Origin of the sequence: Brevundimonas sp. (assembly GCF_035626975.1) — a bacterium.
Taxonomy (GTDB): Bacteria; Pseudomonadota; Alphaproteobacteria; order Caulobacterales; family Caulobacteraceae; genus Brevundimonas.
The window spans coordinates 1-56057 of the sequence record NZ_DASPMQ010000037.1 but is presented as its reverse complement, the minus strand read 5'-3'; the positions used below and the strand labels follow the sequence as shown (position 1 = coordinate 56057).

Below are 56057 nucleotides of genomic sequence, written 5' to 3'. Positions count from 1 at the left end.
AGGCGTCCGTGCCCATGACTCCCTGGGCGACGTTGCCGGTGATGCAGACGATCGGCACCGAATCCATCATCGCATTGGCGATGCCGGTGATCAGATTGGTCGCCCCCGGTCCCGAGGTGGCCATGCACACGCCGACCCGCCCGCTTCGCCGCGCATAGGCGTCAGCGGCGAAGGCGGCGGCCTGTTCGTGCCGCACCAGGATGTGGCGCAGCGAAGATCCGGCCAGCGCGTCGTAGACCGGCATGATGGCGCCGCCCGGATAGCCGAACACAACCTCCACCCCCAGCCGTTCCAGAGTGGAGACGAGCAGGCGGGCGCCGCTGCGAGGCGCGGTGACCGGCGTGGGTTTCAGGGCGGCGGCGGCGTTCATGGCTCAGGCTGCTTCCGGTTTGGTCGCGTTCAGCCAGGCCATCCGCTCGCGCAGGCGGACGCCGACGGTCTCGATCGGCTGCTCGCTGTCGGCCTTGACCCAGGCGTCGTAGCGGGGCTTGCCCGCCTCGTTCTCGGCGATCCATTCGCGGGCGAACTGGCCTGACTGGATCTCGTCCAGGATGGTCTTCATCCGGGCGCGGGTTTCGTCGTTGATGACCCGCGGGCCGGACTTCACCGAGCCCCACTTGGCCGTCTCCGAGATGAACTCGTTCATCCTGGTGACGCCGCCCTCGTAGAACAGGTCCACGATCAGCTTCAGCTCGTGCATGCACTCGAAGTAGGCGATTTCGGGCTGGTAGCCGGCTTCGACCAGGGTGTTGAACCCGGACATGACCAGCTCCTTGGCGCCGCCGCACAGGACGGCCTGTTCGCCGAACAGGTCGGTCTCCGTCTCCTCGCGGAAGGTGGTCTCCAGCAGGCCGCCGGTGGCGCCGCCGATGCCCCGGGCGTAGCCCATGGCGCGGTCACGGGCCTTGCCGGTGGCGTCGCGCTCGACGGCGAACAGGGCGGGTACCCCGCGACCCCGGGCGTATTCGCGGCGGACCAGATCGCCCGGCCCTTTGGGCGCGACCAGGATGACGTCCATGTCCTCGCGGGGCTGGACCCGGCCATAGATGATCGAGAAGCCGTGGGCGAACAGGATGGCCGAGCCGGCCTTTGCGTTCGGCGCGATGATGTCACGGTACACGTCGGCCTGGGCCATGTCCGGGGTCAGGACGGCGATGATGTCGGCGCCCCGGACCGCGTCGGCCGGTTCGGCCGTCGGGACCCCGTCGGTGGTGGCGTTCCTCCAGCCCTTGCCGCCCTCGCGGACTCCGACGACCACGTCGAAGCCGGAGTCCTTCAGGTTCTGGGCATGGGCCCGGCCCTGCGAGCCGTAGCCGATGACGGCGATGCGCTGACCGGCGATGGCGCCGGGCCGGATGTCGTCGTTGGTGTAGATGGTGATGGGCATCAGGCGTTCTCTCGGGCGGTTTGGGCGGCGGTTCCGGCGGGACGCTGGACCGGGGGCGGGTTCGGGATGGTCACGGCGCCCTGCGCGGCCGAGGCCACGGACGCGCGGTATTTGGCGAAGACTCCGTGCGCCGGGCGGAGGCGTTGGGGCGTGAACTCCGCCCGGCGCTTCGCCAGATCGGCGTCAACGTCGATCCGGCGGTTGGTGACGTCGATGGCGATACGGTCGCCATCGCGAATGAGGGCGATCGGCCCGCCGGCCGCCGCTTCGGGCGACACATGTCCGGCGACGAAGCCGTAGCTCGCGCCGGAAAAGCGACCGTCGGTGATCAGGGCCACGTTGTGGACGCCGCGACCCTTCAGGGCAGCAGTGACCTGCAGCATCTCGCGCATGCCGGGGCCGCCCCGGGGGCCTTCGTAGCGGATGACGATGACGTCGCCTTCGCCGACCGAGCCGTCCTGTACGGCCTGGAAGGCGTCTTCCTCGCTGTCGAAGACGCAGGCCGGTCCCTCGAACCGGTCGACCGCGTGGCCGGTCAGCTTGATCACGGCCCCGTCGGGAGCCACGTCGCCGTAGATGACCGCATAGCTGCCGCGGTCCATGATCGGGGTGTCGAAGTCAGTGACGACCTGCTGGCCGGGGGTTTCCTCGGCCTTGCCGGCCTCGGCGAACAGGGTCTCGCCCGACACCGTCGGGGTGTTCACGATCTTGCCGGCCTCGGCCATGCGTTTTGTGACCAGGCGCGTGCCGCCGGCGGCGTACAGGTGGCTGGCCAGGAAGCGCCCGCCCGGCTTCAGGTCGCAGATGACCGGCGCCTCGACGCAGGCCTGATGGCAGTCCTCGACCCCGAAGGGGACGCCGGCCTCGACCGCGATTGCGGTCAGGTGCATCACCGCATTGGTCGATCCGCCCGAGGCCGAGACGGCGACGGCGGCGTTCTTCAGGCTGGCCCGGGTGATGTATTTGCGCGCCGTGTCGCCGGCGTGGACGCGCTCGACGATCAGACGGCCGCAACGCTCGCCCTCGGCGGCCTTGGCGGGGTCGACGGCGGGCACGTCGTTGGCGCCCATCGGCGACAGGCCCATCACCGTCAGGGCCATCGCCATGGTGTTGGCGGTGAACTGGCCCCCGCAGGCGCCGGCGCCGGGACAGACGGCGCTCTCGACCGCCTTCAGGCCGGCGTCGTCCAGCGCCCCGGCGGCGTGGGCGCCGATGGCCTCGAAGATGTCCTGCACCGAGACGTCGCGGCTGCCGATGGTCCCCGGCAGGATGGTGCCGCCGTAATAGACCAGGCCCGGGATATCCATGCGCGCCAGCGCCATGGCGGCGGCCGGGATGGTCTTGTCGCAGCCGACGATGCAGACGACGCCGTCCAGCTGGTGGCCCTCAACGGCCAGTTCGATCGAGTCGGCGACGACCTCGCGGCTGATCAGCGAGGCCTTCATGCCCGGCGTGCCCATCGAGATGCCGTCGGTGACCACGATGGTGTTGAAATCGACCGGATATCCTCCCGCCGCGACGATCCCGGCGCGCACGTCCCGGGCCAGCCGGTCGAGATGCATGTTGCACGGGGTGACCGAGGACCAGGTGTTGACCACCGCGATCATCGGCTTGTCGAAATCGGCGTCCTGCATGCCGGCCGCGCGCAGATAGCTGCGCGCGGCGGCGCGGCTGGGACCGGCCGTCACGGCGCGGCTGCGCGCGTTCGGCGCGGGCCTGTCTTTCGGGGTGAAATTTTGCGTCATTGCGAAGTGTCGGTTCCGGAAAGATCCGGACCGCGCGCAACAAAAAACCCGCTTCCTGTTGGGAGCGGGTGGCTGCGGGCGATCCTGAGGTGAGATTAGGTCAGGTCACTAGCGTCCACGCCGCTCCGGTAAGGAGGACGAGAAGTACCGCAAGAATCGCAATGCTGTTGATCGTCAGGCCGACGTCCGGCCGCGCGAAGGCCGCCGCGGAAGCGGCGCTCGTGCGCGGGAAGGAACGGGTGTTGGCGGTCACTGGGAGCCTCTTGGGGAGAAGCCCATAGAAACATCGTTTGACGCGTCGCACAATGGGTTTGGTGAAAAAATGCATGGTTTGGCCCATCGCCCCGAAATCACGCACTATTTTTCCGCCACTCCGAAGCTGGCGATATAGCCGTCGACGTCAGCCGGATCGAACCGTCGTCCGTCGAAGAAGTCGAACGCCGGCGAGGCGGCCGGGCCGACGCCCAGCGCCCGCTGGTACAGGTCCGGGCGGAACAGGCCGGCGGCCGCCGCCTGGGCCTCAGGGCCCGCCGGAACCATGCCCCAGCGGACCAGCTGGGCGTAGATCCACAGCCCGTGCTCGGGGGACGGAGCGTTGGCGCCCGCGCGATGCAGGATCAGGAAGTCCGGCGCCTCGACCGCCGGGGTTCCGCGCTGGAGGATCAGGCGGCCTTCCAGCGCCGGCAGGATGCGCTCCGGCGCCAGGCCGAGGTGGTCGGGATGGGCCAGCATCCGGGCGAGGACCGCGTGATTGGCCGGGTCGTCGCACCAGACGGCGGCGCGGTCGAGCGCCCGGATCAGGCGGTCCTGGGTCTCCGGATGGGCCTCGGCCCAGTCGGCGCGAACGGCAAGGACCTTTTCGACGCCACGGCGCCAGAGATTGACCCCAAGGGCGGCGATCTCGCCCAGGCCTTCGGCGACAGCCAGGCTGCCCCAGGGCTCGCCGGCCATGAAGCCGTCGACTTCTCCGGCCCGCAGCGCCTCGACCATCAGCGACGGAGGCAGGACCCGCAGGGTCATGTCGCGGTCCGGATCGACCCCCGCCGTCGCCAGCCAGTAGCGCAGCATCAGGGCGTGGCTCGAAAAGCGGTGAACCACGCCGATGACCGGCTTGCGCCGGTGCAGGCCGATGGCCGAGGCGAAATCATGCGCCGTGGCGACCGGATCCTCGACGCGATTGCGGGGCGCGGGATCCAGCGCCGCGGCGAAATCGGGGGCCAGGGTCAGGGCGTTGCCGTTCGCGCCCAGCCGGAAGGGCGCCAGGATCCGCGCCGGCTGCTGGCTGAGGCCGAGGGTCACGGCGACGGCGAGCGGGGCCAGCATGTGGGCCGCCTGCACCTGACCGTAGACCAGCCGGTCGCGCACTGTCGCCCAGGAGGTGTCGCGCACAAGGGTCAGGTCGAGGCCCTCGTCCTCGGCGAAGCCGCCCATCTTCGCCGCCACCAGGATGGCGCTGTCGGTGAGAGGCAGGAAGGCGACGGAAAGCGGGATCACCGGGCGCCTCCTTGGGGCGGGTCGAGCATTGCGTGGGCGGTGATCAGGGCTTCGGCGACCTCCACCAGCTTGCGCCCCTGGTTCATCGCCGTCGACCTCAACAGCGCATAGGCGTCGGGTTCCGACAGGCCGCGTCCCTGCATCAGGATGGCCTTGGCCCGGTCGATGATCTTGCGGTCGGCCAGGGCGGACCGGGCCTCGTCGCGTTCGGCCCGGATCGCCGAGAAGGCGTTGAACCGCCGGATGGCGAGCTCGAGGATCGGCTTGACCCGCTCCTTGCGCAGGCCGTCCACGACATAGGCCGAGACGCCGGCGTCGATGGCCGCCCCGATCATCGCCTCGTCGGACCGATCGACGAACATGGCGATGGGGCGGGCGAGGGCGCGGCTGACGGCCAGCATCTCCTCAAGCGCGTCGCGGCTCGGATCGCCGAGATCCATCAGCACGATGTCGGGAGCCATGCGCTCGAGCCGGGCGACGAAGGCGCCGTGCGGCGCGACGACCTCGATATCGTCATAGCCCGCCTCGACCAGTCCATCCTTCAGGATGCTGGCGCGCAGTCCACTGTCATCGACGATCGCGATACGCATGTCAGCCGTCGGCCAGGCCAGGGACGACGATGACGACGACCCCCGCGGCTTCAAGGACGGCCTTCTGGCGTCGTCCTGCCTCGCCCGGATCGCCGGCGTGCAGGCGGACCACCCGGCATCCGGAGGCCGCCTCGCGGATCATCAGGGCCGCGGCCTCGACCTCGGAGGTCGCGCCGGCGGGGCCGAGCGAAACCCGCGACGCATCGCGCCGCGCCCGGGCCAGAATCGCCTCGCCGACGGCGTTGTCATGGATCAGCAGGTCCGCGTCCTGCAGGATGGCGAGGGCCTTGAGGGTCAGCAGCTCCGGGTCGCCGGGGCCGGCGCCGACGATGGCCACCGACCCGGCGCCGGGCTCCGACGCCGCGAGTTCGCGCAGGATTTCGCGGCGAGCCTCGTCGAGACGCCCGGCCGCGGTCAGATCCGCCGCGGCGCCGCGAAACGCCCGTTCCCAGAACCGGCGGCGGGCGAGGAAGTCGGGGATCGAGGCCTTGACCGTGTCGCGCAACTCGCCGGCCAGACTCGCCAGAACGCCCACGGAGGCGGGCACGACGGCCTCGATCCGGGCGCGGAGGTCGCGGGCGAGGATCGGGGCGGCGCCGCCGGTGGCGATGCCGACCACCACCTGGTCGCGGTCGATCAGGGCAGGGGTGTGGAAGTCGCTCAGCGCCGGCCGGTCGACGACATTGACCAAGGCTCCCGCGCTCCGCGCCTCGCTGGCGAGGCGCGCGGCCTCGGCCTCGTCCTCCACGGCGATGAACACCAGGCGGGCCCCGGCGAAGTCGGCCGGACCGGGCGTGCGGCGCTCGGGCGCGGGGGCGGAGCGGGGCACGGCTTCGGCCGCCGGCGCCTCGCCCGGGGCGAACCAGACCAGCGTCGCCCGCGTGGTCAGGAACAGGCGCAGCTTGGCCAGGGCGGGCTCGCCGACGCCGACGACCACCACCCGGGCGGGGTCCATCGGCAGGGCGGCGAGGAAGACACGCATGGGCGGCGGGCTCCTGGGAGGGCGCGAAAAAAGCGGGCGCGCGATGATGGGCGCAAAATCCGGACGACGGGAAGGGGTTTTTTGTTGCAGTGCAATATTTAGGCTTGCCGATCCGCCGGGAACGAGGCACCGTTCGGGGGTCGGGCAAGGTCGCCCGCGCAAATATCGTCCGGTCGCCCGCTGTCGGGAGGTCGGGCCATCGCACCTTTCGGGGTGATCGATGATTGGCAAGGCCGCCATGCAGGCGCTGGGAAACCAGCGTCCGCATGGCGGCCTTTTTCGTTTCTGGAGCGACGCGATGGACGGTTCCGCAGAAGTCACCAATCGGCCGGCGGGCCGTCTTCCGGGCCGCGAGCGCGCCCTCTGGCCGACGGTCGCCGCCGCGACCTGTCTGGCCGCCCTGACAAGCCCGGTCCTCGCCCAGACGGCTCCGGCGGCGGCGTCCGAGGGCGTCGTCTTCAAGCCGCTGCTCGACACCCGGCTGCGATACGAGGCCGTTGACCGCGACGCGCCGCTCACCGACGCCCGGGCCGCGACCCTGCGCGTCCGCCCCGGCGTCGAGATATCAAGGCGGTCCTGGTCGGTGCTTGCGGAAGGGGAGGCGACGGTCGCCCTGCGCGACGACTACAATGACACCATCCCGACCAACGGCGTCGAGCCCTTCGCCAATGTGGCCGATCCCGAGACCTTCGAGCTGAACCGGCTGCAGGTTCGCTATGCCACCGCGCCCCTGACCGTGACGGTCGGGCGCCAGAAGATAATCCTCGACGATCAGCGCTTCGTCGGCGCGTCGGGCTGGCGCCAGAACGAACAGACGTTCGACGCGGTCCGGGCCGAGGGCCGCCTCGGGGGCCTGAAGCTCGATCTGGCCTACAGCTCTTCGCAACGCACCATCCTCGGCTCGGATGCGGGACCCCGGCGCGCCTGGTCCGGCGACTTCGTCCTTCTCGGCGCCGGCGGAACCGCGGGACCCGTCACCATCAAGGGCTTCGCCTATCTGCTCGACTTCGACGACCCGCTGCAGGCGATGAACTCGAGCGACACCTGGGGTGTCCGCGTCAACGGCGCCGTTCCCGTGCCCGGCCTGGAGCCCGTCTCCCTGACAGCCAGCTATGCGCGCCAGACCGACGCCGGGACAAACCCTTCGGACTATGCGGCGGACTATGTCCTGCTCGAAGCGGCGACCACCGTGGCCGGGTTCAGGCTCACCGCCGGCCTTGAAGATCTGGGGTCGGATCAGGGGCGCGGTCTGCAGACGCCACTGGCGACCCTGCACAAGTTCAACGGCTGGGCCGATGTGTTCCTGACCACACCGCCCGAGGGCCTGCGCGACCTGTCATTGACCCTCGCCCGGCCGCTTCCGGGCGTGAAAGCCTTGCCCGGGCTGGCGACAAGCCTGGCCTTCCACGACTTCGACAGTTCCGGCGGCGACCGCGGCTATGGCCGGGAATGGGACGCCCTGGTCAGCTTCAAGCCGGGCCCGTTCACGGTCACGGTCAAATACGCCGACTATGACGCCGACGGTTTCCAGGTCGATGTCCGCAAGACCTGGGTCCAGCTGGAGTGGGCCTTGCAGCCCTAGAGGCCGAGCAGGGGGCCCACCAACTGGATGGCCGCCAACAGCAGGATCAGTACGCCGATCAGCCATGCGAAGGGCTGTACCGGGAGGGCCCGGGCGATATGGGCGGCCAGCGGCGCGGCGACGACGCCCCCGGCGATCAGGCCCGCCACCGAGGTCCCGTATTGCCTCAGGTCATCGAGGTCCCGCCAATGGCCGGTCACAAGGGCGACGATGAAGGTGGTCGAGACCGCGGCCGCGACGACGGCCTCGGCGGCGTTGCCGGATCCCACGGCCTGGCGTGGCGGCTCGCCCACGCTGACCAGGGTGGTCGTCACCGTCGGGCCCCAGCCGCCGCCGCCCAGGGCGTCGAGAAAGCCGCCGACCAGGCCGAGGGGGGCGGCGCCTCTGATGGGAACGTGTCGAAGCCGGATTTCCCGGGTGGACCGCACGAGGATGATCAGCCCCATCAGCGCGAGCCACCCCAGCACCCAGGGCTTGATCTGGTCGCCGTCCACCGATGTCAGGAAGACGCCGCCGATCACCCCGCCGATGACGCCGCCGACAGCCAGCGGCCAGAACAGCGACCAGCGGACATTGCCCTGGGCGAGATGGGACAGGCCTGACGCCGTTCCGGTGAACACCTTGGCGGCATGGACGCTGGCCGAGGCCACGGCCGGCGGCGTGCCGAGGCTGAGCAGCAGGGTCGAGGAGATTACGCCGAAAGCCATGCCCAGCGCCCCGTCGACGATCTGGGCGGCGAAACCGACGGCGGCGAACAACAGGAAATCCTGCATTCAGGCGATCGCCCGACCGGGCGTCAACCAGTCCGGCGTCGGCAGGCCGCGCGCCGACAGATACTCCACATTGAACAACCGCGAGGCGTAGCGGATGCCCGGATCGCACAGCAGGGTGACGATGGTCTTGCCGGGGCCGAGTTCGCGGGCGAGCCGCGCGGCGCCGACGAGGTTGACGCCGCTCGATCCGCCGAGGGACAGACCTTCCTCCCGGATCAGGTCGAAGAGAACCGGCAGGAACTCCGCGTCCTCGATCCGGTAGGCGTGGTCGGGCGTGAAGCCTTCGAGGTTCCCGGTGATCCGGGCCACCCCGATACCCTCGGTGATCGAGGACCCTTCGGACTTCATCTCGCCGCGGGTGAACCAGCTATGGAGCGAGGCGCCGGCCGGGTCGGCGAGGGCGACCTGTATTCCGGGATTGCGTTCCTTGAGGAAACTCCCGACCCCCGCCAGGGTGCCGCCGGATCCAACGACGCTGACGAAACCGTCGATACGGCCGTCCGTCTGCTCCCATATCTCCGGGCCGGTCCCTTCGTAGTGGGAAAGGCGGTTGGAGATGTTGTCGAACTGATTGGCCCAGAAGGCGCCGTTGGGGAGTTCGGCGTCGAGTTCGCGCGCCAGACGGGCCGAGTGATGGACGAAATGGCTGGGGCTGGAGAAGGGCGCCGCATCCACCTCGACCAGCCGGGCGCCCAGCGCCCGCAAGGCCAGCTTCTTTTCCTCCGACTGGGTGCGCGGCATGACGATAACGGCCGGGTGACCCAGCGCGGCGCCGACCAGACTCAGTCCTATCCCGGTGTTGCCGGCGGTGCCCTCGACGATAGTCCCGCCCGGGCGCAGTTCGCCGGAGGCCCGGGCCCGCTGAACGATGGACAGGGCGGCCCGGTCCTTGATCGATTGGCCGGGGTTCAGGAACTCCGCCTTGCCGAGAATCTCACACCCGGTCGCGTCCGACAGGCGGTTCAACCGCAGAAGCGGGGTCTGACCGATCAGGTCGATAATGGAACGACGGAACGCCAAGGTGATGTATCCGGGAAACGAGAACTGGAAAAAGTCAGCCGACAGCAAGCGCGCGGCGACCCAGATGTATACCGCATTCGGTCTTGGCGGCGCCCGACCAACGGCCGAGACGGGCATCTTCGCCCACCTCCACGGCCTCGGTACAGGGCCAGCAACCGATCGACCGATAGCCCTGGGCGGTGAGGGGATGCCTCGGCAGGTCCTCGGCGTCGAACCAGGCCTGGAGCCGCTCTTCCGACCAGTCATGCAGCGGATTGACCCGGATGCGGCCCTCGAAGAGCTCGAACGGACGCAGGCCCAGCCGGTCCGGGGTCTGATGTTCCTTGCGGCCGGTGATCACCGCGTCGATGCCGGCCAGCGCCCGCTCGAGCGGCCGCACCTTGCGAAGGTCGCAGCAGGCGTCGGGGTCGGCCCGCCACAGGTCGTCGCGTGGGTCGAGGTCGGCGCGCTCACCCGCATCGGGCGTCACCAGCCGGACGTCGGTCAGGCCCAGCCGCTCGGACAGCGCCTTGCGGTAGGCCAGGGTCTGCAGAAAATGCATGCCGGTGTCGAGGAAGACCACCGGGGTGGACGGGTCGATCCGCGCGACCAGCGACAGCAACACCGCCGCCTCCGCGCCGAACGACGACAAGACCGCCGGCTTCAACCCGAGCGCGGGGTCCAGCGCCGCCCGCAGAATATCCTCGGCGTCGCCGCCGCGCGTTTCGCGGTTCAGCCGATCGACGATCGCCTCGGGTTTCCGCGCCAATTCACGCCGCCGCCAGATCGGCGCCGCGCGGTCCTCGACGGGTTGGTAGGTCGCGCTGAACGCCGCATCCATCCGCCTCCAGGCGTTGACATCAGCCCCGGCGCCCAGGACCACGCCGTCGAAGCCGGAGCGGCGCAGGTGACGGGCCTGATCGGGAATGACGCGTCCATCCGCGATCAGCCGACCGCGATAGCCGCGCTCGCGCAGAACCGCCGCGAGGGAGAACCCCCGTCCATCGCGAAAGGCGTCGAATTCCAGAATCAGCACCCCGGCGTCGCGTGCGGCTGTCTCGACCTCGTCCAGCGGGGTGGTCACGGGCAGCCGCACGCCCTCGGGAGCCCTCTCAAGCCACTGCATCGACTGCCCCATAGATGGCGTCCCGGAACGGATCGGCGCCGAGGCGGCGGACGGCATCCAGGAAGGTTTCGCCGTCGCGCCGGACCTCCAGATACCGATCCAGAGCCCGTCCGACCGCCGGCGCGACTTCGTCAGCGGCCAGGCTCCGGCCGACGATCTCGCCAAGGGCGGCCGTCTCATCGGCCGAACCGCCGACAGTGATCTGGTAGTATTCCTCGCCCTTCCGGTCGACGCCCAGCACGCCGATGTGGCCGACATGGTGGTGACCGCAGGCGTTGATGCAGCCGCTCATATTGACCCGGATCGGGCCCAGCCGTTCCTGATAGTCGAGGTCGGCCAGCCGCTCGGACAGGGCCTGGGCCACCGGGATCGACCGGGCGTTGGCCAGGCTGCAGTAGTCCAGTCCGGGGCAGGCGATGATGTCGGTGACCAGATCCGCGTTCGGGGTGGCCAGACCGGCTTCGGCCAGCCGCCGCCAGATCTCCGGCGTGTCGTCGAGCCGGACGTGGGGCAGAACCAGGTTCTGCTCATAGGACGCCCTGACCTCGTCGAAGGAAAAGCGCTCGGCGAGGTCCGCGACCAGGTCCATCTGGGCGGCCGTAATGTCGCCCGGAACGCCTCCGACCGGCTTCAGCGAGACGATGACGGTCGCATAGCCCGGCTGGCGATGGCGCCGGACGTTGTTGCGCGCGAAACGGGCGAAGTCCGGATCCGCCAGGGACGCCCGGTCGAAGGCCCCGCTGGTCCTCGGCAAGTCCGCGAAGGCCGGCGGCGCGAAATAGGCGCGGATGCGGGCGACCTCGTCGTCCGGAACCCGCAGGTCCTCGCGCCGCAGGGTGGCGAAGTGGCGGTCGACTTCCTCGCGGAAGGCGTCGATGCCGAGCGAGGCCACGAGGATCTTGATCCGCGCCTTGTGGATGTTGTCGCGGCGGCCCAGCAGGTTCCAGGCGCGCAGGATGGCGGTGAGATAGGCCAGCAGATCCCGCCCCGGCACCGCCGGCGCGATCTCCTGCGCGATATGGGGAATCCGTCCCTGACCGCCGCCGACGAAGACCCGGAAGGCCGCCTCTCCATCCTCGCCCCGGATCAGCTGCAGGCCGACGTCGTGCGTGCGCATGGCGGCCCGGTCCTTCGGAGCCGCGATCACCGCGATCTTGAACTTGCGCGGCAGGAAGGAGAATTCGGGATGGATGGTCGACCACTGGCGCAGGATTTCGCACCACGGCCGGGGATCCTCGATCTCGTCGTCCGCGCAACCGGCGAAGACGTCGGTGGTCACATTGCGGATGCAGTTGCCCGAAGTCTGGATGGCGTGCATCTCGACTTCGGCCAGCTCCTCCAGGATGGCCGGGACGTCGCTGAGCGCCGGCCAGTTGTACTGGATGTTGGTGCGGGTCGTGAAATGGCCGTAGCCCTTGTCGTAGACGCGCGCGATGTGGGCGAGGCGGCGCAGCTGCCGGCTGTTCATGGTCCCGTAGGGCACCGCGACGCGCAGCATGTAGGCGTGCAGTTGCAGATAGACGCCGTTCATCAGCCGCAGCGGCTTGAACTCGTCCTCGGTCAGGCCTCCCGATACCCGGCGTGAGACCTGGTCCCGGAATTCCTCGATCCGCTCGCGGACCACGGCCGTGTCGAATTCGTCGTACCGGTACATCAGGGATGCCCCAGGCTGTGGCCGACGGTGGGGCCCCTGGAGCGGATCAGCTCCTTGAACCGGTCGCGGCCCGAGGGACGATCGCCGTCGACCTCGACGAGGTACGGGTTGACGAAGATGGCGGGGTCCCGGGCCGCCCGCGACAGGGCGGCGTCGGCGGCCTCGCCGTCGAAACGGCCGGCCCGATCGAGGGCCTCGACGGGCTCTCCTGACGGGCCGGCGTAGATCACCCGGCCGTCGGAGAGGCGGTTTGCGGTGACGATCTTCACGCCGCAGCCTCCTGAACCACCGCCTGCGACTGCGCCCATGCCGCGACTTCGCCGACGATCAGCAGCGCCGGGCTGACGACCTTCTCGCGGGCGATCAGACGGGCCAGGCCGTCCAGCCGTCCGGTCACGATACGCTGGTCGGGACGGGAGCCGTTCTCGATTACGGCGACCGGAGTGTCGGCCGCCCGGCCGCCCTCGAGCAGACCGGCCTGCACCGCGGCCGCTCCGGCCACGCCCATGTAGATGGCCAGCGTGTGGTTGGCGGCCGAGAGCGATGCCCAGTCGGGACCCGTGCCGCCGGCCCGGGTCTCGGCGGTGACGAAGGTGACAGCCTGGGCCTGGTCGCGATGGGTCAGCGGAATGCCCGCGGCCGCCGCGCAGCCCAGCGCCGCGGTGATGCCGGGAACCACGTCGACCTCGATCCCGGCGGCCCGCACGGCCTCCAGTTCCTCGCCGCCCCGGCCGAACACGAACGGATCGCCGCCCTTCAGGCGCACCACCCGGCGCCCGGCCCGGGCCTCGGCGACCATCAGCGCCGCGATCTCCTCCTGCGGGACGGAGTGCTCGCCTCTCCGCTTGCCGACGTAGATCCGGCGGGCTTCGGCGCGGGCGCGGTCCAGAACGGCGGTCGGGGCCAGCCGGTCATGGATGACGACATCGGCCTCCTGCAGGGCCCGCAGCGCCTTGAGCGTCAGCAGTTCGGGATCGCCCGGGCCCGCGCCGACCAGAGACACGACGCCCGGTTCGGGTCGGTTCAGCAGGCGCAGCATCGCGCTCGCCCCGGTCGAGGCGGACGGCGAGGGGATGGCGGCGGGAAAGGCGGGCATCGGATCACTTTCCGGCTCTCTGACGGCCGGGCTTCCGTTTTCAGCACTACGTTCGGCGGCGGCGGCCAACAAACGAGATTGTCTTTGTCGCCCTATTAGGTTTTCTATCAGGCATGGCCCGAACCCTGTTGCCTCTGAACGCCTTGCGCGTCTTCGAAAGCGCCGCCCGCCATCTGAGCTTTTCGCGGGCGGCCGACGAACTGGCGGTCACCCCGGGGGCGGTCAGCCAACAGATCCGGCAGCTCGAGGAGATCATTCGCGCGCCGCTGTTCAAGCGCGAAGCCAAGGGGCTGCAGCTGAGCGATCTGGGCCGCTCGGCCGCGCCCCTGGTGGCCGAGGGCCTTGACCGGTTGCGAGACGCCTCGGCCCTGATGCGCGAGCCGCCGCGCCGGCGCCAGGTCTCGATCAGCGTCGCGCCGTCGTTCGCGTCCAAATGGCTGATGCCCCGCATGGACGACTTCCATGCCCATCATCCCGAGATCGAGGTCTGGGTGTCGGCCGACATGGCTCCCGTCGCCTTCGACCAGGGCCAGATCGACCTGGCGATCCGCTATGGTCCGGGACACTACCCCGGTCATGTGTCCGAACGGCTGCTGATCGAGAGCGTCCTTCCGGTCTGCGCGCCGGCGTTGATGCAGGGGCCGAACCCGATCCGGGCGCCGGCGGACCTGGTTCATCACGTGCTGCTGCACGACATGTCAGGCGATGCCGATCCCGGCCGGCCCGACTGGCCGATGTGGCTGATGGCGCGCGGGGTCCGCCATCCGGATCCACGGCGAGGCTCACGCTTCAACCAGTCCGCCATGCTGATCGAAGCGGCGGTGGCCGGTCGCGGCGTCGCCCTGGCCAAGCGCACCCTGGCCCAGGCGGACCTGGCGGCCGGGCGCCTGATCGCGCCCTTCCACGACGGCGGCGCGGTGGTCGCTTTCGCCTATCACGTGGTGCATCCGAAGGACCGGCCGCTGTCCCCCAGCGCCAGGGCGTTCACCGACTGGCTGAGACGGCAGGCGGCCTTCCACGAGACGGGGCTGGATCAGCTCTAGAGCCCGCCGTTCGCAGTTTTTCTGACTGGCGGCGGCAGAAGAAGTCGTTCGCGCTCCGGCGGCTCCGTCTCCTATTGGCGGGGTCCCGTCCCGAGGATCGCCATGACCGAAACCCTTGCGCCCGTCCGTCCCGCCGCCGCGGCCTCCGCCTGGCACGAACCGCGCATCCTGTGGACCCGGCGCTGGACCGACCGGCTGTTCAGCTTCGCTGTCGAACGGCCCGAGAGTTTCCGGTTTCGCTCCGGCGAATTCATCATGCTCGGTCTGCCGGCCGAAGACGGGGCAGGCAAGCCCACCCTTCGGGCCTATTCGATCGCCAGCCCGGGCTGGGCGGATGAACTGGAGTTCTTTTCCATCCAGGTTCCCGACGGTCCCCTGACTTCGCGGCTTGGACGGCTGGCCGCGGGAGACCGGATTCTGCTGGGCCGCAAGCCGACGGGCACGCTGGTGCTGGACGCCCTGACCCCCGGCCGGCGACTGTTTCTGATCGCCAGCGGAACCGGTCTGGCACCCTGGCTGAGCGTGCTGCGCGATCCGGACACCTGGGAGCGGTTCGACCAGATCGTCGTGACCCACACCGTTCGGGAGGTGCGGGATCTGGCCTACCGGGAGTTTCTGACGCGCGACGTCTTCGACGACCCGCTGATCGGCGACCTGGCGCTCGGCCGGCTGTCCTACTATCCGACTGTCACGCGTGAGCCCTTCGAGCGGCCGGGGCGGATCACCAGCCGCATCGACGACGGGTCGCTGTTCTCTGACCTGGACCTCGGCCCGGGTTTCGATCCCGCCACCGATCGCGCCATGCTGTGCGGATCGACCGCCATGATCCGGGACGTGGCGGCCCTGCTGGAGCGGGCGGGTTTCACCGAGGGCTCGAACGCAGCCCCCGGCGACTATGTCCTCGAGCGGGCCTTCGTCGGCTGACCCATCAGAAAAACTATCGCTGCCGCCCAGATCAAATCGTTCGACCTCGGCTGCGTCGGTGAGGTTTGAGTGGAGGCATCCACGAGGCTCCCATGACTCTTGCCGCACCGCTCGCCCGCCCGATCGACACCCCGCCCGCGCCCCTGGCGCCGATCGGACGGCTGTCGCCTCATCTGCGGCGTCTCGAGGCCGAGGCGATCGAGATCTTCCGGGAGGTCGCCGCCACGGCGCGCAACCCGGTGATGCTGTATTCGATCGGCAAGGACTCGGGGGTGTTGCTGCACCTCGCCGCCAAGGCCTTCTATCCGGCTCCGCCGCCGTTCCCGCTGCTCCACGTCGATACGACCTGGAAGTTCCGCGACATGATCCGGCATCGGGATACGGTCGCCGAAACCTACGGCGTCCGTCTGCTGGTCCACGTCAACCAGGATGGCCTGAAGCGCGGCGTCAGTCCCGTCGCCTCGGGCTCGTCGCTGCACACCCAGGTCATGAAGACCGACGCGCTCAAACAGGCGCTGGACGCGCACGGCTTCGACGTGGCCTTCGGGGGAGCCCGGCGCGACGAGGAGAAGAGCCGGGCCAAGGAACGGATTTTCTCGGTGCGCGGTCCCGGCCACACCTGGGATCCCCGCCGCCAGAAACCCGAGCTCTGGAAGCTGTGGAATTCGGCGCTTCAGCCCGGCGAATCGCTGCGGGTCTTTCCCCTGTCGAACTGGACCGAGCTCGACGTCTGGGAATACACGCGGCTTGAGGCCATCCCCGTGGTCCCGCTCTACTTCTCCGCTCCCCGGCCGGTCGTTGAGCGCGACGGCGCGCTGATCGTTCGAGACGACGACCGCCTGCCGCTGCGGCCCGGCGAAGTCCCGCATCTGCGCCGCGTGCGCTTCCGCTCGCTCGGCTGCTACCCCCTCTCGGCGGCCGTCGAGTCGGACGCCGACGATATCGACTCCGTCATCGCAGAACTTCGGTCCAGCCGCGCCTCGGAGCGTCAGGGCCGGCTGATCGATGCGGACGAGACCGCTTCGATGGAGCGCAAGAAGCGCGAGGGCTATTTCTGATGGATGGTGAAGTCGTAGCCCTGTCCCGGCTCGTCCCCGATCCTGCGGCGCGTGATCATCTGCGGTTCCTGACCTGCGGTTCGGTCGATGACGGCAAGTCGACCCTGATCGGCCGCCTGCTGCACGACACCGGGCAGGTCGCGGACGACCAGCTCGCCACGCTCGAACGCGACAGCCGCCGTTTCGGCACGGCCGGAGACCAGCTGGATTTCGCCCTGCTGCTGGACGGTCTCGAGGCCGAGCGCGAACAGGGCATCACCATCGACGTCGCCCACCGCTATTTCTCGACGGGGCGCCGCAACTTCATCGTCGCCGATACGCCCGGCCATGAGCAGTACACACGGAACATGGCGACCGGAGCGTCCGGGTGCGACGCAGCCGTCATCCTGGTCGATGCGACCCGGGGCGTCACCGCCCAGACCGAGCGCCACAGCCGCATCGTCTCGCTGTTCGGCATCCGGCACGTCATCCTGGCCGTGAACAAGATCGATCTGGTCGGCTACGATCGCCAGGTTTTCGAGACCATCGCGTCCGACTACGCCGCCTTCGCGGCGGGCCTGGCCTTCCGGTCCGTCACCGCCGTCCCCATCAGCGCGCGCGAAGGCGACAACGTGGTCCGGCGCGCGCCGCGGCTGTCGTGGTTCGAGGGGCCGACGCTGATCGACGCGCTCGAGAACCTGCCCGTTGAGGACAACCGCCTGTCGCGGCCGTTCCGCTTCCTCGTGCAGTACGTCAACCGCCCGGACCATTCATTCCGCGGCTATGCCGGAACGGTGGCCTCCGGGCGCGTCCGCGCCGGCGACCAGATCGTGGTCAGCCCCTCGGGCAAGGCGGCGACCGTCTCGCGCATCGTGACCTGGGAGGGTGACCGGACCTCGGCCGAGGCCGGCGATGCGGTGACGCTGGTGTTGAAGGAGGAGGTCGACGTGGCGCGCGGCGACGTTCTGGCCCTGCCTCACGCCCGGCCGGCGTCGGTCGAACGCTTTTCGGCCAGCCTGCTGTGGATGGACGACCGGCCCTTCACCCCCGACCGCGCCTACAGAATTCGCATCGGAGGCCGGACCTCGCCGGTCAAGGTCGTGCTGGCCGAGGCTGAAGCCGGCGCCGCCGCCGGACTGGGCCTGAACGAGATCGCGGCCGCCGACCTGACCTTGCCGTCGCCGATCGCCTTCGATCCGTTTGCGGACGACCCCGCCATGGGCGGCTTCGTCCTGATCGACCGGGAAACCGGCGCCGTCGCCGCGGCTGGGGTCGCCCGGAAGGCCCTCGGCCAGGCCGGGCACATCTATCCGACCGCCGAAGCCGTGTCGCGGCGCGACCGGTCTCGCCTGAACGGCCATGAAGGCGGCGCGATCTGGCTTACGGGACTGCCCGGCTCGGGCAAGTCCACCATCGCCACGGCCCTGGAGCGCAAGCTGCACGCGCGGGACATTCGGACGGTTCTGCTGGACGGCGACAATCTGCGGCATGGCCTGAACCGGGACCTCGGCTTCTCGCCCGAGGACCGGGCCGAGAACGTCCGCCGCGCCGGCGAGGTGGCGCGCCTGTTCGTCGAGGGCGGGGTGATCAGCCTCTGCGCCTTCGTTTCGCCCAGCGTCGCCGCGCGTCAGGCCGTTCGTGAGCGCCTGCCCGCGAACGGCTTTCTGGAAGTCTTCGTCGACGCGCCCCTGGACGCTTGCCGCGCGCGGGACCCCAAGGGCCTGTACGCCCGGGCGGACGCGGGCGTCATCGCGGACCTGACCGGCGTCGGGTCGTCCTACGAACCGCCGTCCGATCCGGACCTGGTTCTCGATACGCTTGCGCTCGACCCCGAGACGGCCGCCGACCGGATCGTCGCCCTGCTGGAAAGCCGGCGGTGGATCCCGGCCGGCTGACCGCGGAAGTCGTTCTGGACGATCGACGCCCGGCGGGACTCAAGCCGTTCCGGGAAGGGCGCGGTACCGGAAGTCGCTGAGCATCACCCGCCCGGGGCCGGCGGCGTACACGCCGAGCCTGAGGCTGAGGAAGCCGCCGAAGACATTGTGGTGCAGGCCCGAGACCTCCATGCGCATGCCGTTGCGCACCCAGGTCGCGCCGTCGTCGGACGAGGTGTGCCAGGTCACCACATTGTCGATGTTCGTGACCTTCAGGCGGAGCCTGCGCGTCTGATGGGCCGCCCGCATCCACGTCAGCTCCTCGGAGAACTGGAAGGTCTTCAGCGTGGTCGGGCTGAAACCGATGCCGACGAAGGCCTTGGGATTGTAGAACAGCAGGAGGCCCGCCTCGGCGTCGCCCTCGAGATCGAGGGTGATTTCCGCCTCGTAGCGGCGATCCCCGACCAGGCAGGTCAACGGGGCCGAGTCGGCCGGCGAGGTTCCCGCCCCCCGCAGGGCGAGGCCAGATCCTTCGTAGCTGGCCCGGCGGGCGCTGTTCGGGTCCTCGGTATGGAAGGCCCACTGGACACCCATCCGGTTCGACGAGAAGTCGTCGGACAGGCCCGGCGCCGAGGCGCCCTCGCGACCCCCACGGGGGCTCGGCAATGGCCGGGAGAGGTCGCCGCCCCGGGCGTGAAACCAGCCGTCAGCCGTCCATTCCACGGGGTCCAGCAGGGTCTGGCGGCCGAGGGTCCGGTACCCGTTTTCATAGCCGTGGTAGACCAGCCACCAGTCTCCGCCGGGACCTTCGACGAGTGTGGCGTGGCCGCGCGACCACCAGGGTTCGGCCGCGTCCGTTGTCCGCACCAGCGGATTGTGCGGGCAGTGTTCCCACGGCCCGTGAACGGAGCGCGAGCGCGCGGCGATGACCATGTGACCGGTCGGCGGGCCGGCCGTGCCGCCGACGGCCGTCACCAGGTAGAACCAGCCGTCCTTCTTCAGCAGCTTGGGGCCCTCCGGCGCGAAGCCCTCGACGACCCAGTCGTCGGGATAGACCCATGGCGCGTAGGCGGGTTCGAGCTCACCGTCGGTGGCCAGTCCGTCGTCGGTGAGGCGGATCTTGCGGATGCCGTTGGTGAACAGGTAGCGGCGGCCGTCCTCGCCCACGACATGGCCCGGGTCGATGCAGTCGCGGATTCCAAGATCGACCGGCTCGCTCCAGGGTCCCCGGATGTCATCGGCCCAGATGGCGAAGATCGACCAGCCTTCCTTCTTCGGGTCGGCGGGGATGTAGATGAAGTACCGGCCCTCGTGCCTGATCAGATCCACCGCCCAGATCACGCCGAGATAGGTGTGCAGGGCGGGGCCCACCGGCGTCCAGTTCACCAGATCCGTCGAATGCCAGATGACCAGCCCCGGGTACGACAGGAAGGACGAGAAGGTCATGTAGTAGTCGTCGCCATCCTTGAGGATGGTCGGATCCGGGTGATCTCCGGCGACGATGGGGTTCTGGAAGAAGCCGTTTCCGAGATCGGCCTTGCGCTGGCCCTCGGCGCCGACGCCCCATCGCAGCGCCGGCTGCGGCGCTGACTGGCCGGCCACCGCGCTGGATGGGGCGGCGAGGGCGGGCGCCAAGGCGCCCGCCAGCACCCCCTTGAACAAATCGCGGCGGGGCAGGGTCACGGGCGGTCCAGTTCGATCATCACCACGTCGTGGTCCCGCATCGGCAGGATCAGCGAGGCCCGGCCGTCGGCGCCGACCTCGACGGTCTGGCGAACTGGCGCGTCCGTGGTGAGCGCCTGCAACTGCGCCAGCTGATCAGCGGTCAGCTCGGTCGGCCGGCCCATCTCCAGATAGGCGGTGTAGGCGTCATTCTGCCGAAAGCCGGTCCGGCGAATGCGCGCCTCGTAGCGTCCGGGCGCCAGACCCTCGAGAGTCAGGGCGAGGGGAGGGCCGTCGGCCGCCGGCCGCACCTGGCGGAAGAAGGGCCGGTTGCTGACCGGCTGCTCGGGCAGGACGTCCCTCCAGGCCAGCACCTGCACGGTGTCGCCCTTCAGGGCCGCGATGCTCTGGGCGTCGCCGGTTGCAAGCTCCCGGTCGCCGAGGCTGTTCAGATATTTGAAGGCGAACCAGGTCGTCTTGCGGACGCCGTCCGGGGTCATCAGGCCGAACCCGCCGTCGAAGGGTCGGGTCTGGGGCCCGGGCTCCTCGAACAGATCGGTATAGGCCCAGTAGCTCATCCCCTGGGCCAGCGGCTCGGTCTGGCGCAGCTTGGACAGGACATAGGCCGCGCCGAAATAGTCGTCGTGTACCGGATCGCGCGGATTGTAGCTGGAACTCCATTCGGTGAAGAACAGCGGCAGGCCGGGCCGGGTCGACGCCTCGATCTCCGCCCGGACCTTGCGGACGTCCCCGACCACGGCGTCGGGGTTGCGGGACAGCTTGATGTCGTTCTCGCCCATCTCGTCGAGGAAGCCGCTGTCGACGCCGTAGGTGTGGGTGGTGACGAAGTCGACCGGCAGGTCGTGCTGATCGGCGTAGGCCAGGAACTCGGGCACCCAGTCGGCGCCGGCGGTGGAGGGGCCGCCGACGCGAAGCGCGGGATCGACCGCCTTGATCGCCCGGACGGTGCGTCCGTAGTAGTCGAAATAGGCCGCCTGGTCCGCCCGCTCCCAGAAGTCGGCCAGGTTCGGCTCGTTCCAGAACTCGAAATACCAGCTGCGCACCTCTTCGGCGCCGTAGCGGTCGATCAGATGGCGCACGAAGGCGTCGACCAGTGCGCTCCACTTCTCCGGCTGCGGATGGGAGGTGTTGCCCTTCCAGTAGAAGAGGGTCTGGTCGGACGTCCGCATCGCCGACGGCGTCCATCCCAGTTCGATGAACGGCCGGATCCCCATGCCCAGCAGCCGGTCGTACAGATAGTCGATGCGGCTGAAGTCATACACGGGGCGTCCGTCCACCTCGCGGTAGACGCCCATGTCGTCGTGGAAGATGTCGTGGAAACGGATGTAGCGGAAACCGAGCTCCTCGCTCACCGTCTGCAGTTGCGCCAGACTGTCCTCGCGGATCAGGGTGCCGGGATAGTCCGAGCCGACCGAAAACTCCGCCATCCGGTTGCGCGGCGTGGTCGGGCCATCGACGCGGACCACGATGGAGCGGGTATCGCCCTGCTGGATCGCCGCGGCGTCGGCGACGCCCGCGACCGCGACGAGGAAGGCCGAACAGGCCAGAACGGCCCACGAGGTGAACAGTCTCATCGTCTTCTCCAGGGTCCGTTTCATGGTCATGTCCTTGCTACGGCGCGGGGAGGCGTCACGGCGCGTTCGACTGGCCCGGAGCATACGTTTCCCCTCCCGATTGCCGGAGCCATCACTTGTTTCGTGATGTTGGCCGGCGGCGCTTCAGCAACCCCGCGAAAGGCGTCGGCGCGCGTACGATGCATGAATTGTATGAGTTGAAAAGCATTTCCTGTTAGCGCTACCATCATCGGTGATCGCCGATGCGACCTCTCGGAGGGCGCCGGGGGCGTCTTCGCGGGGCCAGCGGCTATATGTCAGAGTAATATTCGGCCGCGCCGCCCCGCGCGCCATCGGTGACGCTCGCCCTGGCGCATGAGGGGCTTGTGGGGCGCATCCACCTGCCATCGCTGGACAGACTCGGCGCCAGTCCGCATTAATATGACAGATCGCGGCTGACCAGGTGATCCCGTTTCGCCGCCGTTGGCGGCGCAGGAACAACGTTTCATGGCCGGACCATCGGACGCCAAAGAGGGCAAGGCGTCTCCCACCCCGCTCAAACCCGGCCGCAGCGCCCGGGAGCCCGGACGCCGGCTGCACGGGGCGATCGCGAACATGCTGGGCTCGGCCATTCTCGCCGGCGAGCATGCGCCGGGCGACACCCTGTCGGGCGAGGTCGCCTTCTCCGAAGCCCTTGATGTGTCGCGCAACGCCTACCGCGAGGCGATCCAGGTCCTGGCGGCCAAGGGTCTGGTGGAAAGCCGGCCCAAGACCGGCACCAAGGTCCTGCCGAGGCATCGCTGGAACCTGCTCGACCCGGTGGTTCTGGGCTGGGCGTTTTCGGGCCAGCCGGACCTGCGCCTGATCCGCAGCCTGTTCGAGCTGCGCGCGGTGATCGAACCCGCCGCCGCCCGCATGGCGGCCGAGCGACGGGACAGGGCGGACCTCAAGGCGATGAGGGAGGCGCTGAGCGGCATGCGCCGCCACACCCTGGCCACCGAGGCGGGCCGGGCGGCGGACCGCGATTTCCACGACGCCATCCTGCAGGCCACCCGGAACGACGCCCTGGTGACCCTGAGCGCCAGCATCGGCGCCGCCGTCGCCTGGACCACCCAGTTCAAACAGCGCACCCGCGCCCTGCCCCGCAATCCCGTCCCGGACCATGCGCGCGTCTACGACGCCATCGTCGCCCAGGACCTGGACGCGGCGGAGGCCGCGATGCGGGAACTCGTCGTCCTCGCGCTGGAAGACACCCAGCAGGCGATGGAGGTCGAAGCCGCCCTGGCCCGCCCCAACACGGACTGAGCGCCCGGAACCTCGATTACGTGAGCCCCATTAGCGGGCGACGGACACGCGATAGATCATCACGTGGCGATAGGGGTGACCCGGATCGACGCGGGCCGAGACGAAACCGGGCTCGTTGGGCGCGTTCGGGAATTTCTGCGGCTCGAGGGCGATGCCGTCACCCATCCGGTAGACGTGTCCGCCCTTCCCGGTCAGGGTCCCGTCGAGGAAGTTGCCCGTGTAGACCTGTAGGCCCGGCTCCGTCGTGAACACCTCCAACACCCGGCCCGAGCCCGGATCCTCAAGCCGCGCGGCCAGGCCGGGATCCTGTGTCAGACCCTTGTCGAGGGCGAAATTGTGATCGTAACCGCGACCGATCCGGATCTGCTCGTCGCGTCCGTCACGCAGTCCGGTGGCGATGAGGCGCGGCGTGCGGAAGTCGAAAACCGTGCCCTCGACGGCGCGGCGTTCGCCCGTCGGGATCAACGTCTCGTCAACCGGGGTGTACGTCTCGGCCGGCACGCTCAGGAGATGCGTCATGGCGCCCTCAGGCGAGCCCTCGCCCGCCAGGTTGAAGATGGCGTGATTGGTCATGTTGATCATCGTCGGGCGGTCGGTCCGGCCCTCGAAGGCGATCTCCAGCGCGCCGTCCTCGCCAAGCGAGTAGGTCACGGTCGTCTCGAAACGGCCGGGGTAGCCGGACTCGCCGTCGGGGCTGGTCAGCGCCAGCGTCACCCGCGCTTCCTCTCCGTCCTCGATTGACACGACCCGCCACAGCCGCGTGTCGAATCCCTCGCCGCCGCCGTGGAGCGAGTTGGGGCCGTTGTTCAGGGGAAGCTGGTAGGTCTGTCCGTCCAGCGTGAAGCGGCCGCCGGCGATACGGTTGGCGTAGCGTCCGACCGTGACTCCGAAGAAGTTGGGTCGGGCCTCATAGTCGGCGACGTCGTCATAGCCGAGTACGATGTCGCCGGGAACGCCGTTCCGGTCGGGCGCGATCAACGATTGCAGCGTCGCGCCATAGGTGAGGATGCGCGCCGACACCCCGGTGGAGTTGGACAGCACGATCGCCTCGACCGGCCGTCCGTCCCTGAGCGACCCGGCGCTCTCCCGCCGCGCTTCCGACGCCAGGACGGGAGAGGCGGCCAGCGCCGCGACCCATGCCAAAACCACCAGTCCGCTGAGCTTCATCACTTGGCTTCCCCATCCGCAGCGAGCGTCGTTGACCCGCCTTTGGCTCGACTATACTCTGACAAAAAGCCGGTGAGCAACCGATGCCGGGCAACGGCACGGGGCGTCGAGAGGGAACCTTATGACCGCTTCTATTCCGACGCCAGCGCCGGCGCCGTCGCTCCGGCCGGGCTCCGGTCCGGTCTATCGCCCGGCCCTGATCCTGCTGGCCAGCCTCTTCTTCATGTGGGGCTTCATCACCGTCATCAACAACACCCTGCTGCCGCATCTGCGCAGCGTGTTCGTGCTCGACTACACCCGCACCACGCTGATCGAGTCCGTCTGGTTCATCGCCTATTTCGTCGCCTCCATCCCCTCGGCCAAGCTGATCGAACGGGTCGGCTACCAGCGCGCCATCGTCATCGGCCTGGCCGCCATGGCGGCCGGCGCCCTGCTCATGGTTCCGGCGGCCCGCTTCGCCTCCTACGGCCTGGTGCTGGGCGCCCTGTTCGTCATCGCCAGCGGCATCACCCTGCTGCAGGTGGCGGCCAACCCCTATGTCGCGGTGATCGGCCCGCCGGAGACCAGCTCCTCGCGCCTCAACCTGGTCCAGGCCTTCAACTCGCTGGGCACCACCCTGGCGCCGCTGTTCGCCGGCTATCTCATCCTCGGCCGGTCCAAGGGCGGAACCTCCGAAGCGGACGTGGTCCTGACCACCGCCGAACGCTACGCCGACGCCCAGTCGGTGATCCTGCCCTATCTGATCGTCGCCGCCGTCCTGGTCGTGCTGGCGGTCGTGATCGCCCGCTTCCCCCTGCCGGCGATCGGCGCCTCGACCCACCGCGCCTCCCGCGAAGCGCGCAAGGGGCTGTCGCTGTGGCGGCACCCCAACCTCGTCTGGGGCGTCCCGGCCATCTTCATCTATCTGATCGCCGAGATCGGGGTGGCCAATCTGTTCATCAACTTCGTGTCCCAGCCCCACATCGCCGCCATCACCCATGAGGAGGCGTCGCGCTATCTCGCCATTCTCTGGGGCGGGATGATGGTCGGGCGCTTCGCCGGAAGCTTCCTGATGCGGCGCGTGCGCGCCGAACACGTGCTGGCCGCCTTCGCCGTCGGGGCCTTCGTGGTCATGCTGGTGGCCAGCTTCGCCACCGGACCGGCCGCCATGTGGGCCCTGGTCGCCGTCGGCTTCTTCCACTCCATCATGTTCCCGACGATCTTCACCCTGGCCATCCGCGGCCTGGGACCCCTCACCGAGGAAGGCTCCGGCCTCCTGATCATGGCGATCGCCGGCGGGGCCCTGGTCATCGTCCAGGGATGGCTGGCCGACACCGTCGGACTGCAACTGTCCTTCCTGCTCACCGCCGCCTGCGAACTCTATGTCCTCTTCTACGCCATCCGGGGAAGCCGACCCGCCAGCGTGGAGGTCCCGTCGGCGGAGACGGCCGACCTGGCGCGTCGAGCATGAAGGGCAAACCGATGACCCGGCGCGGGGCCTTGGCGATGGGGATCGCGGGGACGTTGGCGTCTGGAGCCGGGATGGCCGCGACTGCGGTCGACGCAGCGAGCCGCGCCCGATCGACGGCCGGACCGCTGGCGCCGCGCCCGCCCATGGGCTGGAACAGCTGGAACAGTTTCGCGACGACCATCAACGAGGCGCAGGCGCGCGAAATCGCGCAGATCATGCGCGATCGGCTCCTTCCGTCCGGCTACGACGTCTTCACCATCGACATCCAGTGGTACGAACCGGACGCGACCAGCTACACCTATAACAGCAACCCCGTGCCGGAGATGGACGGCTTCGGGCGTCTGCTGCCCGCGCCGAACAGATTCCCGTCCAGCCGGGGCGGCGCCGGCTTCGCCCCCCTGGCCGCCGATGTGCACGCCATGGGAATGAAGTTCGGCATCCATCTGATGCGCGGGATCCCGCGTCTCGCGGTGGAGAGGAACCTGCCGGTGCTCGGCACGGAGTGGCGCGCCCGCGACATCGCCGACGTCAACAGCACCTGTCCCTGGAATCCGGACATGTATGGCGTCGACATGCGGCGGCCGGGCGCGCAGGCCTATTACGACAGCGTCTTCGCGCTGTATGCGTCCTGGGGTGTCGACTTCATCAAGATGGACGACATGAGCCGTCCCTATGATGCAGTTCAGCGCCTCGAGATCGAGGCCGCGCATCATGCGATCGCCAGGACGGGCCGGCCGATCATCCTCAGCCTGTCGCCGGGCGAGACGCCGCTCGACCAGGCCGAACACGTCGGGCGCCATGCCCAGATGTGGCGGATCAGCGACGACTTCTGGGATACCTGGGAGCTGCTCGAGGCCCAGTTCGACCGCCTCGCGAACTGGACCCCCCATCGCCGGCCCGGAGCCTGGCCCGATGCGGACATGCTGCCGCTCGGCCGGCTGGCGCTCGGCGAAAGGGACACGAACTTCACGCCGGTCGAGCAGCAAACCCTGATGACCCTCTGGTCGATCGCCCGGTCACCCCTGATCATGGGCGGCGATCTCCGGCATCTGGATGACGCGACTCTGGCCCTGTTGACCAATCCGGAGGTGTTGGCCGTCAACCAGGCCTCCCGCGACAATCGCCCGCTGCCGTCGCCCGCGCACACACGGGTGTGGACGGCCCGGCCGGAGTCCGGACCGGACGCCTATGTCTCCCTGTTCAATACGGGCCCGGTGGAAGCGCAGGTCGGCGTCAGCCTCGCCGATCTGGGGTTCGGCGAGGATGCGGTCGTCCGGGATCTCTGGACGGGTGAGAATCTGGGGCCGGCGCATCGTGAATTCGCGCGATTACTGCCGGCCCATGGTTCAGGCCTGTACCGCCTGGCCCCGGCTTGATTCAGACTTGTGCTTCCGCTTGCGCGAGCGATTGCGGACGGTCGAGGTGGAGTTGAACGGGACGCCGAGACCTTCCTGCCCGACACCCGGCGGCATAACCACCATCACGCCCGGATTCGCCCGGCGCATGGGCTGCAGTCCGTGGGGCCGGGCCACCGGCGTCCAGATGTTCGGCGACCGCATCGATCTGTAACGCTGCGAGGAGGTCCGCGTCAGGGCCGGGGGAGTCGACCTGGGCGGGGCGGTAGGGGTCTACGACCCGACCGACCTGCTCGAGCCCGGCTCGGTCGTGCCCGACGGGTCACTCGCCCTTGACCCGCCCGGACAGCCGACGAGGCTCAGGGTTCTATCGGCAAGGTGACGGTCGCCGTGAATCCTTCCGGGCCAGCCCGGGTCGCCAGCGAGCCTGCCGGGCCGTACGTCGCCGCCAGACGTTCGCGTATGTTGCGCAACCCGGTGCCGGTGCCCGCCGCGAGCGAGGGATCACCCCGGCCGTCGTCGCTCACGGAAAGGCTCAGCCGTTCGCCTGACCGGCGCACGACAACGGCGATATTCACCCGCCGGGCCGTCGGAGCGACCGCATGCTTGATGGCGTTCTCGATGAGCGGCTGCAGCAGAAAGGCGGGCATCCGCACGTCATAAAGGTCCTCCGGAATGTCGGTCTCCACCACGAGCCGGTCTCCGAAGCGGACACGTTCCACGTCCAGATAGGCCTCGAGCGCTTCCGCTTCGTCGGCCAGGGTTATCGGGGTGGCCTGATCGGCGAGGAGGGAGGCGCGGAGGAAGGCCGCGAGACTCATGGCCATCGCATCCGCCTCCTTGAGCCGTCCGGTGACGATCAGCGCCGAAACCGAGTTCAGCGCGTTGAACAGGAAGTGCGGGTGCAACTGCAACCGCAAGGCCGCCAGTTCGGCCCGCTGCGCGGCGCCCTGGGCCTCGATCAACCGGCGCTGCGACAGCAGCAGGCTGTCGGCCATGGCGTAACAGCCGAACACCCAGAAATAGATCATCAGGCTGATCCGCAGCCCGGCGTCGACGACCCCGTGCGGTGTACGGACCAGGAGGGCTGCTCCTACGCCCGGCGGCATCAGATGCCGCACGATCCAGCCGGAAATCCAGGCGTCCAGCAGCGCCTGGAGGCCGGCCAGCAGGACGACCGCCAGCCCCGCCAGCAGCCATGGCCCCCAGCCCGTCAGTCCTTCCGTGCGACGCACGACCTCGTGCAGGGGCCAGGTCAGAAGCAGTCCGTGCGCCGTCCAGACAAAGGGGAACAGCAGAAGCAGCGGATCGGTGTTCAGCGACAGGGTGAACAACAGATGGCCGACCAGCGCCAGCCCCCATAGCATCGCGGCCAGGATGACGGGGCTCCATCGGGGGGCGAGAAGTATGGTCGAGGCCCGCGTGGGGAGGCGGGCGCGTGCGAGAGACATCGAGTGGATTCGCCAGGCGGACGACGTCGTCCGGGAAGCGTCAAGCTTTCCTTATGAGACGGGCGAACTCAACCGATCACCGCCCGCGCGCTGCCATGCTCGTCGCAGCCACGACGGGGTTCGACGCGCCGTGGCCGATTCCATCGCAGCCCTGTCCACCCACATCGCACCATCGGTGATCCACAGGACGCCGCTGCTCTAGTGACCTCTTCGTCGGCGGATGCGGATTCACCCGACCTCCGCTTCGGGGCGGGCTCCCGGTCGCCAGGATTTCGGAACATGTTGGACAACCTGGTCCCTGCCTCTTCATCGCCCGCCTGGCCAACGGCAGAGGTGACGACGACGGCGGTTGCGGGCCGCGTTCAGTCCCTCGCGGTTTTCGTCGGGCCATCCGCCCCGGCCGGCGCCGAAGACGTCGCCCGCCGGGGCGGTTTCGCGGTCGTCCGCGTGGCGGACGCGGCATCGGCCGAGGCCGCGCTGTCTCATCGATCGGCGGATCTGATCGTGCTCGACAGCGGGCCGAGGAGCCAGATCGATTTCAGCGCCTGTCAACGTCTGGCGTCCCTGCGCGCGGGCGCCATACTCGTGATTACGTGCTCCGACGACGAGGTCGACCGGGTGCTGGCGCTCGAGCTGGGCGCCGACGACTGTGTCTCTCCCCGCTGCAGCGACCGGGAACTGATGGCGCGCATGCGCGCGCTTGTCCGTCGGCATGGCTCGCCAAAACCCCGCACGAACGACGCCCATGTGTTGCGCTTTTCCGACTTCCGCCTCGATCGGGTCAAGCGCGATCTGCGACGCCTGAACGGGCAGCGCGTGCCTCTGTCCCGCTCAGAGTATGACCTGCTCCATCTGTTTCTGAGCAATCCGGCGCGTCTGCTGACGCCGGCCGACATCCGGATCGCCTGCAAGGGCGAGCAATGGTTGAACCCCAGAAACGTGGCGGTTCGCGTCTATCGGCTGCGTCGTCGGCTCCAGATCGGATCCGGCCACGAGCTTATCCGCACCGTCCACGGCGTCGGATACGTCCTGGAGACGCCTGTGGCGCCCGGCTGACAGCCGCGGCCGATGCGACGAACCCCGCCCCCGGTGCGACAGGAGGGATCGCATCAGGGCAATCCACGTCTAAAAAAGACGCTTTCATGGGGCGAGACGCGACGGCCATGCGAACACCGAAGGCTTTCCATGAGCCGGAGATCCGTCAGGCGCTGATCATAGCGGCCGGCGTCTGGGCGGCCTCCGTGCCCGTCTTCATGGCGCCGACGCTCGCGGCGCCCGAGCCCGCGCCCGCGTGGGTCTGGATGGCCACGGGCCTGGTCTCGCTGATGGGCGTTCTCCTCACGCCCGTCCTCCTGTGGGTCGTCCGGGCCGCCGATCGATGGGCCGGGCGAGCGCTCCGCCTCGTTGTGATCGTGGGGGCCGTGGCCCTGGTCGCCCTGATCCATTCGGTGATCGATACGGCGGTGCATGACCTGCTGTTGTCATGGTTCCATCCGAATGCGAGGGGCACCATGTTCGTCAACGACGAGGGGCAGGTGACGCCGGCCCCTCTTCATTATTACGTGCTGATGAATTTCATCACGCTCCTGTGGGTGCATGCGGGGGTGACGGCCCTGGGGGTACTGAGCCGCTTCAACATGAGGGCGCGCCGTCAGGAGGTCGCAACGGCCGAGGCCAGAGCGGCCGCCAATCACGCGAAGCTGGCGACTCTCCGCCTGCAGCTCAGCCCCCACTTCATGTTCAACACCCTGAACGCGATCTCCAGTTTGATCCTGACCGGCCGCAACGCCGACGCCGAGCGGATGTTGACCCGCCTGTCGGATTTCCTGCGCGCGTCGCTTGGGCCGGGCGAGGCCGAACGGGTGTCCCTGGCTTCGGAACTTTCGGCCGTGAGCGCGTATCTGGACATCGAGAGCATGCGCTACGATGGCCAGCTGGACACGGAGGTCGTGAGCGACGAGAGCCTGCACGAGGCGATGGTGCCCACCTTCCTGCTCCAGCCACTGGCGGAACAGGCCGTCGCTCATGCTGTCAGCCCGCCCCGGCGGGCCGTGACCATCCGGCTTTGGGCATCGCGCGACGCCGGGGACACGCTGGCCGTCGCAATACAGGCGCGAGCGGCGGACGGGAGCCCGTCGTCGATGCCGCCGCCGCCGCTGGATCTCGCGGCGGTGCGGAGTCGCCTGGCGGCGGTGTATGACGGTCGGGCCGAGATCGAGGGAACGTCGGACGTCAGCGGATTTACCGCGACAGCCCGTCTGCCGCTGGATCGCGCGGGAGCGGGAGCCCGATGACTTCGTTGCGTGTCCTGCTGGTCGACGATGAGCCCTTGGCCCTGGCGCGGCTGGAGGTCGGCTTCCGCGAAATAGCCGACGCCCGGATCGTCGGGTTTGCCCGGAACGGTGAGGAAGCGATCGCGCAGATCGGGTCGCTTCGTCCGGACGTGGTCATCCTCGACGTCAAGATGCCGTTGCGTGACGGTCTGGAAGTCGCGCGAACACTGGATGGAGACGATGCGCCGGAAGTCGTGTTCGTCACGGCCTACGAACAGTTCGCGCCGAGCGCATTCGAGATCGAGGCCGCCGACTATCTGCTGAAACCAATCCGCTTCGAACGGCTGCGTGTCGCTGTCGAACGGGCGCGCCGGCGTCGGGCGGCGCGCGACGCCGGCGCGCGCATCGAGGAACTGGAAAGCGTGGTCGACGCCCTGCGCGCGGACACCCGGGTCGTGGACGACCCCGCGCCGTATGAAAGCGAGCTGTGGGTCCCAAGCCTGCATGGCGTCGTGAGGGTGGCGACGGCCTCGATTGTGTGGATCGAGGCCGCGCGCGACTATGTCATCCTGCATACCGCCGCACGCAGCCTCATTCTCCGGGAGACCATGGGACGGATGCAGGAGCGGCTCGACCCGGCGCTGGCGCTCCGCGTGCACCGCTCGGCCTTTGTCAATCCAGCCGCGGTGACGGGCATCCAACGGCTCGGCAAGGGTCAGATCGCCGTGGTGCTCTCGGATGGGCAGGCAGTGACGGTCGGACCCAACTATTCCCGGCGTGTGCTGGACGCGCTGAACGCCCGCGGGCGCCCCTGACGGCGGGGCCGCCGGAACAGCTGCGGGGCCCGGCGTAGCACCGATCAGGAGGGCGACGATCGGGCTGCGCGCGCTGTATCGTCTTCCGCGTTTGTCGCCGTCTGATCCGGCTTCGTCGCAGCGTCCCGGGCTTGTCGACCGCGCGTACCTTTTGATCGAAATTGACTTGGTGCGGCGGGCGCCGGTGCTCTTCTGCGGGCGCCGTCGCCCCCCGGGTTCCCCCCTCCGGGCGAAGGGCTTCGTCTCCGCGTGTCATAGGGGGACGAAGTCCTGGAAGGTATCGTCGGGCGGCTGTCCCAATCGGCCGCCCGACGATGGTTGTGCAATCGCCACACGCGTTGCGGCGCGCGCGGACGGGACGGAGATCAGTCGTTGAAAGCCAAGCCTTTCAAGATCAAGGCGGTACTGACCATCGAGATCGACGCGGCCGACGCCTATGTCATCGAGGCGCACCGTCGTGAGCTCAAGATCGTCCTCGCCGAGTTGCAGGCCCGGCACGGCGCCGCCCGAATGAGCATCACGGCGCGGCGGCCGAGACTGGGTCCGCGGGCCGGCCCGCCCCCCAGGCTGGGATCGGAATTCGAGATCGTGCGCGCCCGCCATGCCGGGTAGTCGGCCTCGCTCCTCAAGGAACGCGCTCGCGGCGATCGTCAGCTTGCTGGACGAGGCGTTCGGCGACTTCACCTTCACCGAGTTGGCGACCATGCTGGCGGTCTGCGAGCATGAGGGCCTGTCCGTCTCGAGCGTCGCCCGGGTCTGTCGCTTCACGGAAGCGACGGCGTCGCGGACCATTCGAAAGCTTGCGCCGGGGGACCTGCCCGGGGCGTTGCCGCCCGCCCGCGGACTGCTGACGCTGGCCCGGGCGCCGAACGACAACCGGTCCCGGTATGTGTTCCTGACCCCCCGGGGCCGGGCCCTGTGTCAGGTCTTCGACGCCATGATCGCGGATTCTTCGCGCGTGCGGCTGGTGGGGCCGGGCTCGTGGTCTGGAGTGGCGACGCCGATGTGTGCTGAAGCGTTCGAGCGTTCAGATCCGGCCGGTCCGCCCGGGCACTGACATTTCACAATCCGTGAGGCGCGCACTAAAGTAAATACTTGCAAGCATGTAATAATATATTGTGTGATCCAAAGGATATATAGAAAAACGATCTTGTCGTTACATAATCAAGGCAGTTGATTGATGGTCAAGCTCTGCGAAACCTCCATTGCCGCGCAGTGCGGCGCGACCGACGCCGTCCGCAAGGGCGGTTCGCCAGGAGGAAGATATGAGACATCGCAACAGCCGGGTTCGGCTGATCACTTCAACGATGCTGGCCGGAGTCATGGCGGCGGCGGCGCCTGTCGCTGTCACGCTGTTCAGCCCCACGCTGGCCAGCGCGCAGGACTACACCAGCGGCATTCTGTCCGGCTATGTGCGCGACAGCGCCGGGGCGCCGATCGCCGGCGCGGAAGTCTCGGTGACCTCGGCCCAGGGCTCGACCCGCGAAACGGTGACGGCCGCCGATGGCTCGTTCCGCGTGCCCGCGCTCGCCGTGGGGGCCTACACGGTTCACATCACTTCATCCGCCGGCAGCGCCTCGGACCAGATCTCCGTGTCGCCGGGCGGCGCGACCTATGACTTCACCGTGGGCTCCCCGGACGGCGCCGATCTGGGAGAGATCGTGGTGACCGCCCAGCGTATCCGCGACTTCAACGCGACCGACACCGGACTGAGCGTCGATGTCCAGGAGTTCGCCGAGCGGGTGCCCACTGGCCGGTCGATCAACGCGGTGACGCTGTTCTCCCCAGGCGCGAGCGCGCCCGACGCCTCGATCAATGCGGGGTCGCGCCGCAACCAGTCCCTGGTGTCGCTCTCCGGCACGTCAGCCGCAGAAAGCGTCTATTATATCAACGGCATGAACGTCACGGACCAGCGTTCCTTCCTGGGCTATGGTGAGTTGCCGTTCGACTTCATTCAGACGATTGACACCAAGACGGGCGGCTACCAGGCCGAATACGGCCGTGCGACCGGGGGCGTGGTCAACATCGTGACCCGCTCGGGCGGCAACGAATGGACTGGCGGCGTCAGCGCCTTCTTCAGCCCGGACAGCCTGCGGTCCAACCGCTACACGTCCTATTCGCCGGGCGGCAACAACGTCGCGGGCGTCGAGAACTTCAACCAGTTCTCCTCGTCGGAGACAAAGGACTACACGATCCACGCCGGCGGCCCGCTGTGGCGCGACCACCTGTTCTTCTTCGGCGTCTACAACATCCGTGACGTCCAGCAGGAAGGCGCACGCACGCGAAACCATTCCTACAATGCGGGAACGGGCGTCATCACCCCCGGCGCGACCATGTCGCAAACCGTCACTTCCTATGACGATCCCCGTTGGGCGGTGAAGCTGGACGCTGTCATCAATCCGGATCACCGGCTCGAGGCGACCTTCATCGACGACACGACGGTGACGACCTCGCAGGTTCGTACCTTCTCGGCGGCGACAGGCGCCCTGACCTCGACCGCCGATCCGGTGTTCTCCGAAGCGGGCGGGCTCACGTCGATCTACAAGTACACGGGCGTGTTCGCGGACTGGTTCACCCTGTCGGCCCTGTATGGAAAACAGGAAAATTCCTACGTCGACTCCGGCCTGCCGACATCCCTCGCCGGCGTGTTCGACGATCTGGCTCCGGGCGGTCCCCGTTATCTGACCGCCGGCCGGCCCGCCCTGTACAACCTGTCGGGCGGAGACGTCCGGGAGACGACGCGGGTGGACGCGGACCTCTATTTCAGCCTGTTGGGCGATCACCACGTTCGCGTCGGCTGGGACAAGGAAGAGCTGACGTCCGTCGCGAACAACGCCTATTCGGGCGGGGCGTTCTACAACGCCGCCGCCGCCGGTTCCTGTGCCTCGGGGGCCGGGGCCGCCGGTTGTATTATCGTACAGACATTCGCGAACAGGGGCACGTTCACCGCGGAGCAGACCGCGCTGTATATCCAGGACTCCTGGGACATCACGCCGGACCTCTCGGTCCAGCTCGGCGTGCGGAACGACAAGTACGACTACCTGAACGGCGCCGGCCAGAGTTATGTGGCCATCGATGACCAGTGGGCCCCGCGCCTGGGCTTCAACTGGGATCCAACCGGACAGGGCGTCGACCGGATTTATGGATCGATGGGAGACTACTATCTGCCTATCGCCACCAACACCTCCATCCGCGCCTCATCCGGAGAGATCTACACCTTCGAATATTTCCAGGCGGTCCGGGACGGGGCCGGCAACCTGGCCATGAACGGCAGCCTGCCGCAGCTCGGCCCCCGCTACGCCATCAACTACCTGAGCCCGCCCGGTACGCCCGCCAGGGAACAGGTCGCCGAGCGGGATCTGAAGCCGATGTACGAGCGCGAGCTCATCCTCGGCTATGAGCATCGCTTCGAGGACGGCATGTTCGCGGACTGGAGCGCCGGCGTGCGGTACGTGAACCGGAATCTGGAAAGCGCCATCGAGGACACTCAGATCGGCGACGCCGTCGCCCGCTACTGCATCCGCAACAATCTCGCGACCTGCGTGGTCACGGACGGCGCCGACACCTACACGCCGGCCGATGGAACGGACTTCGCGAGCTACTTCAACTACGTCCTGATCAATCCGGGCGACGGCGCCACGGTGCTGGTGGATCTTCAGGCCGATCCCCGGACCCTGGCGAACGGCTCGCCCAACCCGGCCTACAATCCGCAGCTGATCAACTTCACCGCCGCGGACATGAACCTGCAGGAGGTCGATCGCACCTACGAGGCGCTGGAGTTCACCTTCGAACGCCCGTTCGACGGCACCTGGGGGCTGCAGGGATCGTACACCCTGGCCGACTCCAAGGGGAACTACGAAGGGGCGGTGAAGTCGGACATCGGCCAGCTGGATACGTCCATCACGCAGGACTATGACCATGCGGCCAATCAGCTCGGCGGCCATGGCTATCTGCCAAACCATCACCGGCACACCTTCAAGGCGTTCGGTTCCTGGGCTCCGACCGATCGTCTCGGGATCGGCGCCAACTTCACCGCCCAGTCCGGCCGCTATTACGGCTGTATCGGACGGGTGCCGTTGTCGGTGGACCCGTTCGCGCCGACCTCCGGCACGCCGTCGGGCTGGTACTGCCCGCTGGGCGCCGGGAACTCGACGATCCCGACCCCGCGCGGTTCGCAAGGCAAGACCGACTGGGTCTACCAGCTGGATCTGAACTTCAACCTTGTGCTGCTCGACACCCCTGATCGGGGCAAACTGTCCGCGTCGCTCGACGTGTTCAACGTCTTCGACGGCGACACGGCCACCCGCGTGGTCGAACAGGGTCTGATCCGAACCGGGGCCAACCGCATGGACGCCCGCGCTCCGTTCTACGGCATGGATCGCAGCTACCAGGCGCCGCGGAGCGTTCGCTTCGGCCTGCGCTACACCTTCTGACGGCGTAGCGGCAAGAGACGGGGGCCGGCGGGCGAAAGCTCGCCGGCCTTCTGTCGTTTGCGGTCAGTGAGTCCGCCGGCGCGTGGCGTTCGTACAGACGGGTCGGCGTCCGCCGCGCAAAAGCGAGCCCACGCCGTCCTCGACGCCCCGATTGCGAAGGCGCAGTTAAATTACTGAGTTACATTGGAAAAGTCGTTGTCGGCGCCGTCGTTGACTCGACGACTCGTCTCCGGAAGTAGCTCCAGCGCTCGTGGGAACCATCCTCACGAGCCACCTACGTAAAGGGGGCATTAATGTTATTGCACAATCCTTAGTTATGTCAGGGGCTGCTCGGGGCGGGCAATCTGATCGCGGTGAACGCTCTTCGCGAAAGGTCCGACCCGTCGCCGAGCCTGCATTCGCCGGGGGTGGGGCATGAGCGCAGATATCCGGAGCGTCCCCGTCAGGCGCCTGATCGGCAAATCGGTCGACATCGAGCGTGTCGGTGGATGAACTCTTCCACCGCTTGAATCGACCGTTTGGGGCCTTGCCGGACCTCGTCGAGACGTTGATATCGGATCTGGTGCGCCGGTTGGATCTGGTCTGGGCGGAGCTGAGTGTCGCCGGGCAACAGACTCTGACGGTCCGCCGTTCCGGTCGGGCGCTGACATCCGACTGGAAACCCGGCGGCGGGCGTGTTCACCCGTCGGACCGTCGGCCGCACATCCGCTCAATCGATGATGCGGTGCATGCGGCAGATCGATTCGAGACTCTGGAACTTGAGGCGCCCGGGCCGGAGCTGGACGCCGCCGTGCTGTGGTTGCCGCTCGCCTTCGGTGACCGTCCTATGGGAGACCTGCGGCTGGCCTGGAAAAACGAGGGGGAGCGCCGGCGTAACTCCCCGCCCTGGCTCGCGGCCTTCGCCCGCCACTGCAGTTTTCTGATCAATCGCTACATCGTGCGCGACTGGAGCGAGCGCCGGCTGGGGCATCCGCTGCTCCTCGTTGGCATGAGCCGGGTCATGCGCCATCTCGAGGGCCTGCTGGAGCATGCGGCCCGCAGCGATCTGCCGGTGCTGCTGTCCGGAGAGTTCGGCACTGAAAAGCTGCCGTTGGCGGCGATCATCCATTGCGGCGGCAGACGCCGGGACGGTCCCTTCGTACAAATCAATTGCGCGGAACCCTTGGGGACGCCGGGCGACTGGTTCGAGCAGGCGGCGGGCGGCACCCTGTTTCTCAACGGCATCGATGAGCTGCCGGGCTCCCTGCAAAGGCAGTTGCCGTTGCATATGCACTCGCATCTTGATCAATGGTCCGTGGGGCGGTCCGTCAACGACGCACGGATTGTCGCGGCCACGACGCTGGATCTGCGCGAGCGGGTCACGGACCGCAGCTTCTCCCGCGGGCTGCTTGCCGAACTGGACATTCTCTCGATAGCGGCGCCGCCGCTGCGTGAGCGACGCGAGGATATCGAGGCCCTGATCGGCGCCTCGCTGGAGCGCCGGGGGTTTCGCACCGAGGACAAACTGACCGAGGCGCTGGTCGCGGTCTGCCGAACCTATTCCTGGCCTGAGAACCTCTACGAGTTGGAGCGGGTGGTCACGCGGCTGGCGGTCATGACCGGCGGGCGCAAAATCCTGCGCGAGGACATCCTGCTGCACTGTCCGTGGATCATGGAAGATGCGGACCTGGCCGCGATCTACCGCCCATCCTCGGCCAGGCTGGGGCGGCCGGAGAGCGAGAGCGAACGATGGATTCGCTGCGCGGTGCATCGTGACGAGGCGGAACTGGGCCGCCTGCATGAAGGGCTGGCCCGCGCGCTGCTGTATCTCGGAGACCACTACGCCGAGCCGATCACCCTGACCCAGCTGGCGCGGCACGCCCACGTCAGCGAATCCCATATCAGCTTTCTGTTCCGAACCGCCCTGGACATGCCGTTCAAGGGCGTTCTGGGCCGCATCCGTATTCACAAGGCCAAGGAAATTCTCGCCAGTGAAAGCCGGCTCCACATCACCGAAGTGGCGCTGAGCGTCGGCTTTGCCGACCTCAGTCACTTCGAGAAGTCTTTCAAGCGGGTGGTGGGCCAGAACCCCAGGGAGTTCCGCCGCCAGCACGCATTGGTCCGGGCGGCGGAATGATCTGGCGTCAGGTCGGCGGTTTGGGCCGGATCCGCCACAGGCCCCATTCCCCGGCACGCGTCGTGGCATAGGTCGGGTCCTTGGGCCAGGGCAGGAGGCGTTGCATCGGGTCGGGATGAGTCTGTTCCGACAGCTTCTGCCAGATGGCCGGCTGCAGCTGGCTGACGAAGAAGACGAGGTCGTCGACACGGATCTCGTCACGGCGGTCACGGCTGGACAACAGGCGCATCTGCCACTGCGCGCCAGGATCGGTCGCATCATGATCGTAGAAGACGCCGGCCAGTTCCGCGCGCACGGTCAGCAGGCTGTTGCCGAGCGGCGAGCGCTCGCTGGTCTTGATGCGCACCGTCGACATGTTGAGGATCGGGGTGACGACATCGCCCCCGCCGACCGGCGCGATCGAGAACGTGATCGCCGCCTCCGGGTCCGCGGTGAAGGTCGGGTACGAGTAGGCGTACATGCGCCCGTAGGCGGATTTGGCCAGATACACCGGGCCCGGCTGGGCGTGCCAGATATCGCCGACGTATTCGAAGATGTACTGGGTGTTGTAGTTCAGGGCGTCGCCCGGAGTCCGGACCCCGCTGACCTTCAGCGCGTCCGTGGGATCCGGAATGGCGGGCACGGGCCCGGGCATGAGCAGGTGCTCGAACGTCGGGGCGTGCGCCACCCGGTCGCCCATCATCCACTGGTCGTCCGGAATCTGGGCCATCTTCAGCACGGTGGCGATCATCGACGTATGGTCGAAGGGGATGTCCTCCCTGGACCGGAAGACCGTTCCGCGCGGGACCCGCGGCGAGATCAAAAGGGTCGGCACCCGCACGCCGAACTGGGCGAAGCCGAAGCCGAACTGGGTGCGGGTCTCGTCGTCCATGTCGCCGCGGACGATGGGGGGCTCGGGCAGGGGACAGGCGTCCGTTTGGGAGGGATGCGCCAGGGGCGGGAACATATGGTCGTACGTACCGCCGTTCTCGTCGAAGGTGATGATCAACAGGGTGTCCTTCCAGTTCTCGTGGGAGGACAGGGCGTTGTAGACGTTCATGACGAAGTCTTCGCCGACGGTCGTGTCCGAGACCGGGTGGTAGTCGTTGCCGACGCCCCGCATCTTTGAGTTCCAGGCGACCCCGCCGCCCCATTTCGGCTCGATCCAGCTCACGGCCGGCAGCCGGCCGTTGCGGCAGTCCTCGAAGAACTCGTTGTTGGGTTTCGACGCATCGAACTGTTTGAAGTTCTTGTCGAATTTCTTGTTCTGCAGCAGAGGGAACATGGTCCGGGTGTGCTGCCACTCCATGCCCAGTGTCAGGACTTTCGGCGGCCAGGTGTCCTGCCAATAAACCTTCCAGTCGTAGTTGTGCTGCTCCAGCACCTCGAACAGGCAGCGGGTCGAGACGGGCAGTTCGTCGGAGTGGCTCTTGCCCTCCCACCAGCGCATGACCTTCACCCCGGGGTTCCAGGTGTCGGGGTCGTAGAAGCTGTTGTTGACCATCCCGCGCGAGGTGCCGGACAGCGAGAAAGCCCGGTTGGTGTTGGTCTGGCTGGGCACCGAACAGTACCATTCGTCCGACACCGCATAGTAGCGCGCCAGGCCGCTCAGCACGGGCAGCTGTTCGGGCATGTAGGTGTCCAGCACCTCGCTGAGATCGTCCTTGCCCAGGCTGATCTTCATGTGCTGCTGGACGTCGAGGTTATAGTCCAGGACATAGCCGCGCATCGTCGGCTGGCCTTCCTGGATCATTTTCTGGATCAGCGCCTCGCGGGCTTCCCGGTTGAACCAGGCCTCGGGTTTCAGGCCCTTGGTCCACATCTGGTTCATGATGTGCTCGAAGCTTTCGCCGGTGTTGTAGGCGGGGGTCTTCGGCGAACGGGCGCCCTGGTTGATCGGCAGTGTTCCGCCCGACGGGGTGGGGTTCGCCAGGTCGGCCAGTGTCTGCTTGTCGAGGCTGGACAGTCCCAGGAACGGGCGCTCGTCCCCCTCCCGGCCCAGGATCTGGGCCGGCTTGACCTTGTCGTCGTACAGCCAGCCCATGATGTGGTCGAACCCACGGTTCTCGAGCATCAGCACGACAACGTGCTTGACCCCCTGGCCGGGGAGTTGCGTCTTCATCACCATCTGAGAATCCTACCGTCGCCCTCACGCCCGCGGCGTCGAAAAGTCACTGATCCCGGGAGACCGCGTACTCGGCGACCTTCACCGCGCGCGTGGCTTGTCGCTGCGCCTCGTCGATGGCCCGCCTCATGGCCTCTTCGGCCTGATGCATCGTCCGCTCCTGATGGCGCATGCCATCAGCGATCGCGTCTTCCACGGTGCGCTCAGCCTGGTGGACGATGCGCTCGGCCGCCGCCATGGCGTCCGTGGCGTTGTCAGGGCGATGGCGGCGTCCCGATCCCCCGATCGAGGCCTCCGCATCATGGACGACGCGTGAGGCGTGCTCCTCGGCGCGGGTGGCTTCCCGCATCGCGCGGTCCTCAAGGTTCTGGTCCCCGGGGTTGATGATCGTATGGCTCCGGCGAGATTTGCGGGGTTTGCGGAAACTCATGATGCGTCCTCCTTCTTGTTGGCGCGCCCGGGAGCGCGAGGGGCCTGGTCGGGCCGGGCCTTGAACGAGCTCAGGCTGATGATCCCCAGGGGATCGAGCTGGACCTCGGCCTCATGGCTGTGGTGCTCGATCGGGAAGGTGCAGGTGGCGCCGTCCTGGGCCATCAGGCCCCGGTGCACATGGGCCGCCGACAGCAGGCGCTGGGACCCCGACACATAGTGGTCGACGAAACCTCGAGCCGCGTGACCCGTCTCGCCGGCGTAGGCGGTGTTCAGGACGATCTCGCGCACCCCGGCTGATAGTCGGGCGAAACCGACCGAATTGCCCCAGCCCAGCCAGATCTCGATCGCCTCGGCCACTTCCTTCGGATGCACCAGACCATCCACCTCCGGACAGTTCAGCTGGCCGAACAGGTTTGGCGCGAGAGCCTGCACCGCGATCTCGGCCTGCCGGCGCCGGTCGCTTGTCTTGGCGAGGCCGGTCTTGTTGGTCAGCCCGATGTAGACGCGGAAATAGTCGGCGAATTCGCGCGGGGTGCGGCCCTGTTCGACGCCGAAGGCCGCGGCCTCCTTCTCGATCGCCAGGTCCTCGTCATCCTGCCGGACGAAGTCGCTGAACAACTCGTAGGCGGTCTTCAGGTCCTCGTAGGTCATGAACTGGAACATCGGGTCGGTCGCGACGCCCAGCTCGTTCAGATAAGCCGTCCCCTTGTCGAAATCCGACTGCGTGAGGATGCCCTGGGCCTGCAACAGGCGGTGGGTATGGAACGTCGACTTGACATCCTTCTCCTTCAACTCGGCCCGGGCGAGAATGCGAAGCTCGGCCTCGTTCATCGTCATCAGCTTGGCCGGCCCGATCATCACCTTCAGCTCACGCAGGAGCGTGAAGCGGTTGGCGTGCAGGCCGGCCTGGATCTCGGCCAGCATCTCGCTCTCGTCGGGGAAGGCGTAGGCGACGCCGGGTTCGAGGACGGCCCAGTTGAGCCATTCGACGCCCCCGTCGATGAATCGAAGCACGAGACGGCAGCGTTCGGAGAGACCTCCCTGGTCCTGGAGGGGACGGTTGGCGACGGTGATGGTCATGGTGTGCTCCTCAGCCCGACGGGAAGCTCTTGAGGACCGATGCGGCGGCCTCACCGATGGCCTTGAAGTCCTGGGTGGCCCCGGTGACCATGGTCTGGGCCTCCTGGATCACGTCCTTGTACTTGGGCAGGCCGGTGGCCAGGTACTGCGCCATGGCCACGCCCGCCGCCGTCGTCGCGATGGTCGAGACGTTGCGCAACGCGTCCGCGGCGTCTTGCACCGCGATGGCGCTGGATTGGGCGACCGACTGGTAGGCCTTGCCTGCGCCGCTGGTCAGGACGATCTGCGGCGCCATCGTCGCGCGGTGCGTGTGGTTGATGACGTCGATAATCTGCGGATTCACGTGAGCGGGGTTCGTGGGCATGGAGACTCCTTACGAACGGGACGGACGGGTACGGGTAGTCCCGGCCTTGGGTTGGTTGGCGGATGGCTTCCGCGGTGCGGTGGCCTTGCGCGCGCGCAGGACTTGCGTGGTCACCGGCGCCGCCGGTCCAGCGTCCTTGGCCAGCTGGGCCAGATCCGCCTGGGCCTGGGCGGCGTTGGGCCCGCCGGCGGCGATCGCGGCCCGCAGCGTCGCGATGGCCGCCTCGCCGGCGCTGAGGGGGCCGGCGAACGGGTCCGGCGGCGGAGGGGCAGGAGCCGCGGCGTCCTTGGCCAGCTGGGCCAGATCGGCCTGGGCCTGGGCGGCGTTGGGTCCGCCAGCGGCGACCGCGGCTTTCAGGACGGCGATCGCGGCCTCGCCGGCGTTCAGCTCGGACGCGAACGGGTCGGGCGGCGGCGGTGGCGGGGACAGGGGGGCCACGGCGTCGGCGGCCAGAAGCACCAGGTCCTCACGGGCCTGGGCGGCGTAGGATTCAGAGCTCGCCGCCTGGGCGCGCAGTTCATTGATCGCCGCCTCTCCGTCGCTGTAGGCGATGTCGACCGGGGTCGGAGGCGGGGTGGGGCCTGGAAGCGGGTCGACTTCCGGCGGCGGGTCCGGCGCGAGCGGCGGCATGTAGTAGGTCTGGCGCTGGAGCATCTTGGCGCAGGCGGCGGTCACCGCCGCCGTGCCGACCATGCTGGAGCCCTGCTGGCGCATGACGGCGTTGTGCATGGCCATCCCGAGGCTCTCCACCATGACGGCGTCGAGCATGCCGAAGGCCTGGGAAGGCGCTTCGCCGGTGTTCAGCGTCACTACGCTGGCCACGGAATCCACGATCCGGCTGTTGACTGTGCCGTCCTGTGTGACGTCGTTCATGGGCCTCAAGCTCCCTTGGTTAGGATCATCGCCAGCACCTGCACGAGTGCGGCGTTAGTGATGACCTGGCCGCGCTGCTGGTTGGCGACCGCATTCTCCATCGCCAGGCCGATGCTGTCGGCCATGGTCACGTAGGTCATCGCCATGGCGACCGACGGGGCCAACCCCACCGAGAGCGCCGAACCGGATCCGACGGACCCGATCACATTGGCGACGCCTGTATCCGCCACTCACCTGCTCCTGTGTCTGAACTCCGGTCGGCGGGTGGGCGGATGCCGGGGACGGCGCGCGAACGGCGCACCGTCCCCGGCAAGGTCGTCAGTAGGCGCGGTAGATGTCCGAGGTGGCGACGCCCGCCGACCCGGTGTCCACCGACAGCAGGGTGCAGACGCCCTGGGACGTCGCCGCCTGCATGGTCACGTAGGACTGCTGCTGGTTGTTGGTGGCGTTGTGGGCGGCGTTGCCCAGCGCCTGGCTGGTGGTGATGAACAGATTGCCCATCGCCATGGCCGGCGCGTCGCCCAGGACCTTGGTGTTGGCTTGGGTGATGGAGTCGGTGATCTGGCTGTTGAGGGCGGTAGGAAATGCCATTGTCTTGCTCCTTGTGGATGGAGGTTGTCAGGTCGCCGTCCGCGGACGGGCGGCGGGGTGAAGGGCGGGATCAGCCGCCCAGGATCTTCTTGGTCGCGAGACCGGACGAGGCCGAGTCCAGCGAGTAGAGCAGGGCGACCCCCATGTTGGTGGCGGCCTGGGACATCACGAACATCTGCTGCTGGGCGTTGGTGGCGTTGTGCGCCGCGTTCGCCAAGGCCTGAGCGGTGGCCTGGTACAGGTTGCCCATGGCGATCGCCGGCGCCGTGCCCAGAACCTGGACATTCGGCTGGGTGACGGAGTCGGTGATCTGGTCGTTCACAGAGGTCGGATAGGCCATGGACGCTGCTCCTGGGCGTTAGGACGAGTGGGGCTGTAGGGCCCGGGCGTCTCCGCCTGGGCCGTCCGGACGTCAGCTGCTCAGGATGTCAGCGGTCGCCACGCCGGTCGCCGCCGTGTCGAGCGCGTACAGGGTCGCAACTCCCATGGTCGTCGCGGCCTGGCTGGTGACGAAGCTCTGCTGTTGGGCGTTGGTGGCGTTGTGCGCGGCGTTCGAAAGCGCCTGGGCGGTGGCCTGGTAGAAATTGCCCATGGCGATCGCCGGAGCGTCGCCCAGGACCTTCACGTTGGCTTGGGTGACGGAGTCAGTGATCTGGCTGTTGACGGCGGTCGGGAATGCCATGTCGCGGTCCTCGATGATGTGGGGTTATTCGGGAAGTCGCCGCCCGTTGCGGACGGCGATCGGATCGTCCGGAGGGGCGTCAGCCCAGGCCTTTGACCTTGGACTTCAGAATATCCATCGTCGCGATGCCGGTGGACGCCGTGTCGAGCGAATACAGCGTGGCCACGCCCATCGTGGTGGCGGCCTGCGCTGTGACATAGCTCTGCTGCTGGGCGTTTGTGGCGTTGTGCGCGGCGTTGGAAAGCGCCTGGGCGGTGGCCTGGTACAGGTTGCCCATGGCGATCGCGGGCGCGTCGCCCAGAACCTTCACATTGGCCTGGGTTACGGAGTCGGTGATCTGGTCGTTAACGGCGGTCGGGAATGCCATCGCTGGTCCTCTCTGCTGGCGCGTCCGGTCCGATTGCCGGCCGGCTGGAGCGGCTGATCTTGTGCAGCCGCGACGACAGGACGGTATGGCCAAGATGGCGGGCGCGATTGGCGTGGCCGCTCAAAGAGTCCGCAAAAGCCGTCATGAGTCCGGCCTTCGGGTGGGGAATGTGACGACGAATTCGCAAAAACCGGCTGACCCGGATTATTCGCGTTCAGGGCGAATTACTCTTCCGAGGCGTATGACGCGGCCTTTTCACAGGTTTCGCGGAAAAGTCCGATACGGCGGAATTCGTCAATCAGGAGAAATCCGCGCCCACTCTTCTCGATGAGCAGTGCTTGCCAGGACCGTCTCGGGTCATGTCGGGCGTGGCTTTCGCGAATGGGACGGGAACGGGCGGGGTAGGGAAGGGCGACTCCGCGCCGGGAGCGGACATTGCCGTCGGCCGGGAAGCGGACGTTCGAGGCGACCAGGCCGAAGGTCCGTTTTCACCCATCGCGGACGTCCTTACGGCAATGCCGATGCCACCCGTGTCCGCAAGTTATCGTCTATCCGCAGCAAAGGCCGGGGAAGTTCGGCCGTGGTCAGGCCCATCAGTCTGGCGGCTTCGTGGACGATCCGCAGGCTTCCGTGTGCCCGGAACAGATCCCAAAGAGGAGCGAAGGCTGCATCCAGTTTTTCCGCCTCGTCCCGATTACCAGCCATCGCGGCTCTGGTCAGTGCTGACGCAGCCTCGGGAAACAAGCCGCCTGCGACGCTGAACCAGCAGTCGCACCCTGCCAGAAGGGCGTCCTTGCAACCCCAATCCCCGCTGTAGCCTACCGAGAGGGCGGGGGCCGCAGCCCTGAAGGAGGCAAGGTCAGTTTTCAGGTCGCCAGCGGGAAGCGGTAGCTTGATGGCCGCAACCGTTTGTATCTCGGCGAGTCGACCCACGAACGCAGGCCTGAACGTGAACCTTGTGGTGTCCGGATTGCTATAGATGCACAACGGGAGGTTGGTAGCTGACGCCACCGCTTCGAAATGCGCATACACCTCGTCCTCCTTGAGGGGGGTGTAGCCAACCGGAGCGAGGAGCAGACCGGCTGCGCCCTCCGAGGCTGCGTCTTGCGCAAGGTCGCACGCATCATCAGTCCGCATCGCGCCAACGCCGACGATAACCGGGATCGAGGTGACGCTGGCGACCGCAGCAGCGACGGCTCGCCGTCGCTCCGCGCGGGTGAGGAACATGTAAGTGCCCGTGCTGCCCAACAGACCGACGCTGTCGGCTCCTCCGTCCTCAATCCGACGTACAAGACCCGCCACATCCCGAGCGATGACCTCGCCAGCTGGGGTCATTGGCGTGATGGGGAAGGCTGAAAGACCAGAGAAGATGCTCATGGCTTCAAAAGAGCGTCGCAGTGTCGCCGGGACAAATCATCGTTGGCTTCTGATTGTATCGAATGGGCGCCCACAGCGGACCGTCCGCTCTCGACCCATTGTGGAACCTGGGTACCCCCTATCCGGAATCGTCAAGCCAGCGAGTTGATGAGGCCGCCCTCGACCCGCACGGCCGCGCCATTGGTCGCCGCAGCCAGTGGGCTGACCAGGTAAGCGACGAGACTCGCGATCTCGTCGGCCTCGATCATCCGCTGCAGGAGCGAACCGGACCGGGCTCCGGCAAAGAACTCGGCTTCCGCCTCTTCCGCCGAAGCGTCCGGCTTGCTGGCGATGCTGCGCAGATAGTCGACGATGCCCTCGGACCGCGTCGGCCCCGGCAGCACCGAATTGACAGTCACGCCGGTTCCTCGCGTCAGGACGGCCATGCCTCGGGCGATCGACAACTGGGCGGTCTTGGTCATGGCGTAGTGGATCATGCCCGGATCCACCGCCAGGCCGGTCTCGCTGGAGATGAAGATGATGCGCCCGGAGCCCGAAGCCAGCATCGCCGGGAAATAGCCACGCGCCAGACGCACACCGCTCATCACGTTGACCTCGAAGTAGCGAAGCCAGTCAGCGTCCGTGATCTCCTCGAACGCCTTGCTTTCATAGATGCCCAGGTTGTTGACCAGGATGTCGACCTCGGGGACGTGCGCCAGCACGGTCTCGGCGCCTTCTGCGGTAGCCATGTCGGCGACGACCCCGGAAATCTCGGATCCGGTTGACGTCCGCAGGTCTTCCACCGCCTGCTGCAGTTTGTCGGGGTCACGCCCCGTCAGCACCACGTGTGCGCCTTCGGCGGCGAGTCTGCGGCCGATCGCCAGCCCGATGCCGGCGGTCGAACCCGTCACCAGCGCCGTCTTTCCCTGAATTTGAAGATCCATCGTTACATCCCTGTCGTCGTGCGCGCCCACAGCGGGCGATGATCGGTTCGGTCGGTGTCAGCGCCCGGTCTGGAGCAGCAGGTCGCGAACCTGCTCACCAACACCGCTGGCGGACTGGGGATTCTGGCCGGTGACCAGCCGGCCATCGACGACCACCCTGGCCGTCCAGTCGGCGGCGGGCTGATGCAGCGCGCCCCGTTCGGTCAGTGTCGAGGCCAGTAGGAAGGGCACGGTCTCATCCAGGCCGACGGCGCGCTCTTCGGAGTCGGTGAAGGCGCTGACCTGCTTGCCGGCGACCAGCCAGGCGCCGGTGCTCAGGCGCACGTTCACCAGCGCCGCCGGCCCATGGCAAACCGCCGCGACCACGCCGCCCTGTTCGTAGACCTCCCGGGCCACCGACTGGACCGCAGGGCTGTCAGGGAAGTCCCACATCGCGCCGTGGCCGCCAGCGAAGAACACCGCCGAGTAGCGGCCGGCGTCGACATCGGCGAGCCTCATCGTCGTACGCATGGATCGACGGAACCCCTCGTCGTTCCAGTAGCGCGCGTTCACCGGATCCCCGAGTTCCAGCCCGTCCACCGGAGGCTCTCCGCCCTGGATCGACGCGAACTCCACGGGGATGTCCGCCGCCTCGAACACCGCCAGCGGATGGGTGACCTCGCCCAGATAGTAGCCGGTCGGATCACCCCCGGGGCCCTTCTCGCCATGACTGGTGACGACGATGAGGACCGGCTTGACCTGCGTCGGCGAAGACGGTTGGCCGGTCTGGCCGGAGGCCGCGGCGGAAAGGCCGAGGGCCGCAGCGAAGATCAGTGCGCTCATGGGAAAGGCTCCTTGCTGGACAATGAGCCGGTCATTTATTACGTCCGCTCGACGCAATAAATCCGACTTCTGGCACATCTCTTTTGCGAAACGGGCAATAGTGACGCGACGATTTGATCATCTGGACGATGTCGAACTGCTTCTGGCCGCGGTGGAGCGGGGCTCTCTGACCGCAGCGGCCGTCCAGCTGGGAACCACTCCCTCCGTCGTGAGCCGCGGAATCGCCCGGCTCGAAGGCCGGCTGGGCGTTCAGCTTCTGCGCCGCACGACGCGCAGCCTCGGCCTCACGGACGCGGGCCGCCTCTATCTGGATCAGGCGCGAGCGGCCTTCGCCTTGCTCGAGGACGCCGAACGCGATCTTCACGGCGAAGGGGGAGATCTGCGCGGCCAGGTGCGCCTGAGCGTCAGCACCACCTACGGCCATTACCGTCTGCCGGATCTGCTTGCCCCCTTCGTCCGTCACCACCCCGGCGTCCGGATCGAGGTCAGCATCGCCAACCGCAATGTGGACCTGGTCTCTGAGGGCTTCGATCTCGCGATCCGGCTGGGCGTCCTGCCCGACAGCAATCTGCGCGCACGCAAGCTGGAGGATGCGCCTGTTCGCCTCGTCGCTTCACCGGACTATCTGGCGCGAGCGGGAACGCCGCAAAGGCTGGACGATCTGAACCATCACGCCTGCCTCGGCTTCCTCATGCCCAGCACCGGGAAGGTCGGAACCTGGCTGCTTCGCGAGGGCGGGCGCGACATCGACTGGACGCCGCAGGGCTCTCTGACCGTTGCTGACGACGTGCTGGGCGTCGTTTCCCTGGCCGAGCGCGGCCTCGGACTCTGTCAGACCTACGATTTCGTCGTCTCCGCCGCGCTGCGGCAAGGACGGCTGGTCGAGGTACTGCCTGATTTGGAAGGCCGGTCCCGCCCCTTCTCCCTGGTTCATGCGCATCACCGGCGACTATCCTCGCCGGTTCGGGCGCTGATCGATCACCTACATCATGCGGCGACTACAGCCGCCGAGCGGCATGACGATGAACAGCGAAGACGGCCTGCAGCCGCCGAAGACGCGGCGTCTGCGTAAGGCCGGGCAGCCGGACCGCCGCGACCCGGCCGAGAAGCACGGCTCAGGAGCGGGGCGGTCTGGCAACCGGAGCGGCCAGCCAAAGGGCGTCAGAAGCGCCAGGAGCATAGCTGAGTCGATAGCAGACCAGCCCATATGGTCAGGCTCGAAGGGGACCGGCCGCACCGCACGATCGCAGCATTCCGGGCCCGCAAGAGGTGGAGTTTGGCGGGGCGCCGCCATGCCGTTAAGTTATTGATTTACCTATGGTAAATCGGTGGCGGAGAGGGTGGGATTCGAACCCACGGTACCCGTAAAGGCACGCCGCATTTCGAGTGCGGTACATTCGACCACTCTGCCACCTCTCCGCGGGGCCGATAGACGCTTTGGTCGAGCGAGCGGCTTCTCTAATGGGGCGCGGCCCGGGCCGCAAGCCCTTCCGGACCCGCCTGGCCGCTTCATTTCGACGCCGGACAGGGCGGTGGTTTTTTCAGCGTTGAGCCGGCAGGGGGAGACCGAGCGTATCGGCGGCGGACAGGTCGCCGTCGATGGTGCGAAACAGTTCGGCGGGACGGCCGCCGGTGGCGGCGGACAGTCGGCCGGTGGGCTCCACGAGCCCGGTCCGCTCGACGCCACGGCGGAAATTCTGCTTGTGCAGCGACAGTCCCGCGACCGCTTCGGCGGCGGCCTGCAGTTCGGACAGGGTAAAGGTCGGCGGCATCAGGTCGAACAGCACCGGACGGTATTTCAGCTTGCTGCGCAACCGGCCGAGGCCGGTCGCCAGGATGCGGCGGTGGTCCGAGGCCATGGCCCGACCGGGCGCGTCCGGCGGGATGCCCTGGTCGCGGTCGCGGGCGGCTTCGGCGACGAGGCCGGCTTCATAGAGCAGTTCATACCGCTCCAGAACCCGGCCTTCGTTCCAGCGGTGCGGCGGAACGGGGGCGAACAGGGTGTCGACCCGCGCCTGCCGTCGGGGGTCGCCCGCGGCCCAGGCCGTCAGTCCGTCGAGCAGGGGCCCGAGGCAGGCTGCGGCGCCGTCGCGGCGGTCCTCCCAGGGGAAGATGTCCAGCACCGGCGTCCAGCGCGCCTCGGCCAGCGGCGCCTCGGCCGCGTCGGCGGTGAGCGCGAGATAACCGACCGAGACCTCGCGATGGCGCTCCGGCCCCGGCGTGGCGCGGGGACTGGCGCGGCCAAGGTCGCCGAAGGTGTAGAGCTGCTCGACGAAGCCGAGGCGAAAGCCCGTCTGCGCGGTCACGAAGGTGCGCAGGGCCAGCTCGAACGTGCGGTCGCGCGCGGGATCGAACGGGCCGAAGGGCAGGGCCAGCTCGCCGTCGTCGCCGGGGGTGGTCAGAACGCAGGCCTTGCGGTCGCGGAGCGCGATGACGACCGCCGACAGGCCGATCCGAACGCCCTGTTCCGCCGGAAGCGCCATGCCTATTCCGTATGCCAGGCGTCGGGGGCGGGGACCAGGCCGACCGCCTCGGCCAGGACCCGGTAGCGCTCCAGATAGCGCTGCTGGGCGACGGGCGCGGGCAGGGGATCGATGATCAGGTCATAACCGGCCGGCGGCTTGCCGAAGAAACCGAGCGCCTCGGCCCGGGTGAAGCCGGCCAGCTGGGTCGCCTCGAAATAGGCGCAGGCCTTGTCCGCCTCCTTGATCAGCTTCTTGATCGCCAGGGGCGTCTTGGCGGGCAGGCCGAAACGGATATGGATGGCGTGTTCGAGCCGCGCTTCAAAATCCTTGTAGCTGACGCCGAGCGCCGCCTTGAAGGGCGAGATCATATCGCCGATGACATATTCCGAGGCGTCATGCAGCAGCGCCGCCAGCCGCCATTTCGGCTCCAGCCCGGGCTTGATGTGGGCGGCGATCTCCTCGACGACGCAGCTGTGCTGGGCCACCGAGAAGGCGTGCTCGCCTATGGTCTGGCCGTTCCAACGGGCCACGCGGGCCAGGCCGTGGGCGATGTCCTCGATCTCGATGTCGAACGGAGACGGGTCCAGCAGATCAAGCCGGCGGCCTGAGAGCATTCGCTGCCACGCACGCGGAGCGTTTTTCGACGACGGAGTACGGGGCGTGACGGCCAATCGACTATCCTGCTTGCTGGGCAGGTCAGGTGACGCATCCCGCCGCCGCGATCAAGCCTGAGGCGGCTTATTCGCCGACGTTGAGGGCGACCAGGTCCTTGGCGTCCTCGAACACGCTGCCGCGGTCGCGGTCGCGCGAACGCACCGTGGCGACGACGATCGGGCCGCCGGCGGGGCCGCGCGCCTCATAGCCGACCAGCCGCCAGCCGGCCTCCGACGGCCGGTTGTCGGTCAGAATCCAGCTGGCCCGGGTGGCCCCGCGGCCGGCGCTGGTGCGGATTTCGGCGGCGTCCTGATGGGCCTGGACGCTGACGTTGTCGCCGTCCTGCGAAACCTCGATGTTGGCTGAGCCCTCGCCGTCGCTGGAGTCGATGTGGAAGCCGCCGATACGGACGCTGGCCTCGTCGCCTCTGGATTCGATGTGCAGGCCGGGCATGCGGACCGTGGCGTCATCGCCCTCGGCCTGGATGTCGACGCCCGGCGCGCGGACCGAGGCGCGGTCGGCGGTCGTCGCGGCGTCCTTCGCCGCTGCCGCCGCCGCATCCGCCGCGCCCTTGTCGGCCGCGGCCCTGAGCTGGGCCACCGCCTGCGGCAGACTCGTCGACAGGCGGTCTTCGAATGCCTTCAAGACGTCGGCCGCCGGGGCCCCGTCCAGCTTGACAAGATGCAGGCTGACCTCGGCCCCGCGCGGGCCGGCGTAGGTGCAGATGGTGCCCTCGGCCGAGGCCGAGCCCTTGCGGGTCAGGGATCCCATGGTCCGCGGGCACTGGAGGGTCTCGACGACCTTCAGGGCGCCCTTCGCGTCCGGATTGTCGGTGTGGGTCGACGAGATGCGCACAGAATCGCCGTCGCACGCCGCGGTCAGAGCCGCGAGGCACAGGGCGGGAATCATCAGGCGACGCATGGGCATGGTATCGGTCCTTGTCGCCTTCATCCTGCGCTCCAACCCTCGGGAATCCAGTGAAATCGCGGTAATCGGCGTGACGAAACCTGTCCGCCGGTGTGTTCAGGCGCCGGGCCGGACGCCCTCGCGCCGGTTCAGGAAGGCCAGCCGCTCGAACAGATGAACGTCCTGCTCGTTCTTCAGCAGGGCCCCGTGCAGGGGCGGGATCAGTTTGTTCGGGGTCTTCTCGCGCAGGGTCTCCGCGTCGATATCGTCGACCAGCAGCAGCTTCAGCCAGTCCAGCAACTCCGACGTCGACGGTTTTTTCTTCAGGCCGGGGGTGTCGCGAATCTCATAGAAGGTCTTGAGCGCCTCTGAGACCAGCCGCGGCTTGATGCCCGGGAAATGCACCTCGACGATCGCCTTCATCGTCTCGTCGTCGGGGAAGCGGATGTAGTGGAAGAAGCAACGGCGCAGGAAAGCGTCGGGCAACTCCTTCTCGTTGTTCGAGGTGATGACCACGATCGGTCGGACCTCGGCCCGGACGGTCTCACCGGTCTCCTGGACGAAGAACTCCATGCGATCGAGTTCCTGCAGCAGGTCGTTGGGGAATTCGATGTCGGCCTTGTCGATCTCGTCGATCAGCAGCACGGGCCTGACGGAGGAGGTGAAGGCCTCCCACAGCTTGCCGGGCTTCAGATAGTTGCGCACCTCGTGGACGCGTTCCTCGCCCAGCTGGCTGTCGCGCAGACGCGAGACGGCGTCGTACTCGTACAGGCCGTTGTGCGCCTTGGTCGTCGACTTGATGTGCCAGGTGATGAGCGGCGCGTTCAGGGCGCGAGCGATCTCATAGGCCAGCACGGTCTTGCCGGTGCCCGGTTCACCCTTGATCAGCAGCGGCCGCTCGAGGGCAACCGCGGCGTTGACCGCGATCTTCAGGTCGTCGGTGGCGATATAGTTCGAGGTGCCCTCGAACCGGTCGCTCTGGCGGGTCATGGACGGCTCCGGTGCTGACTGACAACGGGTTAGCGAAGGCATGCCGGGTTAACAACGATCATGTGCCCGGCAGGAAGGTCTCGGGGCCCGGAACGGATCGGCCCCTGCGGCGAATCTTGCGGACAAATCTGCCGGGTTCAGGCTTCGACGTCTCGACAATATACCTGAAAAACAAGGTGTTGAGACACGGCCGCCTCCGGCCCGATCCTTGCGTGGCCGCACGCGAACCAGAACCGGTTCCACGGCCAGAAGGCCGTTCCCCAACCGACCAGAATGGAAGGACAGCCGATGGTTATGTCGGTCAACACGAACGTGGGCGCTCAAGTGGCGCTCCAGAACCTGAACGCGACCAACGCCCAGCTGGCGATCACGCAGAACCGGATCAACACCGGCAAGTCTGTCGCGAACGCCAAGGACAACGGGGCCATCTGGGCTATCGCCCAGGGCCAACGTGCCGACATCGGGGCGCTGAGCGCGGTGAAACAGTCTCTCGACCGGGGCATCGCTTCGGTCGATGTGGCGCTGGCGGCGGGCGAGACGGTCTCCGACCTCTTGCTCCAGATGAAGGAGAAGGCCCTGGCGGCGACGGATGCGTCGCTGAAAACATCGGCCCGCGCGGCCCTGAACGAGGATTTCAAGGCTCTGCGCGACCAGATCGCCTCGGTCACCGGAAACGCCGAATTCAACGGGGTCAACCTGCTGAAGACCGGCGCGACGGGTTTCCAGGCCCTGGCCAATGCGCAGGGCACGTCCAGCCTCACGGTTGGCGCCGAGGTTCTGGCTCTGGGCGGCGCGAACGTGTCGGTCGCGACCACGCAGGCGATCGACACCCTGACCAAGGCGACGGCTTCACTTACGGCCGTCTCCAACTCCATCGACAAGGTTTCGGCTTCGCTCGCGCGGCTGGGCACCAAGTCGAAGGCGCTCTCGACCCACCTGACGTTCGTCGGCAAGCTGTCGGACGCTCTGGAATCGGGAGTGGGCAATCTGGTCGACGCCGACCTGGCGAAGGAAAGCGCCAAGCTCCAGGCTCTGCAGACGAAGCAGCAGCTCGGAATTCAGGCGCTGGGCATCGCCAACCAGACTCCGCAGCTGGTGATGTCGCTGTTCCGCAGCTGATTGTTATCCGGTTCTCGCAGGCGCCGGGGGGTTCGCCCTCCGGCGCCTCGTGCGTTCAGCCGCCGAACAGTCCCGCAAGCCAGGCCCAGGCATGCGCCGGGAAGCTGTGAAGCCAGTCCCACACAGGCAGCAGGTAGGGCGACACCCATTGCCAGGCCAGCCAGATGACGAGTCCCGCGAGGCCGATCAGGGCGACAGCGCTCCAGGCGAGCAGGACAGCCAGTCCGTCCCGCTGCAGCAGGCCGAAACCAAAGGTCGAGATGATCAGGGCCGGGATCAGGTTGCCGCCCCAGATCGGCAGGACGAGGATGAAGGCGAGCAGGAAGGTGGCGATCCCGATCAGCACCTCCGACACGGGGCTGGTCATGACCGACAGGCGAGGCCTGGATAACCGCTCCATTTTCCTGAACCGCGGCAGCACCGTCTCCAGACCGTTCCGGTAGGCCTCCCGGTCGATCCAGCGACGCAACGCCCATTTTGGCAGCCACAGCTGGTCCTGCCGGGTCGCCAGCTGCAGGCCCAACAGCAACAGCGGTGCGCCGAGGATCGTCGTCGTTCCCGGAATGATGCCGATGGCGATGTTCATCAGGCCGAAAAGCAGCATCAGCGCGCCGAAGCCGCGCTCGCCAAAGGCGTTCACCAGTTCGCCGAGGTACAGCTTCGGATCGTCCCTGGCCCCGATATCCTGCAGCACCTGCGAGAAGGGCCGGGTGTCGCTCTGGTAATCGTAGTCGGGCATGGCGGCTGCGGGACTCACGCGACGGGGTTTTTCCGATCTAGGCGTGACCGTGGCGGCGCGCCACTTAACAAACATCCATGCGCCCGCGCGAGCCGCCGATCGGCCGCCGGTCGCGAGATAGCCTGCCCCCGTCAGCGTCTAATGTTTGACGTGCTCGGGTTTGCCCTTGCGTTTGGTGTGGGCGAACTCCTCCAGCTGCTTCTTGCTCATCGACAGCATCGACTTCGAGGCGCCCTTCAACTCGGACCTGGGGGTCTCGCCGCGCTTGGCGGAGAGGGCGGCGCCGGCGGCCTTCTGTTGTGCGGCGGATTTGGCGGGCATGGCGGTGTCTCCTCTGATCTCCCACGAACCCGCGCCGGTCCACCCGAGTTCCCGGGCCGGCCGGAACGCGGTTCTGCCGAACAGGCGAATGTGCTAGGAGACAGGCTTGGGCGGAGGATCGATATGCGGATCATCACTCTCGTGTCAGGCCTTGCGGTCCTGACGCTCGCCGCCTGTGGCCAGGGCGAAGACACGTCGACCGACGGGAAATCGGCGGCAACGACGGCCGGGTCCGCGGCGGGCCTGCCGGCCGGACCGACCCCCGGACTGTGGCGTGTGACCACCCGGATGACCGGCATGCCGGCCGGTATGGAAGCGCCGACGGTCGAGACCTGTATCCGCGAGGCGAAGTTCGAGGCGCCCCAGGGTGCGACGCCGCAGTCTCCCGGCATGTCGTGTGAACAGCAGTCGTTTCGCCGTGAGGGCGACGCCGTGGTCGGCCACATGGTCTGCACCTCGGCCGACGGCGTGCGCACCGTCACCGACACCCGGGCGTCCGGCGACTTCACCCGCAACTATACGATGGAGGTGAAGAGCACGGTGACGCCGCCTCCGACCCCGTCGATGGCCGAGATCACCATGGTCATGACCGCCGAACGACTGGGTGACTGCCCGGCGGAGTCAGCTCCCCAGTAGTTCCCGCCCGATCAGGAACCGTCGGATCTCGTTGGTCCCGGCGCCGATGTCATACAATTTGGCGTCCCGCACCAGACGCTCCACCGGCCATTCCTTGGTGTAGCCCGCCCCGCCCAGGGCCTGCACGGCCTCCAGGCTGACCTTCACGGCGTTTTCGGACGCCAGCAGGATCGCGCCGGCCGCGTCGTAGCGGGTGGTCTTGCCCTGGTCGCAGGCTCGGGCCACGGCATAGACGTAGGCGCGGGCCGAGTTCAGAGCCACGTACATGTCGGCGACCTTGGCCTGCATCAGCTGGAAGCTGCCGATGGCCTTGCCGAACTGCTTGCGCTCGCGGACGTAGGGCAGGACGACGTCGAGGCAGGCCTGCATGATCCCGACCTGCATCCCGGCGAGGATCGTGCGTTCGTAGTCGAGGCCGCTCATCAGGACGGCGACGCCCTCATTTTCCTCGCCCATGACATTTTCGGGCGGGACGAAGCAGTCCTCGAACACCAGCTCGGCGGTCGGCGAGCCGCGGATTCCGAGCTTGTCGACCTTCTGGCCGACCGAGAAGCCGTCCATGTCCTTTTCGATGATGAACGCGGTGATGCCGCGGCTGCCTGCCTCGGGGTCGGTCTTGGCATAGACGACGAGCGTCTCGGCCTCCGAACCGTTGGTGATCCAGAATTTGGTGCCGTTGAGGCGATAGCCGTTGCCACTCTTCTC

General features: G+C 67.9%; 56 protein-coding genes and 1 tRNA gene (1 of these 57 running past the window's edge). 19 read left to right on the top strand and 38 right to left on the bottom strand.

Features of this window, described 5'->3' with window-relative positions; all coding sequences use genetic code 11:
- The 7 genes from ilvG to VEB62_RS09465 all read right to left on the bottom strand — a co-directional run.
- Positions 1-370: the 5' end (the start) of an acetolactate synthase 2 catalytic subunit gene (ilvG, locus tag VEB62_RS09495; protein ID WP_324798538.1), read on the bottom strand. It extends 1334 nt beyond the left edge of the window; the window shows 370 of its 1704 coding nt (coding positions 1-370); it begins with the start codon at positions 368-370; its stop codon lies beyond the left edge, outside the window.
- Between the two features lie 3 nt (positions 371-373).
- Complete coding sequence (ilvC, locus tag VEB62_RS09490; RefSeq protein WP_524536811.1) at positions 374-1381, bottom strand: ketol-acid reductoisomerase; 1008 nt, start codon at positions 1379-1381, stop codon at positions 374-376.
- A gap of 5 nt (positions 1382-1386) precedes the next feature.
- Positions 1387-3132 (bottom strand): dihydroxy-acid dehydratase, encoded by a 1746-nt coding sequence (gene ilvD, locus VEB62_RS09485; protein WP_324798533.1) that lies wholly within the window; start codon positions 3130-3132, stop codon positions 1387-1389.
- Positions 3133-3232: 100 nt separating this feature from the next.
- Positions 3233-3385, bottom strand: a complete 153-nt coding sequence (locus tag VEB62_RS09480; RefSeq protein ID WP_324798530.1) for a hypothetical protein — start codon at positions 3383-3385, stop codon at positions 3233-3235.
- A gap of 104 nt (positions 3386-3489) precedes the next feature.
- A complete protein-coding gene (locus tag VEB62_RS09475; RefSeq protein WP_324798527.1) occupies positions 3490-4626 on the bottom strand; it encodes a CmpA/NrtA family ABC transporter substrate-binding protein in 1137 nt (378 codons plus the stop codon).
- Positions 4623-5216: an ANTAR domain-containing response regulator gene (locus VEB62_RS09470; protein ID WP_324798525.1), complete on the bottom strand. Its 594-nt coding sequence runs from the start codon at positions 5214-5216 to the stop codon at positions 4623-4625. Before VEB62_RS09470 ends, VEB62_RS09475 begins: the two co-directional genes overlap by 4 nt.
- Position 5217: 1 nt before the next feature.
- Positions 5218-6198 (bottom strand): siroheme synthase domain-containing protein, encoded by a 981-nt coding sequence (locus VEB62_RS09465; protein WP_324798522.1) that lies wholly within the window; start codon positions 6196-6198, stop codon positions 5218-5220.
- Between the two features lie 298 nt (positions 6199-6496).
- On the opposite strand from VEB62_RS09465, the gene VEB62_RS09460 reads away from it, so the two are divergent.
- Positions 6497-7780, top strand: coding sequence for an alginate export family protein (locus tag VEB62_RS09460; protein WP_324798519.1), 1284 nt, complete (start codon positions 6497-6499; stop codon positions 7778-7780).
- On the opposite strand, the gene VEB62_RS09455 is transcribed toward VEB62_RS09460, so the two are convergent.
- From VEB62_RS09455 to cobA, 6 genes are read right to left on the bottom strand one after another with little or no spacing between them, the layout of a single operon-like run.
- Positions 7777-8553, bottom strand: a complete 777-nt coding sequence (locus tag VEB62_RS09455) for a sulfite exporter TauE/SafE family protein (protein WP_324798517.1) — start codon at positions 8551-8553, stop codon at positions 7777-7779. The genes VEB62_RS09460 and VEB62_RS09455 overlap by 4 nt on opposite strands.
- Complete coding sequence (locus VEB62_RS09450) at positions 8554-9573, bottom strand: cysteine synthase A (RefSeq protein WP_324798515.1); 1020 nt, start codon at positions 9571-9573, stop codon at positions 8554-8556.
- A gap of 34 nt (positions 9574-9607) precedes the next feature.
- Positions 9608-10678: a phosphoadenylyl-sulfate reductase gene (locus VEB62_RS09445; RefSeq protein ID WP_324798513.1), complete on the bottom strand. Its 1071-nt coding sequence runs from the start codon at positions 10676-10678 to the stop codon at positions 9608-9610.
- Positions 10665-12332 (bottom strand): nitrite/sulfite reductase, encoded by a 1668-nt coding sequence (locus VEB62_RS09440; protein ID WP_324798511.1) that lies wholly within the window; start codon positions 12330-12332, stop codon positions 10665-10667. The genes VEB62_RS09445 and VEB62_RS09440 overlap by 14 nt, the downstream gene beginning before the upstream one ends.
- Positions 12332-12601 carry a DUF2849 domain-containing protein gene (locus VEB62_RS09435; protein ID WP_324798509.1) on the bottom strand — a complete coding sequence of 90 codons (270 nt, stop codon included), beginning with the start codon at positions 12599-12601 and terminating at the stop codon, positions 12332-12334. Before VEB62_RS09435 ends, VEB62_RS09440 begins: the two co-directional genes overlap by 1 nt.
- The gene (gene cobA, locus VEB62_RS09430; protein WP_324798506.1) at positions 12598-13428 is read right to left on the bottom strand and encodes a uroporphyrinogen-III C-methyltransferase; all 831 of its coding nucleotides are present in this window, start codon (positions 13426-13428) and stop codon (positions 12598-12600) included. The genes VEB62_RS09435 and cobA overlap by 4 nt, the downstream gene beginning before the upstream one ends.
- A 113-nt stretch (positions 13429-13541) precedes the next feature.
- Between cobA and gcvA the strand changes: the two genes are divergently transcribed.
- The 4 genes from gcvA (at position 13542) to cysN (ending at position 18327) form a co-directional block, all read left to right on the top strand.
- Positions 13542-14471, top strand: coding sequence for a transcriptional regulator GcvA (gene gcvA / locus VEB62_RS09425; protein ID WP_324798505.1), 930 nt, complete (start codon positions 13542-13544; stop codon positions 14469-14471).
- A 102-nt stretch (positions 14472-14573) separates the two neighbouring features.
- On the top strand, positions 14574-15395 hold the full coding sequence (locus VEB62_RS09420; RefSeq protein WP_324798502.1) for a ferredoxin--NADP reductase: 822 nt from the start codon (positions 14574-14576) through the stop codon (positions 15393-15395).
- Positions 15396-15487: 92 nt separating this feature from the next.
- Positions 15488-16453 carry a sulfate adenylyltransferase subunit CysD gene (gene cysD / locus VEB62_RS09415; RefSeq protein WP_324798499.1) on the top strand — a complete coding sequence of 322 codons (966 nt, stop codon included), beginning with the start codon at positions 15488-15490 and terminating at the stop codon, positions 16451-16453.
- The gene (gene cysN, locus VEB62_RS09410) at positions 16453-18327 is read left to right on the top strand and encodes a sulfate adenylyltransferase subunit CysN (protein WP_324798497.1); all 1875 of its coding nucleotides are present in this window, start codon (positions 16453-16455) and stop codon (positions 18325-18327) included. Before cysD ends, cysN begins: the two co-directional genes overlap by 1 nt.
- Before the next feature lie 39 nt (positions 18328-18366).
- On the opposite strand, the gene VEB62_RS09405 is transcribed toward cysN, so the two are convergent.
- Together VEB62_RS09405 and VEB62_RS09400 are read right to left on the bottom strand one after the other, a co-directional pair.
- Positions 18367-19989, bottom strand: coding sequence for a family 43 glycosylhydrolase (locus VEB62_RS09405; protein WP_324798495.1), 1623 nt, complete (start codon positions 19987-19989; stop codon positions 18367-18369).
- The gene (locus VEB62_RS09400) at positions 19986-21587 is read right to left on the bottom strand and encodes a GH39 family glycosyl hydrolase (protein WP_324798492.1); all 1602 of its coding nucleotides are present in this window, start codon (positions 21585-21587) and stop codon (positions 19986-19988) included. Before VEB62_RS09400 ends, VEB62_RS09405 begins: the two co-directional genes overlap by 4 nt.
- A gap of 462 nt (positions 21588-22049) precedes the next feature.
- On the opposite strand from VEB62_RS09400, the gene VEB62_RS09395 reads away from it, so the two are divergent.
- A complete protein-coding gene (locus VEB62_RS09395) occupies positions 22050-22847 on the top strand; it encodes a FadR/GntR family transcriptional regulator (protein WP_324798489.1) in 798 nt (265 codons plus the stop codon).
- A gap of 30 nt (positions 22848-22877) precedes the next feature.
- Here the strand turns inward: VEB62_RS09395 and VEB62_RS09390 are convergent, their stop codons facing one another.
- The gene (locus VEB62_RS09390; RefSeq protein ID WP_324798486.1) at positions 22878-24014 is read right to left on the bottom strand and encodes an aldose epimerase family protein; all 1137 of its coding nucleotides are present in this window, start codon (positions 24012-24014) and stop codon (positions 22878-22880) included.
- 121 nt (positions 24015-24135) lie between these two features.
- Here VEB62_RS09390 and VEB62_RS09385 point away from each other — a divergent pair, with 121 nt between their 5' ends.
- Genes VEB62_RS09385 through VEB62_RS09375 form a run of 3 tightly spaced genes read left to right on the top strand, consistent with a single transcriptional unit; the run spans position 24136 to position 27033 of the window.
- Positions 24136-25464 carry a sugar MFS transporter gene (locus VEB62_RS09385; protein WP_324798483.1) on the top strand — a complete coding sequence of 443 codons (1329 nt, stop codon included), beginning with the start codon at positions 24136-24138 and terminating at the stop codon, positions 25462-25464.
- Positions 25461-26840, top strand: coding sequence for a glycoside hydrolase family 27 protein (locus VEB62_RS09380; RefSeq protein WP_324798480.1), 1380 nt, complete (start codon positions 25461-25463; stop codon positions 26838-26840). The genes VEB62_RS09385 and VEB62_RS09380 overlap by 4 nt, the downstream gene beginning before the upstream one ends.
- Before the next feature lie 19 nt (positions 26841-26859).
- Positions 26860-27033, top strand: coding sequence for a hypothetical protein (locus VEB62_RS09375; protein ID WP_324798477.1), 174 nt, complete (start codon positions 26860-26862; stop codon positions 27031-27033).
- Positions 27034-27178: 145 nt separating this feature from the next.
- On the opposite strand, the gene VEB62_RS09370 is transcribed toward VEB62_RS09375, so the two are convergent.
- Entirely contained in the window at positions 27179-28270 is a 1092-nt protein-coding gene (locus tag VEB62_RS09370; protein ID WP_324798475.1) for a sensor histidine kinase, read from the bottom strand.
- 279 nt (positions 28271-28549) lie between these two features.
- On the opposite strand from VEB62_RS09370, the gene VEB62_RS09365 reads away from it, so the two are divergent.
- The 7 genes from VEB62_RS09365 (at position 28550) to VEB62_RS09335 (ending at position 37907) form a co-directional block, all read left to right on the top strand.
- On the top strand, positions 28550-29326 hold the full coding sequence (locus VEB62_RS09365) for a response regulator transcription factor (RefSeq protein ID WP_324798472.1): 777 nt from the start codon (positions 28550-28552) through the stop codon (positions 29324-29326).
- 107 nt (positions 29327-29433) lie between these two features.
- Complete coding sequence (locus tag VEB62_RS09360; RefSeq protein WP_324798470.1) at positions 29434-30564, top strand: sensor histidine kinase; 1131 nt, start codon at positions 29434-29436, stop codon at positions 30562-30564.
- A 5-nt stretch (positions 30565-30569) separates the two neighbouring features.
- A complete protein-coding gene (locus tag VEB62_RS09355) occupies positions 30570-31358 on the top strand; it encodes a LytR/AlgR family response regulator transcription factor (protein WP_324798467.1) in 789 nt (262 codons plus the stop codon).
- A gap of 372 nt (positions 31359-31730) precedes the next feature.
- Positions 31731-31970: a hypothetical protein gene (locus tag VEB62_RS09350; protein WP_324798464.1), complete on the top strand. Its 240-nt coding sequence runs from the start codon at positions 31731-31733 to the stop codon at positions 31968-31970.
- Between the two features lie 43 nt (positions 31971-32013).
- Positions 32014-32415, top strand: coding sequence for a MarR family winged helix-turn-helix transcriptional regulator (locus VEB62_RS09345; RefSeq protein ID WP_324798462.1), 402 nt, complete (start codon positions 32014-32016; stop codon positions 32413-32415).
- Between the two features lie 208 nt (positions 32416-32623).
- Positions 32624-35791, top strand: a complete 3168-nt coding sequence (locus VEB62_RS09340) for a TonB-dependent receptor (RefSeq protein ID WP_324798458.1) — start codon at positions 32624-32626, stop codon at positions 35789-35791.
- Positions 35792-36275: 484 nt separating this feature from the next.
- Positions 36276-37907, top strand: coding sequence for a helix-turn-helix domain-containing protein (locus VEB62_RS09335; protein ID WP_324798455.1), 1632 nt, complete (start codon positions 36276-36278; stop codon positions 37905-37907).
- Positions 37908-37914: 7 nt separating this feature from the next.
- Here the strand turns inward: VEB62_RS09335 and VEB62_RS09330 are convergent, their stop codons facing one another.
- The 13 genes from VEB62_RS09330 to VEB62_RS09270 all read right to left on the bottom strand — a co-directional run bounded on the left by VEB62_RS09330 (position 37915) and on the right by VEB62_RS09270 (position 47522).
- Positions 37915-40008, bottom strand: a complete 2094-nt coding sequence (locus VEB62_RS09330) for an alkaline phosphatase family protein (RefSeq protein WP_324798452.1) — start codon at positions 40006-40008, stop codon at positions 37915-37917.
- A 49-nt stretch (positions 40009-40057) separates the two neighbouring features.
- Complete coding sequence (locus VEB62_RS09325) at positions 40058-40360, bottom strand: hypothetical protein (protein ID WP_324798450.1); 303 nt, start codon at positions 40358-40360, stop codon at positions 40058-40060.
- A 77-nt stretch (positions 40361-40437) separates the two neighbouring features.
- The gene (locus tag VEB62_RS09320; protein ID WP_324798447.1) at positions 40438-41523 is read right to left on the bottom strand and encodes a hypothetical protein; all 1086 of its coding nucleotides are present in this window, start codon (positions 41521-41523) and stop codon (positions 40438-40440) included.
- Positions 41524-41533: 10 nt separating this feature from the next.
- Positions 41534-41887, bottom strand: a complete 354-nt coding sequence (locus VEB62_RS09315; RefSeq protein ID WP_324798444.1) for a hypothetical protein — start codon at positions 41885-41887, stop codon at positions 41534-41536.
- A gap of 9 nt (positions 41888-41896) precedes the next feature.
- A complete protein-coding gene (locus VEB62_RS09310) occupies positions 41897-42760 on the bottom strand; it encodes a RebB family R body protein (protein ID WP_324798441.1) in 864 nt (287 codons plus the stop codon).
- Positions 42761-42765: 5 nt separating this feature from the next.
- Positions 42766-42990: a RebB family R body protein gene (locus tag VEB62_RS09305; RefSeq protein ID WP_324798438.1), complete on the bottom strand. Its 225-nt coding sequence runs from the start codon at positions 42988-42990 to the stop codon at positions 42766-42768.
- 88 nt (positions 42991-43078) lie between these two features.
- Positions 43079-43351, bottom strand: a complete 273-nt coding sequence (locus VEB62_RS09300; RefSeq protein WP_324798435.1) for a RebB family R body protein — start codon at positions 43349-43351, stop codon at positions 43079-43081.
- Positions 43352-43421: 70 nt separating this feature from the next.
- On the bottom strand, positions 43422-43691 hold the full coding sequence (locus VEB62_RS09295; RefSeq protein WP_324798432.1) for a RebB family R body protein: 270 nt from the start codon (positions 43689-43691) through the stop codon (positions 43422-43424).
- A gap of 72 nt (positions 43692-43763) precedes the next feature.
- A complete protein-coding gene (locus VEB62_RS09290) occupies positions 43764-44033 on the bottom strand; it encodes a RebB family R body protein (RefSeq protein ID WP_324798429.1) in 270 nt (89 codons plus the stop codon).
- A gap of 79 nt (positions 44034-44112) precedes the next feature.
- Positions 44113-44400, bottom strand: a complete 288-nt coding sequence (locus tag VEB62_RS09285; protein WP_324798427.1) for a RebB family R body protein — start codon at positions 44398-44400, stop codon at positions 44113-44115.
- A 507-nt stretch (positions 44401-44907) separates the two neighbouring features.
- Positions 44908-45777, bottom strand: coding sequence for a dihydrodipicolinate synthase family protein (locus VEB62_RS09280; RefSeq protein WP_324798425.1), 870 nt, complete (start codon positions 45775-45777; stop codon positions 44908-44910).
- Positions 45778-45908: 131 nt separating this feature from the next.
- Positions 45909-46700: an SDR family NAD(P)-dependent oxidoreductase gene (locus tag VEB62_RS09275; RefSeq protein WP_324798421.1), complete on the bottom strand. Its 792-nt coding sequence runs from the start codon at positions 46698-46700 to the stop codon at positions 45909-45911.
- A gap of 57 nt (positions 46701-46757) precedes the next feature.
- Positions 46758-47522 carry a type 1 glutamine amidotransferase domain-containing protein gene (locus tag VEB62_RS09270; protein ID WP_324798418.1) on the bottom strand — a complete coding sequence of 255 codons (765 nt, stop codon included), beginning with the start codon at positions 47520-47522 and terminating at the stop codon, positions 46758-46760.
- 22 nt (positions 47523-47544) lie between these two features.
- Here VEB62_RS09270 and VEB62_RS09265 point away from each other — a divergent pair, with 22 nt between their 5' ends.
- A complete protein-coding gene (locus tag VEB62_RS09265) occupies positions 47545-48594 on the top strand; it encodes a LysR family transcriptional regulator (protein ID WP_324798415.1) in 1050 nt (349 codons plus the stop codon).
- A 257-nt stretch (positions 48595-48851) separates the two neighbouring features.
- On the opposite strand, the gene VEB62_RS09260 is transcribed toward VEB62_RS09265, so the two are convergent.
- The 5 genes from VEB62_RS09260 to VEB62_RS09240 all read right to left on the bottom strand — a co-directional run bounded on the left by VEB62_RS09260 (position 48852) and on the right by VEB62_RS09240 (position 52537).
- Positions 48852-48941 (bottom strand) — tRNA-Ser (locus tag VEB62_RS09260).
- Positions 48942-49063: 122 nt separating this feature from the next.
- On the bottom strand, positions 49064-50005 hold the full coding sequence (locus VEB62_RS09255) for an NUDIX hydrolase (protein ID WP_324798412.1): 942 nt from the start codon (positions 50003-50005) through the stop codon (positions 49064-49066).
- A 2-nt stretch (positions 50006-50007) separates the two neighbouring features.
- Entirely contained in the window at positions 50008-50601 is a 594-nt protein-coding gene (locus VEB62_RS09250) for a YfbR-like 5'-deoxynucleotidase (protein WP_324798410.1), read from the bottom strand.
- A 124-nt stretch (positions 50602-50725) separates the two neighbouring features.
- Complete coding sequence (locus tag VEB62_RS09245; RefSeq protein WP_324798408.1) at positions 50726-51562, bottom strand: methyltransferase type 11; 837 nt, start codon at positions 51560-51562, stop codon at positions 50726-50728.
- A gap of 102 nt (positions 51563-51664) precedes the next feature.
- On the bottom strand, positions 51665-52537 hold the full coding sequence (locus tag VEB62_RS09240) for an AAA family ATPase (RefSeq protein ID WP_324798406.1): 873 nt from the start codon (positions 52535-52537) through the stop codon (positions 51665-51667).
- Positions 52538-52825: 288 nt separating this feature from the next.
- Between VEB62_RS09240 and VEB62_RS09235 the strand changes: the two genes are divergently transcribed.
- Positions 52826-53656 carry a flagellin gene (locus VEB62_RS09235; protein WP_324798653.1) on the top strand — a complete coding sequence of 277 codons (831 nt, stop codon included), beginning with the start codon at positions 52826-52828 and terminating at the stop codon, positions 53654-53656.
- A 55-nt stretch (positions 53657-53711) separates the two neighbouring features.
- On the opposite strand, the gene VEB62_RS09230 is transcribed toward VEB62_RS09235, so the two are convergent.
- Both VEB62_RS09230 and VEB62_RS09225 read right to left on the bottom strand, forming a co-directional pair.
- Complete coding sequence (locus VEB62_RS09230) at positions 53712-54413, bottom strand: exopolysaccharide biosynthesis protein (RefSeq protein WP_324798404.1); 702 nt, start codon at positions 54411-54413, stop codon at positions 53712-53714.
- Between the two features lie 120 nt (positions 54414-54533).
- Positions 54534-54716, bottom strand: coding sequence for a DUF3008 family protein (locus VEB62_RS09225; protein WP_324798401.1), 183 nt, complete (start codon positions 54714-54716; stop codon positions 54534-54536).
- Positions 54717-54839: 123 nt separating this feature from the next.
- On the opposite strand from VEB62_RS09225, the gene VEB62_RS09220 reads away from it, so the two are divergent.
- Entirely contained in the window at positions 54840-55352 is a 513-nt protein-coding gene (locus VEB62_RS09220) for a DUF3617 domain-containing protein (protein ID WP_324798398.1), read from the top strand.
- On the opposite strand, the gene VEB62_RS09215 is transcribed toward VEB62_RS09220, so the two are convergent.
- Positions 55338-56057 (bottom strand): acyl-CoA dehydrogenase family protein (locus VEB62_RS09215; RefSeq protein WP_324798395.1); only part of this gene is annotated, 720 nt, incomplete at its 5' end. The genes VEB62_RS09220 and VEB62_RS09215 overlap by 15 nt on opposite strands.

Bases quoted from the DNA above. Each gene is read 5' to 3' on its own strand.
- ilvD (WP_324798533.1), bottom strand. From the start codon at position 3,132: ATGACGCAAAATTTCACCCCGAAAGACAGGCCCGCGCCGAACGCGCGC.
- VEB62_RS09470 (WP_324798525.1), bottom strand. From the start codon at position 5,216: ATGCGTATCGCGATCGTCGATGACAGTGGACTGCGCGCCAGCATCCTG.
- VEB62_RS09465 (WP_324798522.1), bottom strand. From the start codon at position 6,198: ATGCGTGTCTTCCTCGCCGCCCTGCCGATGGACCCCGCCCGGGTGGTG.
- VEB62_RS09460 (WP_324798519.1), top strand. From the start codon at position 6,497: ATGGACGGTTCCGCAGAAGTCACCAATCGGCCGGCGGGCCGTCTTCCG.
- VEB62_RS09455 (WP_324798517.1), bottom strand. From the start codon at position 8,553: ATGCAGGATTTCCTGTTGTTCGCCGCCGTCGGTTTCGCCGCCCAGATC.
- VEB62_RS09445 (WP_324798513.1), bottom strand. From the start codon at position 10,678: ATGCAGTGGCTTGAGAGGGCTCCCGAGGGCGTGCGGCTGCCCGTGACC.
- VEB62_RS09440 (WP_324798511.1), bottom strand. From the start codon at position 12,332: ATGTACCGGTACGACGAATTCGACACGGCCGTGGTCCGCGAGCGGATC.
- cobA (WP_324798506.1), bottom strand. From the start codon at position 13,428: ATGCCCGCCTTTCCCGCCGCCATCCCCTCGCCGTCCGCCTCGACCGGG.
- gcvA (WP_324798505.1), top strand. From the start codon at position 13,542: ATGGCCCGAACCCTGTTGCCTCTGAACGCCTTGCGCGTCTTCGAAAGC.
- VEB62_RS09420 (WP_324798502.1), top strand. From the start codon at position 14,574: ATGACCGAAACCCTTGCGCCCGTCCGTCCCGCCGCCGCGGCCTCCGCC.
- cysD (WP_324798499.1), top strand. From the start codon at position 15,488: ATGACTCTTGCCGCACCGCTCGCCCGCCCGATCGACACCCCGCCCGCG.
- cysN (WP_324798497.1), top strand. From the start codon at position 16,453: ATGGATGGTGAAGTCGTAGCCCTGTCCCGGCTCGTCCCCGATCCTGCG.
- VEB62_RS09400 (WP_324798492.1), bottom strand. From the start codon at position 21,587: ATGAAACGGACCCTGGAGAAGACGATGAGACTGTTCACCTCGTGGGCC.
- VEB62_RS09395 (WP_324798489.1), top strand. From the start codon at position 22,050: ATGGCCGGACCATCGGACGCCAAAGAGGGCAAGGCGTCTCCCACCCCG.
- VEB62_RS09390 (WP_324798486.1), bottom strand. From the start codon at position 24,014: ATGAAGCTCAGCGGACTGGTGGTTTTGGCATGGGTCGCGGCGCTGGCC.
- VEB62_RS09385 (WP_324798483.1), top strand. From the start codon at position 24,136: ATGACCGCTTCTATTCCGACGCCAGCGCCGGCGCCGTCGCTCCGGCCG.
- VEB62_RS09380 (WP_324798480.1), top strand. From the start codon at position 25,461: ATGAAGGGCAAACCGATGACCCGGCGCGGGGCCTTGGCGATGGGGATC.
- VEB62_RS09370 (WP_324798475.1), bottom strand. From the start codon at position 28,270: ATGTCTCTCGCACGCGCCCGCCTCCCCACGCGGGCCTCGACCATACTT.
- VEB62_RS09365 (WP_324798472.1), top strand. From the start codon at position 28,550: ATGTTGGACAACCTGGTCCCTGCCTCTTCATCGCCCGCCTGGCCAACG.
- VEB62_RS09360 (WP_324798470.1), top strand. From the start codon at position 29,434: ATGCGAACACCGAAGGCTTTCCATGAGCCGGAGATCCGTCAGGCGCTG.
- VEB62_RS09340 (WP_324798458.1), top strand. From the start codon at position 32,624: ATGAGACATCGCAACAGCCGGGTTCGGCTGATCACTTCAACGATGCTG.
- VEB62_RS09330 (WP_324798452.1), bottom strand. From the start codon at position 40,008: ATGAAGACGCAACTCCCCGGCCAGGGGGTCAAGCACGTTGTCGTGCTG.
- VEB62_RS09325 (WP_324798450.1), bottom strand. From the start codon at position 40,360: ATGCGGGAAGCCACCCGCGCCGAGGAGCACGCCTCACGCGTCGTCCAT.
- VEB62_RS09320 (WP_324798447.1), bottom strand. From the start codon at position 41,523: ATGACCATCACCGTCGCCAACCGTCCCCTCCAGGACCAGGGAGGTCTC.
- VEB62_RS09315 (WP_324798444.1), bottom strand. From the start codon at position 41,887: ATGCCCACGAACCCCGCTCACGTGAATCCGCAGATTATCGACGTCATC.
- VEB62_RS09310 (WP_324798441.1), bottom strand. From the start codon at position 42,760: ATGAACGACGTCACACAGGACGGCACAGTCAACAGCCGGATCGTGGAT.
- VEB62_RS09300 (WP_324798435.1), bottom strand. From the start codon at position 43,351: ATGGCATTTCCTACCGCCCTCAACAGCCAGATCACCGACTCCATCACC.
- VEB62_RS09295 (WP_324798432.1), bottom strand. From the start codon at position 43,691: ATGGCCTATCCGACCTCTGTGAACGACCAGATCACCGACTCCGTCACC.
- VEB62_RS09290 (WP_324798429.1), bottom strand. From the start codon at position 44,033: ATGGCATTCCCGACCGCCGTCAACAGCCAGATCACTGACTCCGTCACC.
- VEB62_RS09285 (WP_324798427.1), bottom strand. From the start codon at position 44,400: ATGGCATTCCCGACCGCCGTTAACGACCAGATCACCGACTCCGTAACC.
- VEB62_RS09280 (WP_324798425.1), bottom strand. From the start codon at position 45,777: ATGAGCATCTTCTCTGGTCTTTCAGCCTTCCCCATCACGCCAATGACC.
- VEB62_RS09275 (WP_324798421.1), bottom strand. From the start codon at position 46,700: ATGGATCTTCAAATTCAGGGAAAGACGGCGCTGGTGACGGGTTCGACC.
- VEB62_RS09270 (WP_324798418.1), bottom strand. From the start codon at position 47,522: ATGAGCGCACTGATCTTCGCTGCGGCCCTCGGCCTTTCCGCCGCGGCC.
- VEB62_RS09265 (WP_324798415.1), top strand. From the start codon at position 47,545: ATGAGCCGGTCATTTATTACGTCCGCTCGACGCAATAAATCCGACTTC.
- VEB62_RS09255 (WP_324798412.1), bottom strand. From the start codon at position 50,005: ATGGCGCTTCCGGCGGAACAGGGCGTTCGGATCGGCCTGTCGGCGGTC.
- VEB62_RS09250 (WP_324798410.1), bottom strand. From the start codon at position 50,601: ATGCTCTCAGGCCGCCGGCTTGATCTGCTGGACCCGTCTCCGTTCGAC.
- VEB62_RS09245 (WP_324798408.1), bottom strand. From the start codon at position 51,562: ATGCGTCGCCTGATGATTCCCGCCCTGTGCCTCGCGGCTCTGACCGCG.
- VEB62_RS09240 (WP_324798406.1), bottom strand. From the start codon at position 52,537: ATGACCCGCCAGAGCGACCGGTTCGAGGGCACCTCGAACTATATCGCC.
- VEB62_RS09235 (WP_324798653.1), top strand. From the start codon at position 52,826: ATGGTTATGTCGGTCAACACGAACGTGGGCGCTCAAGTGGCGCTCCAG.
- VEB62_RS09225 (WP_324798401.1), bottom strand. From the start codon at position 54,716: ATGCCCGCCAAATCCGCCGCACAACAGAAGGCCGCCGGCGCCGCCCTC.
- VEB62_RS09220 (WP_324798398.1), top strand. From the start codon at position 54,840: ATGCGGATCATCACTCTCGTGTCAGGCCTTGCGGTCCTGACGCTCGCC.